Origin of the sequence: Metapseudomonas resinovorans (genome assembly GCF_002003485.1) — a bacterium.
Taxonomy (GTDB): domain Bacteria; phylum Pseudomonadota; class Gammaproteobacteria; order Pseudomonadales; family Pseudomonadaceae; genus Metapseudomonas; species Metapseudomonas resinovorans_D.
On sequence record NZ_BDMA01000006.1, the window covers coordinates 1 to 45,986 of the forward strand.

Genomic DNA, 45,986 nt, shown 5'->3' on the forward strand with positions numbered 1-45,986 from the left:
CACAGCTACAACAACTACCAGACACCGGTACAGCGCGAAGCGCTGGCTGGATAAACCTAAACCGGTGTCCAGTTTTACTTGACCACTTCAGGCTGGCACTGACGGTGGATCGATGAAGCCTGTCCTCCGCGATCCGGCGCTCAGTCGAGCCGTTCGGCGTAGGTGGTGACCAGGTAGGCCACCGCTTCGCTGTTGGAGGGGTTGCGGTAGGCGTGGGGCTGGTCGGCGTAGAACAGGATCGAGTCGCCGGTGGCGAGCAGGAAACGTTCTTCGTTCACGCTGATTTCCAGTACGCCCTGGGCGACCACCAGGTTTTCCTGGGTACCGGGGGCATGGCCGGGAGAGTCCTCGGTGGCCAGGCCCGCCAGGCGCAGTTCGTAGAACTCCACCTGGCGCGAGCAATCGAATGGGAACAGCGCGCGGCTGACGAAGCTGCCGTCGCCGTTCACCAGGCGCTTGCTCTGGCTGGCGGGCAACACCGAGACGCCGTCGAAGGCTCGGTCATCGAGAAATGCCGCCACCGAGACCTTCAGGCCCTGGGCGATCTTGCACAGGACCTTGATCGAGGGAACGCTGCGCCCGGACTCGATCTGCGCCAGCATCGCCCGGCTCACGCCGGAAACGCGGGCAAGACCATCCAGAGAGAGATTGCGCTTGGCGCGCAGGCGCAGCAGGTTGCTGGCGACGCGTTGGCCTACCGGGTCGTCTACGGCAGCGGCCGAGAGCAACACCTGGTCAACGGCGTCGACAGGTAGCGAATGACCCATGACTCACGCCTCGCGAATGCCGTTTTCCCGTTGTTGCTGAAGGAGCTGGAACGCCCCGTAACCGGCCCGGCAGGCATACATCGTCCACATCAGCTCAGCCATGCGGCGCGCTTGGCGGCGCGTGCGATAGCGGGCGAGGTCGATGACGTTGTCGGTGCGGTCCATGATGCAGCTCCTTGGGGAGTCCTGAGGGGTGACGGGGCTAGACTAGCCGTTCCTCTCTTAGACCGATAAATACTTAATTAGTATTTATTAATTCCTTTTGGAGCTATTTGGGCGGGGCTCCCAAAAACTGCGCGGGCCGCTGCGGGAATCAGTCCGCAGCGCCCGCAGTGGGATCAGATTTCGACCTGGGTACCCAGCTCGATCACCCGGTTAACCGGTAGCTGGAAGTAGCGCAGGCTGCTGTTGGCGTTCTTGTGCAGGAAGGCGAATAACCCTTCGCGCCAGAGCGACATGCCCAGACCCCGGGTGGGGATCACGGTTTCGCGGCTGAGGAAAAAGGTCGTGCGCATGGGGGTGAAGTCCAGGCCTTCCAGGCGACAGGCACTCAGGGCTTCCGGAACGTTGGGTTCTTCCATGAAGCCGAAATGCAGCAGCACCCGGTAGAACCCGCCGTCGTAGCGGGTGACTTCGAAGCGCTGGGCATCCTCGATACGGGGCGTATCGCGGGTCATGACCGTGAGCAACACCACCTGCTGATGCAGCACCTGGTTATGTAGCAGGTTGTGCAGCAGCGCATGGGGCACGGCGTCGGGGCTGGCGCTGAGGAACACCGCGGTGCCCTCGACACGGTGCGGCGGCTGCAGGCAGATGCTGTCGATGAAGCCGCGCAGGGGCAGGGCGGTTTCGTCGAGGCGTTCGATGAGGATGCGCTTGCCGCTCTTCCAGGTGGTCATCAGGACGAAGAGGATGACCCCGGCGATCACCGGGAAGGCCCCGCCCTGGAAGATCTTCGGCACGTTGGCACTGAAGAACAGCACGTCGACGAAAACGAATCCCAACAGCAACGGCACCGCCAGCCAGCGCGGTACGCGCCAGAGCAGCAGCATGACGGCCGAAACCAGCAGGGTGTCGATCAGCATGGTGGTGGTCACCGCCACGCCATAGGCCGCCGCGAGCGCGCCGGATGAGCCGAAGCCGATGACCAGCAACACGACGCAGGTCATCAATGCCCAGTTCACGACACCGACATAGATCTGTCCCTGCGCTGCACTGGAGGTGTGCTGGATCTGCATGCGCGGGATGTAGCCGAGCTGGATAGCCTGCTGGCTCAGTGAGAAAGCGCCGGAAATCACCGCCTGGGAGGCGATGATGGTGGCCAGGGTGGAGAGGCCGATCATGGGCAGCAGCGCCCATTCCGGGGCCAGCAAGTAGAAGGGGTTGCGGGCGGCCGCCGGATTGTCGAGCAGCAACGCGCCCTGGCCGAAGTAGTTCAGCACCAGGCCGGGCAGGACCAGGCTGAACCAGGCGCGGGCGATGGGCTTGCGGCCGAAGTGGCCCATATCGGCGTACAGGGCCTCGGCGCCGGTCAGGGCCAGCACCACTGCACCGAGGATGGTGACGCCAATGCCGGGGTGGGCCAGGAAGAAGTTGAAGGCCCACCAGGGATTCACCGCCTGGAGCACTTCGGGATGCCGGACGATGCCGTGAACGCCCAATACACCCAGCACCACGAACCAGACCACCATCACCGGACCGAAGAGAATGCCGATGCGCGCGGTACCGTGCTTCTGGATCAGGAACAGGCCTATCAGCAGCACCACGGTCACCGGTACCACCCAGTGGCCAAGGCCAGGCAGGGCGACATCCAGGCCTTCGACTGCGGAGAGTACGGAGATGGCCGGGGTGATCATGCTGTCGCCGTAGAACAGCGCCGTACCGAACAGGCCCAGCAGCACCAGCAGCCCGCTCAGTTTCGGGTACGCCGCCGTGGCGCGACGGGCCAGGGCGGTCAGGGCCATCACTCCGCCTTCGCCGTCGTTGTCGGCGCGCAGCATGAACATCACGTACTTCAGCGACACCACCCAGAGCAGCGACCAGAGCACCAGGGACAGGATGCCGTAGACGCCTTCCGGGTTGACCTGTACGCCGTAGTGGCCGGAGAACACTTCCTTCAGGGTGTACAGCGGGCTGGTACCGATGTCGCCGTAGACCACACCGGCCGCGGCCACAAGCAGGCCAAGCGAAGAATGTGGGCGAGCATGGGTGTGCTGCTCCAGGGCGTTGGAACTCATTGGATCACTCCTGGGGTGGGGCGTGGTGCGGATGTCGAAGGGCAAAGGATGAGGGCGCGAATCGCGTATGGCGGCTGGCCACAATGGGGAGGCAAGTATCCATTCTGGTTGGACCCAGCGGCGTAAAAAATGCGTAAAAAGTCAGCGCGCGACCGGTTGGCGCCCGCCGCTTGTAGAGGGGTTGGGGGCTTGTAAGCTGAATGTTGTAGTCGGTCGAATGAGTCGGAGGTGTGCAATGAGCGTCAATGCACTGGGCCTGATCGTCATGGGTTGCCTGTTCTTCGGTTGCATCGGCATGGTGCTGTGGGGCAACCGTCCGGAAATCAAGGAGTGGTTCGAGCACCATCATTGGCACTGGCCACGGTTCCACTGATGCAACGAACCAGCCCCTCTTTGGAGGGGCTGGGTCTTTCGGTGGGATGCGTCGCCCAGAGATGGTCCTTAAAAAGGACCGTCACGGTGCCAAGGCGCAATGAGGCACTTCATACCGTGACGGCCAAGCTCAAGAACGATGAGCAGCTCTAAAATGCATCTTTTTCGCATCTGGCGGTGTGCCACTAGTGCTGGCCAATCGACCGTAGAGCGCGTGCTGTATCCAGATACCGTGCCCGCCGATGACAGCCCTCATCCGAACGCGGCCCGCCCCGGCCCCTCTCCCAGAGGGCGAGGGGGGACTCCCGGCTCACCTTCGGCACAGTCCTGTGGGGGCGAATTCATTCGCGAAATGGCGAGGCACGGAGCCAACTCGCTGCATTGCCCGTAGGAGCTGGCTTGCCAGCGAATGCCCCCTTTTCGCTAGCAAGCTAGCTCCTACAAGGCTATTGGACTTCATTCGCCAACCAGGGCGGTGGCCGTGCTGCTCCAGTGGGCCGACTCCAGGCGATTGCGGCCGCGTTGCTTGGCCTGGTACAGCAGCCGGTCGACGGCCTGGATGAAGGGCAGGGGCGGCTCGTCATGGCGGGGTACCACGGTGCCGACGCCCAGGCTGATGGTGAGCAGTGAGGCGATGCTGGATTTCTCGTGAGGAATGCACTGCTCGCGGATCAACTTGCGGCAGCGCTCGGCCACCTGGCGGGCTGCGGGTTCGTCGGTACCCGGGAGGATCAGGACGAATTCTTCGCCACCGAAGCGGGCGACGAAGTCACGGGGGCGGATGGCCGCATTCATCAGTGCGCGGCCGACGCTCTTCAGGCAGTCATCGCCCTGGATGTGGCCGTAGTGGTCGTTGTACTGCTTGAAGTAGTCGATATCGAGGAGGATCAGCGACAGCGGCTCGCCCGTGCGCTGGGCGTTGGCCCATTCCACGTCGAGCATCGAATCGAACATGCGCCGGTTGGCTACGCCAGTCAGGCCATCCTTGTAGGAATACTCTTCCAGCTGCTTCTGCAGGTCGATGAGCTGCTGCTCGGCCTTCTTGCGCTCGCTGATGTCGAACATGAAGCCGATCAGCGCTTCCACCTCACCGTCGGCATCGCGCATGACATGCACCACGTCGCGAATCCAGACGTAGCCCCCGGTGGTCGTCAGCGCCCGGTAGTCCGCTTCGTGATCGGTACCTGCCTGGGACTGGGAGACGCAGAAGGCGACGACCGCGTCGCGATCGTCCGGGTGCATGCGTTCCGCCCAGTCGTTGACCGTGACCCAGCTCGACGGGGTCCAGCCCAGCAGCTCTTCGATCTGCGGGCCGATGTAGGCGAAGGTCATGGTCTTCCAGTCGATCTTCCAGGGGATCGCCCGGGTGGATTCCAGCAGGGCCTTGTAGACCTCCTGGGTGGTGGATTCGCTGTTGTCGCTCATGGCTGCCCCCGTACTGGCCGACTCGGTTGGCGCCTTCCCTTGCGCAAAGCCTTCTTATACCGAATCGAGCGCCGCTCAGGCAGTGGCTTCGAACGCGACGTGGTAGCTGACGTCGCCTACAGGCCACTCACCGCTGAAGGACAGGGACTGGAAGTACTCCGCCGGCACACCGGGCAGCACCAGGCCTGGCCGTACAACGAAGCCGAAGCGGCTGTAGTAGGCGGGGTCGCCCAGCAGAACGCAGCCTTGCGCGCCCAGTTCCCGCAGCGCTGCCAGGGCCGCGCCCATGAGTCGCGAGCCGATGCCCGTGCCTTGGCGCGCCGGCGCCACGGAGATCGGACCCAGGCCGTACCAGTGCTGGGCGCCGGAGGAAATGGTCACCGGCGAAAGGGCCACATGGCCGACGATCTCACCGTTCTCCTCCGCCACCAGCGAAATCGACAACTGCCCGGCCCGGCGCAAGGCATTGACGATGAACTGCTCGGTGCCGCTGCTGTGCGGGGCGCTGGCGAACGCCGTGGCAGTAAGGGCCTCGATGGCCGGGATGTCGGCGGGTATTTCCGTGCGGATGCCGAGACTCATGATTTGCCTCCTTGAACCTGTGTTGCGGCCGAACCGGGCAGCGGAACGCCCTTGGGCCAGAGCAGCCAGATCTGCCCTTGCTGTTTCATGTTGCCCGCCAGTTCACCCGCTTCGGCGCCAGTGCCCCAGAACAGGTCTGCGCGCACTTCGCCGGCAATGGCGCCACCGGTGTCCTGGGCGGCGACCGGGCGGGTCACCGGGCTGCCATCGGGGCGGGTGGTGGAGAGCCAGAGCAGGCTGCCGAGCGGGATTACCTTGCGGTCGATGGCCACGCTGTAGCCGGCGGTAAGCGGCACGTTGAGCGAGCCACGCGGACCTTCGTTGCTGTCCGGGTTGAGGCCGAAGAACACGAAGCTCGGGTTGCTCGCCAGCAGTTCCGGCACCCGCTGCGGGTTGGCTTTCGCCCAGTCGCGAATCCTGCCCATGCTGACCTCTTCCTGCTTCAACTGGCCCTGTTCCACCAGCCAGCGGCCCACCGGTCGATAGGGGTGGCCGTTCTGGTCGGCGTAACCGATGCGCAGTTGCCGGCCGCTCTCCAGCTGGATGCGTCCGGAGCCCTGGATCTGCAGGAATTGCAGGTCCATCGGGTCGGCCAACCAGGCCAGGACAGGCGCCTTGACGCCCTGGGTGCGGATGGTGGCGGCATCGTCATAGGGTTTGAGCACGCGGCCTTCCAGGCGGCCGCGCAGGCGTTTGCCCTTGAGTTCCGGATAGAGGCTGTCGAGGGCGACCACGATCATGTCTTCGGGAATTCCGTAGACGGGAACGGGCGTCTGCTCGCTGTGTTCCTGGCTGCCGGCATAGACCGGCTCGTAATAGCCGGTGATCAGGCCCTGCGGGCTGTTGCGCGCGTTGCGCAGGCTGTAGACCTCCAGCTGCGCCTTGAGCCAGGTGCGGATGGCGGCCGGGTCTTGCGGCACTTGCGCGGCGCTGCTGCAGGTAGCCGACCAGACCGGGTCCTTGGCCAGGCGTGCACAGGCCGAGCGCCAGGCACTGAAGCCTGCGATGACGTCGGCGTCGCTGCTGGCGGGGAGTTCTTCCCAGGTCGCCTTGGTGTAGGTGTCGACCTTGGGCGGCTCGGGCTTGGTGGGTTCCTTGTCGCAACCGGCGAGCAGGGAGAGCAGGGCGGCGACGCACAGCGCCAGCCGGCCCCGGCGGTAGAGAGGGGCAATCACGTCGTGATGTTCCTGATGAGCGATTCGAGGGCGGTAGCTTGGTGAATGGCGCTGGCAACGTCAAATTGGGCAGACCGAAGCATTGATCCAAGCCACTGAAATCAAAGAGAAATATTCATCTAATAGGGTGCACACAGATTCTCTGGAGCCTTTGGTGTGACCCGTACCGTTAGAAACTTCCGCAAGACCCTGGACGCCGTGGCGATGAACAACGAGGACGCTGCCCTGGCGGTGATGCGCGCGGCTGATCGCATTGGTGACGCCGTGCTGAAGGAGCAGCTGTTCAATGTGATCCAGCGAATGAACCAGGACGCGGCCGAGCTTCGGATGGTGCGTGACCATGTCTCCTGACGGTGCGGTTATCGGACTCTTCCTTTTTTCTTTAGTGCATTTTCTTCTTGACCTGTAGGACTGCGGGCCTCTAGATTGCCCGCCATGACTCAATTCCCTTGGTTGTCCGGCCCCGCGATTATTACCGCCATTCCAGCAGTGGCGGGTTAGCCGACGACCAAACAGAAACCCGCCCTCGAGGCGGGTTTTTTCCTTCTGTCTCCTGGGCGCCAAGATCGAAACCAGGAGCCCAGCATGACCACCTTCACCACCCAACCCGCCGAACGACTCACCGAGCGCCCGCTGGATGAGCGCGAAAGCCTTCTCAAGCACTACGTGCGCAAGATCCTCGCCGCGCCGGTGTACGACGTGGCTATCGAAACGCCCCTGCAGCCTGCGCGACAACTGAGCGAGCGCCTTGGCAACCAGGTATTGCTCAAGCGTGAAGACTTGCAGCCGGTGTATTCCTTCAAGATCCGTGGCGCCTACAACCGCGTGGTGCAGTTGAGCGCTGAAGAGCGTGCGCGCGGCGTGATCGCTGCTTCGGCGGGCAACCACGCCCAGGGCCTGGCCTTGGCGGCGCGGGAGCTGGGGGTGGCGGCGACCATCGTGATGCCGCGCACCACCCCCGAGCTGAAGGTGCAGGGCGTGCGTTCCCGGGGCGGCAAGGTGGTGCTGCACGGCGATGCCTTCCCCGATGCGCTGGCCCACGCGCTGGAACTGTCGGCGGAGCAGGGGCTGACCTTCGTGCCGCCCTATGACGACCCGGATGTGATCGCCGGACAGGGCACCGTCGCCATGGAAATCCTCCGCCAGCATGCCGGCCGCCTGGACGCCATCTTCGTGCCCGTGGGCGGCGGCAGCCTGATCGCTGGCATCGCCGCCTATGTGAAATACCTGCGACCCGAGGTGAAGGTGATCGGCGTCGAGCCGGAGGACTCCAATTGCTTGCAGGCCGCAATGGCCGCCGGGGAAAGGGTGGTGCTGAACCAGGTCGGGCTGTTCGCCGATGGGGTGGCGGTGGCGCAGATCGGCGCGCACAACTTCGAGGTCTGCCGGCATTTCGTCGATGAGGTGCTGACCGTGAGTGCGGACGAGATCTGCGCGGCGATCAAGGACATCTACGACGACACCCGTTCCATCACCGAACCCGCCGGCGCGCTGGCCGTGGCCGGGATCAAGAAGTACGTGGAACGCGACGGCGCCAGCGGCCAGACGCTGGTGGCCATCGATTCGGGCGCCAACGTCAATTTCGACCGTCTGCGCCATGTGGCCGAGCGTGCCGAACTGGGGGAGAAGCGCGAAGCGATCATCGCGGTGACGCTGCCGGAGCGCCCCGGCTCGTTCAAGGCCTTCTGCGAGGCGTTGGGACGGCGGCAGATCACCGAGTTCAACTATCGCTACAACTCGGGTGACGAGGCGCACATCTTCGTCGGCGTGCAGACCCATCCGCTCAACGATCCTCGCGCGGCCCTCGTGGGAAGCCTGCAGGAGCAAGGTTTTCCGGTGCTCGACCTGACCGAGAACGAACTGGCGAAGATGCATGTTCGCCACATGGTCGGGGGTCGCGCTGCGTACATCGGCGAAGAGCGGCTGTTCCGCTTCGAATTCCCTGAGCGTCCGGGTGCGCTGTTCAACTTCCTCAACAAGCTGGGCGGGCGCTGGAATATCACGCTGTTCCACTACCGCAATCACGGTGCCGCCGATGGCCGTGTGCTGGCCGGACTGCAAGTGCCAGAGGACGAGAACCACCTGATCTTTGAGGCCCTGGACGAAATCGGCTATCCGTACTGGGAAGAAAGCGACAACCCGGCCTGCAGGCTGTTCCTGGGCTGATGCACAGTCGCCCTCCACACCCTGTGGGGGCGATTTCAATCGCCAAGCAGACCGCAGGTCTGCCCTGAGATGTTGAAGGGGCAACGTCGTTGCCCTTGGCGAATGAATTCGCCCCCACAACCCAGTTCCCAACTTGGCAGAAAGACCTCGTCAGACAATTCCGACAAAAGCGATGTTAACGCTAACAATCTGGTGTTAGAGTGCCCTCCATTCGTTGACTGATCCTTTGGAGGACTGCCCATGTTGACCTGCGGAGAACTGCTGGTTGAGCTGCTGGAAGGCTTTGGCGTGGATACCGTGTTCGGTATCCCTGGCGTGCACACGGTGGAGCTGTATCGCGGCCTGCCCAATACCGCTATCCGTCACGTGACCCCGCGCCACGAGCAGGGTGCAGGCTTCATGGCCGATGGTTACGCCCGCGTGTCCGGCAAGCCGGGCGTGTGCTTCATCATCACCGGCCCGGGCATGACCAACATCACCACCGCCATGGGCCAGGCTTACGCCGACTCCATTCCGATGCTGGTGATTTCCAGCGTCAACAACACCGAACAACTGGGCATGGGCGGTGGCCGTCTCCACGAGCTGCCATCCCAGCGCAACCTGGTTTCTGGCGTCGCTGCCTTCAGCCACACCCTGATGCGCCCCGACGAGCTGCCCGATGTACTGACCCGTGCCTTCGCCGTATTCAATGGCGCGCGCCCGCGTCCGGTACACATCGAGATTCCGATCGACGTCATCACCGCTCCGGCCGACCATGTGCGTCGCAAGCTGGGCGCGCTGCCGAGCCGTCCCGGCCCCTGCCAGGACGCCATTGCCCGCGCTGCCGAGATGCTCAAGGGCGCCAAGCGTCCGCTGGTCCTGCTGGGTGGCGGCTGTGCCGACGCCGGCGCCGAGGCCCAGCGTCTGGCCGAAGCGCTGGATGCGCCGACTGCTTACACCATCAACGCCAAGGGCGTGCTGCCCAAGGGGCATCCGCTGGCGCTCGGCTGCAACCAGGCTTGGGTGCCGGTGCGCCAGATGGTGCTTGAGTCCGACGTGGTGCTGGCCATCGGCACCGAGCTGGGCGAGACCGACTACGACGTGGTGTTCGACGGCAACTTCCGTATCGAGAGCCAGCTGATCCGCATCGACATCGACGCCGAGCAGCTGAACCGTAACTACCCGGCCGATATCGCCATCCTCAGCGACTCCCGCAAGGCCATGGCTGCCCTGGCTGATGCCCTCGGCACCGGCGCTGCCTTCAACGCCGACAGTGCCGGCTCCAAGCGCGCTGCAGCCGTGCGTGCCGAGCTGGATGCCCAATGGCCAGAGACCTGGAACGGCCAGCGCAAGGTTCTGGAAACCCTGCAGCAGACCCTGCCGGACCTGATCGTGGCGGGCGACTCGACCCAGCCGGTGTACTCCGGCAACCACCTGTTCGAAGCCACCCGTCCGCGTAGCTGGTTCAACTCCGCTACCGGTTACGGCACCCTGGGCTACGGCCTGCCGGCGGCCGTGGGTGCCAAGCTGGCTGCGCCGGATCGCCCGGTCATCGCCCTGATTGGCGACGGCGGCATCCAGTTCACCCTGCCGGAACTGGCCTCAGCGGTGGAAGCCGGCGCACCGATCATCGTGCTGCTGTGGAACAACAGCGGCTATGGCGAGATCAAGCGCTACATGAAGAACCGTGACATCCCCACCATCGGCGTTGACATCTACACCCCGGACTTCCAGGGCCTTGCCCGCGCCTTCGGCTGCAACGCCGAGAAGGCCGAAAGCCTGGAACACCTGGCCGAGTTGCTGAAGACCGCCGCCAAGGCTGATCGCCCGACAGTGATCGAGGTGTGGGAGCACTCGGAGTTCCTGGCCTGACCCAGGCGAGGTCTTCGTTCTTCTGTAGGGGCGAATTCATTCGCCAGGGGCAGCGCAGCTGCCCTCGTCGAGCCGGCAGGGCGAACCTGCGGTCCGCTTGGCGATTGAAATCGCCCCTACAGTTGCGTGCTTCATACGACGCCGATAGGGATAATGCGCCTCCCTGAACACGGCGCCAGAGGCCAGGATGTCGACCAAGAGCAAACCCACCCTGCACGACGTCGCCCAATTGGCCGGGGTTTCCGGCATGACGGTGTCGCGAGCGCTGAGCAAGCCGGACATGGTTTCCGAGCGGACCCGGCAGAAGGTCGAGCAGGCGGTTCGCGAACTGGGTTACGTGCCCAACCTGGCGGCCAGCCAGTTGGTGACCCGGCGCAGCGGCATCATCGGTGCGCTGATCACCACCATCACCAATCCCATCCTCGCGGCTACCATCGAAATCCTCCAGCAAGGGCTGGCGCGAGCCGGTTACCACCTGCTGATTGGAGAAACCCGCTTCTCCCAGGAAGAGGAAGGCAAGCTGCTGCGCGCTTTTCTCGGGCGCCAGCTGGACGGGCTGATCCTCGCCTATGGCTACCACGCCCCGGAAACCCTGGAGCTGCTGCAAGCCACGGATATCCCCCTGATCGAGCTCTGGGACCTGCCGGAAGGCGACGTGCCGCGCACGCCCGTGGGGCAGGTCGTGGGCTTCTCCAACTGGTCGGCGGGTGCGGCTGCCGGGCGCCACCTGGTGGAATGCGGATATCGCAAGCCGGCATTCTTCGGCTACGACGACGAGCGTGAGAACCTGCGCTTCGCCGGCTTTCGCCAGGCCGTGCAGGATGGACTCGGTATCGAACCCTTGCGCCTGAACACGTCGCCCGTACCGCATATCGATGACGGTGTGGACGTGATTCAGCGCTTCGCTCGTGGCGAGATTGAATGCGATGGCGCCTTCTTCACCAACGACATGCCCGCCATCGGCGCGCTCTTCACCTGTCAGCGCCTGGGTATCCGAGTGCCGGACGAACTGGGCATCTGCGGCTTCGGTGACCTGCCCATTGCCCGCGTGGCCACGCCGTCACTCACCAGCGTGCGAATCCCCGCTGAGCGGGTAGCCAATGCGACGGTCGAACTGCTCTGTCAGCGCATCGCCGGTGAAGAAAAGTGGGACGCACTGGTGGATGTAGGCAGCGAACTGGTGGCGCGGGAGTCGACCGCGCTGCGGCATTGATTCGGCGCCAAACTGCTCTTCTGTAGGGGCGAATTCATTCGCCAAGGGCGAACCTGCGGTCCGCTTGGCGATTGAAATCGTCCCCACAGGGAGTCAACGCAATAGCCAGTCGGCGAACGCCCGAACCTTGGCATCCCGGCATCCCTCCGGCACCACCAGGTAATAGTCGCCGCAGAGCAAGGGTTCCGGACTGGCGATCACCAGCCGACCCGCTTCCACTTCCGGGGCAACGAAGTAACGCGGCAGCACGGTGATGCCCAGGCTGTGCACGGCAGCATCAAGGACGAACTGGAAGTGCTCCAGGCGCTGGCCGGGCAGGGCGTCGATTTCCCTGGGTGACAGACCGGCGCTTTGCAGCCAGAGCTGGGTGGAAGATTTGCCCTGATCCGCGAGAGCGCTGTGGTGGAGCAGGGGATAGCGCAGGATGTCTCTCCGTTCATTTACCGGGCCATGGCGCTCCAGCAGTTCCGGGGTGCAGACCGCGACCATTTCGCCGCCCATCAGCAGCTGGGCTTCGAACCCCGGCCAGTTGCCGTCACCGAAAAGAACAGCCAGGTCGAAACCTTCCAGTTGTTCATAGAGACGGTGCAGGTCATTCATCACCTGCAGCTCGATCTCGGGATGCAACTGCCCATAAGCCTTCAGCTTCGGCAATAGCCAGCGAGTGGTGAGGGAGGGTTCCGCGCCGACACGCAATCGCCCCGAGTGCCTGGCACTGGTGCGCTGGGTGGCGGCTTCGAGCTGATCCAGGAGGGGGCTGATTTCCTCCACATAGCGACGACCGTCTTCAGTCAGTAGCAAGCGTTGGCGAACCTTCTCCACCAGGGGGCGGCCAAGCATCTCTTCAAGGTTCTTGATCTGCCGGCTGACGGCGCCCTGGGTCAGGCTGAGTTCCTCTGCCGCACGGGTGACACTCATGTGCCGGGCGAAGGCGGCGAAGCAGGTGAGGGAGATCATGCTGGGCAGAAGTCGGCGCATGGAGGTTCATTACGAAATGGAATGAGTGGCGGGAGGATAAATCGATATCTCATGGCCAACAAGCGGACCTAGTCTGCCTGCCTCGACAACCAGATAGCCTGCGGGAAACCCGATGAACACCACAGAACAACAACTGCGAACCGACCTTGCCGCCGCCTACCGCCTGCTGGATCTGAATGGCTGGAGCGACCAGGTCTTCACCCACATCTCGGTACGCCTGCCGGGGGACGATCCGGCATTCCTGATCAACCAGTACGGCTTGCGTCCGGAGGAGGTCAGCGCTTCCAACCTGGTGGCGATCGATGTCGACGGCAGCAAGCTCGATGCCCATTCACCGGAAGTAAATCCAGCCGGTTTCACCATTCACAGTGCCGTCCACATGAACCGCCATGACGCGGTGTGCGTGATGCATACCCACACCATGGCTGGCATGGCGGTCGCCGCACTGGAAGAGGGCCTGCTGCCGCTGAACCAGACCAACATGACCTTCTACGATCGGGTCGCCTACTACGACTACGAGGGTGTGCCGCTGGACCTGGAAGTCCGCGGCCGTATCGTCGCCGCGCTGGGCAGCAGCAAGGCCCTGATCCTGCGCAACCATGGCCTGCTCACGGTGGGTCGCAGCGTCGCCGAGGCCTACTTCCTCATGTACTACCTGAACCAGGCCTGCGAGATTCAGCTGGAGGCGATGAAGACGGGCCGGCCGCTGATCATCCCTGACCACGAGGCCTGCGAATTCACCGCGCGCCAGTTGAACAATGACCGTTACCACCTGGAGAGCGTCGACCTGGTCTGGCAGGCGGAATTGCGCCGGCTGGATCGTATCGATACGTCGTTCCGTAACTGACGGCGGGCTTTGCTCCTTGTGGGGGCTAGTTCATTCGCCAAGGCAGCGCAGCTGCCCGCGCAAGCCAGAAGGGCGAACCTGCGGCTCGCTTGGCGATTGAAATCGCCCCTACAGGGTTTCGAGATCGCCGGATGGCATGGCGTTTCCGGCGCGAGTCACTCCTCTCATGCGGGAGAGGGGCCGGGGGCGAGGGAAATATCCGGCCGGCTCCGACTACCCAGGCGCCGCCCAGATTCGCGAGCAAGCTCGCTCCTACAGTTGGATTCCTTGTAGGGGCGAATTCATTCGCCAAGGGCGGCGAAGCTGCCCCATCGGGGGTTGAAGGGCGAACCTGCGGTTCGCTTGGCGATTGAAATCGCCCCTACAGGGTTCGGCCTCACCGGGTGGCATAGCGTCTCCGGCGCGAGTCACCCCTCTCCTGCGGGAGAGGGGCCGGGGGTGAGGGGGCTGGCAGGCCGGCTCCGACTTCCCAGGTTCGCGAGCAGAGCTCGCTCCTACGGTCCATGCCCCCACAAGGTTTCGAGATCGCCGGATGGCATGGCGTATCCGGCGCGAGTCACCCCTCTCCTCGGGGAGAGGGGCCGGGGGTGAGGGCGCTAGCCGGCTGACTCCGACTACCCAGGTGCCGCCCAGGTTCGCTTGCAGAGCTCGCTCCTACGATCGATTCCTTGTAGGGGCGAATTCATTCGCCAAGGGCAGCGAAGCTGCCCCCTCAAGGTTCGAAGGGCGAACCTGCGGTCCGCTTGGCGATTGAAATCGCCCCTACAGAGTCACCACCTTCCAGCACAAAAAAGCCCGGATCAAGTCCGGGCTTTTCCGTATCAGGCCGGCGCAGTCGCCGCTCTGGTCGTGGCCTCCCTGGCCTTGCGATCTGCCAGGTACTGCAACAGCAACCGCGCGCAGAGCACCAGCAGCGTCACCCCGATCAGCAGCACGGAGATGGCTGCCACGCTCGGGTCGACGTTGTCCCGCAGGCCGCCCCAGATGCGGCGGGGCAGGGTGTTGACGTCGACGCTGGTGATGAACAGGGTCACCGCCACTTCCTCCCACGACAGCGCAAAGCTGAGCAGGGCGGTGGAGGCGATGCCCAGCTTGAGGTTCGGCATCACCACCAGGAAGGTGGTCTGCATCAGACTGGCGCCGAGGTTACGCGAGGCCAGTTCAATGCGGCGGTCGATCTGGCTCAGTGCGACCAGCATGGTCACCACACCGTAGGGCACCACCATCACCACGTGGGCGATGATCACGCCAGGAATGGTGTCGTAGCCGAAACCGGGAGCGATGCGGCCGAGGTTGGTCTCCATGAAGTACAGGACCAGCGCCGAGATCACCGGCGGAATCGCCATGGGCAGCAGTACCAGGCCGATCAGCACGGTGGCCAGGCGAGAGCGCAGATACCAGATGCCGAGGCTGAAACTGACCGCCAGGGCGGTGGCGATCAGGCTGGTGGCGAAGGCGATGCCGAGGCTCTGGAGGATGCTCGCCATCCACTCCGGGTTGCCCAGCAGGGCTTCGTAGTGGCGCAGCGACCAGTTGCCGTTGGGCATCGACAGGTAGCGCTTGCTGGTGAATGACACCGGGATGACCGTCAGCAGCGGGAACAGCATGAAGGCCATGGCCACGGTGGCGAGCAGGCGGGTGGAAAGGCCCGTTTTATGTGTATTCATGATTGACCTCAGCCCACCAGGCGGTTGACACGGGTTATGCGCAGCAGCAGCCAGATCAGGGCGCTGACCAGGGCCAGCAGCACCACGCTGAGTGCGGCCCCCAGGCCCCAGTTACTGGTCTGGAACATCTGCAGGAAGACGTACTCGGCGATCATCACCGTCTGGCCACCGCCCAGCAGCACCGGCGTGATGAAGAAGCCCAGGCAGAACACGAAGACCATGATGAAGGCGCCCAGCAGGCCCGGTACGGTCTGCGGCAGTAGGACTTGCCAGAAGGTGCGCAGGGCACCTGCGCCGAGGCCGCGGGAGGCCAGCAGCACGCGCTGGTCGAGCTGACGCATGCTGGAAAGCAGCGGGAACAGGGCGTAAGGCACCATGAAATGGAGCATGCCGATCACCACGCCGGTTTCATTGCGGGTCAACTGTAGCGGCGAGTCGATGAGGCCGAGGCCCATCAGGCCACCGTTCAGTACGCCGTTGCTGCGCAGGGCGATCAGCCAGCCGAATGCCCGGACCAGTACCGAGATCCAGAACGGGATGAAGATGCAGATCTCCACCATGCGTTGCCAGAACGGTGGACTGAACACCCAGCAGTAGGCCAGCAGATAGCCGATGACCAGCGCCAGGGTGCTGACCGTCAGGCACAGGCGCAGCGTGCGCCAGAGCATGTCGTGGATGGCGGGATCGGTGGCGATGCGCTGGTACTGCTCGATACCGGGCTCCGGCAGGGTGAAGCTCCAACCCACCACGCCGAGGAACGGCAGCAGGTAGAAGACCAGCAGCAGCAGGGGCAGAGGGATCAGCAGCAGGCTGCGCTCCAGGTTGGCGGAGTGGGTTGTGCTCATGCGCGGCGGCTCACTTGGAAAGGTGGGTCAGGTACTGTTCCAGGGTGGTGGCGTAGTTGTCCGCGTACCACTCGGTGTTGAGGAAGATCTGCTTCTTGAAGTTCTCCTCGGACGCGCAATCCGCCTCGCGCTGCTCCGCCGTCATGAGCTTCTGGGTGGCGCCGTTGGACGGGCCGTTACCCAGCAGTTCGAAGAGCTTGAGCTGGCCTTCCGGCTGCAGTGCGTGCTGGATGAAACGCATGGCTTCCTGGCTGCCGGCCGGGTTGTCCGAAAGCACGGCCCAACTGCTGGCGTTGAGGAACGCATTGTCGTAGCCCCAGCGGATGCGGCCTTCGCTGTCTTCGGCGAGCAGCTTGGCGCGAGTGCTCCAGATGGCGCCCATCGATACTTCGCCTTCGATCATCAGCTGCTGGCTTTCCGCGCCGGAACTCCAGAACGACAGGACGTGGGGCTTGAGTTCGTCGATCTTGCGCAGGGCGCGCGGGACGTCCAGCGGGTAGAGCTGCTCGGCCGGTACGCCGTCGGCCAGCAGGGCGGCTTCCAACATGCCGTTCATCCACTTGTAGAGGGTGCGCTTGCCGGGGAATTTCTCCACGTTCCAGAAATCGGCCCAGCTGGTCGGACCCTGGTCGCCGAATTGCTCGCTGTCCCAGGCCATCACGTAGCTGAACAGGTAGCCGGCGATGCCGTGGTCGTGGGACTGGCCGGGGGCGACCTGGCCACGCTGGATGACGCTGTAGTCCAGCGGCTGGAGGATCTTGTCGCGGCCGAGGGTCATGGCGCTGTAGCTGTCCACGTCGACGACGTCCCAGCTCGGCTTGCCACTGGCCAGCTGCGAGCGGATGGCACCTTCGGTGGGGCCGGCGCCGTCGATGCGAACCTGAATGCCGGTGCTCTTGCTGAAGCTGTCGGTCCAGGAGCGGCGGAAGGCGTCCAGGGCATCACCGCCCCAGTTCACGACTACCAGCGGCTTGCCGTCGGCGGCCCAACTGATACCGCTGCGCATGGCGAGCGGCGCGGCTGCCAGCAGGCCCATGGCCTGGATGAAGGTGCGGCGGTTGATCTGGCCGTTACGGGCTTTCTCGATGAGGACTTCGATGCAGTCGCGCTGATGTTCCTGGCTCATGGGCAATTCCTCGCGTGGCCCGCCCTTTGGGGCGCGGCCGATTGTTGTTGTAGGGAAGCGCAGTGGAAAAAGGTGCGTCTCGGTACTCAGGCGTCGAGCAGGAAGCTGCGCTGTACCGGCCAGCTCAGCCATACCGGTGTGCCGCTGGCCAACTGGGCGCCGGGGTGGTTACCGGGTACCGCCAGGTTGATGGCCGGGGCGTCCTGGCCCAGTTTCAGCGCTAGGTGGGTACTGGCGCCCTGGTAGACCTTTTCGGTGAGGTGCGCGGCGACGATGTTGTGCCCGCTGAGTTCGGGGCGTTCGGTATGCAGGTCCATGTGCTCGGGGCGTACCGCCAAGAGCTTCGGTTGATCGCCCAGTGCCTGGGGGGCGGCGGCGTGCAACTGGTTGTCGCCACAGCGGCCGCTGGCGTTGGTGCCGTTGCGGGTCAGGTCCTCCAGGGGGAAGAGGTTCATCTTGCCGAGGAACTCGGCGACGAAGCGGCTGTTGGGCCGGTCGTAGATGTCTTCCGGGCTGTCGACCTGGGCCAGGCGGCCCTGGTTGAAGATGGCGATGCGGGTGGAGAGGGCTAGCGCCTCGCCCTGGTCGTGGGTGACGAAGACGAAGCTGGTGCCCACCTGGCGATGGATGCGTTGCAGCTCGGCCTGGAGCTGTTCGCGCAGGTTCTTGTCCAGCGCGGAGAGGGGTTCGTCGAGCAGCAGCAGGTCCGGCTCGAAGACCAGCGCGCGGGCAATGGCGACGCGTTGCTGCTGGCCACCGGACAGCTCGGCCGGCTTCTTCTTCATGTGTGCGCCGAGGCCCACCACTTCGAGAATGTGCTTGACCTTGCGCTGGCGCTCTTCGGCCTTTACGCCACGAATGCGCAGGGGATAGGCGACGTTGTCTTCCACCGACATGTGCGGGAACAGGGCGTAGCCCTGGAAGACCATGCCGAAGTTTCGCTTCTCGGCCGGACGGCGGCTGATATCTACGCCGTTCTCCATGAGTTGGCCGGCGCTGGCTTCGAGGAAGCCGGCGAGGATCATCAGGAGGGTGGTCTTGCCTGAACCCGACGGGCCGAGGAGGGTGAGGAACTCACCCTGGCGGATGTCCAGGTCGATGCCGTCCAGGGCGGTGAAATGTCCGTACTGCTTCCTGATCCCCTGGGCGCTGAGCTGGATGGCCTGACTGCTTGGCACGCTGGTTACTCCCCTTGTTGTGCTGGGACTCGCAAATGGGTCCCGGATTGGGCGTTTTGGCCATTATTGTCAAAGGCAGCGCTACATCAATGGAATTATTTCGCCCTTAATGTTTAGTTTTTTTGGACATTCCCAGGACGAAAATGGGGCGCGTCTTTGCCGGTGGCACAGCGGCGGTGCGCGCGGCGCACCCTACGGCCAGACCGAGTTCCAAGGTGGTCGTGTGGGAGCGATTTCAATCGCGAATAAATTCGCTCCCACAGGTGCATGCTGGGGTGACCGGTGACCCGTAGGGTGGGCTTCAGCCCACGCAGGTACCGGCTCAGCGGTGTTCGTGCCAGATCTGTGTAGAGGCTTGCAGCTGTGTCTTCACCCAGTTGCTGAAGGCTTGTACAGCCGGGCGTTCGGCCTTCTGCGGGTCGGCTACCAGGTAATAGCCACGATGGGAGTCGATGGCGATTTCGAATGGACGCACCAGCAGGCCACGAGCCAGGGCGTCGCCGCTGATCAGGTTGTCGCCCATGCCGACGCCCTGAGCGGCAATGCACGCGGACTGCGCGCAGTGGGCATCGGAGAAGACGATGCCGGTGCCGGCATCCACGCTGGAGGCACCGGCGGCGGCGAGCCAGACCCGCCAGTCGCTGTAGTCGCTCATGTGCAGCAGCGGGAATCCGGCCAGTTCCTGCGGGTTCTTGAGGCCGCCCATGGCGTTGATCAGGCGCGGACTGCACACGGGGAAAAAGCGCAGGGCGACGATCTGCTCCACCGACATGTCGGGCCAGTCGCCGATGCCGTAGGCGACGAATAGGTCGACGTTGGCGTTGCTGACATCATCCGGCGTGCGCGGCGAAATCAGTTGCAACTGGACTTGTGGGTACTGGCGCAGGAAGCCGCCGATGTGATGACACAGCCAGTAGGTGGCGAAGCCGGGGTTGCAGCTCACGCTGAGGCGCCCGGAGATTTCCTGGTCATCCAGGCGCCGGCTCGCTTCCTCCAGGTTGGAAAGGATGCGGTGGACCTCCCGGGCATAGCGTTCGCCGCGGTAGGTGAGGCCGATGCCGCGACCGATGCGCTCGGTCAGGGTGAAGCCAAGACTCTCTTCCAGGCTGCTGATCTGGTGGCTGATGGCGCTGCGGGTCAGGTTCAGCTCATGGGCGGCGGCGGACACACTGCCCAGACGGGCGACGGCGTCCAGGGCGCGCAAGGCGGTCATCGAGGGGAAGCGCATGGCAGCTCCGGAATACTGGTGTGAGGTGAAAATATCTAAACATTAGTGGCGAAATAAATCGATTGTTGTATCGCTCGACTCAACAATACTAGGGCCAGCCCACCGCTGGCCCTGCACGGACGGGCCCGGTCATATCATCAAGGAACCTCCTTTATGCACGAGCCCAAGCAATTCGCCCTGGAATGGGTGGCGCAGCAGCAAAAGACCCTTTCGGACTGGCACCAGGTCATCTGGCATTACGCGGAACCGGCATTCCGCGAGTACAAGTCCTGCGCCTGGTACGTCGAGTTGCTGCGCAAGGAAGGCTTCGAGGTGGAAGAGGGCAGCGGTGGCATGCCCACGGCGTTCTGCGCCACCTTCAAGAACGGCGAAGGCCCGGTGGTTGCGACCTATGGCGAGTACGATGCCGTGCCCGGCAACTGCCAGGCCGCAACGACCCGCAAGATGCCGCGTGACGGGCTATCGCGCTTCGCTCCCGGCCATACCGACCCGCATTCGGCGCTGGGCATCAGTGCCCTCGGTGGCCTGCTGGCGGCCAAGGCGGCGATGCTGGAGCACGGTATCCAGGGCACCCTGAAGTTCTTCGGCGAGCCGGCGGAAAAGCTGCGCGCCTCCAAGCCGGTGCATGCTGCCAAGGGCTATTACGACGATATCGACGCGGCCATCAGCTTCCACCCCACCTACATGCTGCCGCTGAACAACACCACCACCTGGGATACCCATTGCGGTATCGCCTATGCGTACATCTACACCTTCACCTGCGATGAGCCGCAAAACTGGATCGCCTCGGACAAGTACAGCCCGATTCCGCAGAACCATCTCGCGGCCCGCGCACCGGGTGCCAACGATGCGCTGGTGCATTTCTATACCCTGAACGAAAGCCTGCGCCGTTCCACGCTGCCGTTCACTGGCCTGTGGAGCTACAACGAGGCCATTCTCACTGCTGGCCAGGCGACTGCGGACAACCTGCCGCCGCACATTTCGCAGATCCAGTACCTGCTGCGCTGCGATTCCATCGAGCAGGCCGAGACCATTGCCCAGGTGATGGACAACAACGCGGCCGCCACCGCTATGGCCACCGGTTGCCAGTGGAAGAAGACCTGGGTGTGCAAGTCCCGTGGCGGCTTGCCCAACCATGTGATGGCCCAGGCTACCTACGACAACCTGGCGCTGGTCGGCGCTCCGCGTTGGGGTAATGAAGCGATCGAGATTGCCCAGGAAATCCAGGCCAACCTCGGCCTGGAACCCATGGAAAAACCCTTCCTGCCGGCAACCGAAGAACTGATCGAGCCGCAGGAGTGCGAGCGCCAGATGCGCCTGCAGATGCCGGCGTGGCAGAAGCACCTGACCTCCGACGACTACCCGGAATACACCTGGCATTGCCCGACCGTGCGCCTGCTGGTGGCGCGGCCGATGCTCTCGGCGCCGGCTGGCTACACCTATCCCGATTGGGTGGCCAACGCCCTGGGCGGCATTCGCCAGACCATCGACCCGATGATCCAGGTGGCGGCCAAGACCATCGCCGCGACCCTGGTGGACCTGCTGACCCGTCCGGACCTGCTGGCTGCAGCGCGCGCCGAGTTCGTCGAGCGCACCGGTGGCGGCATCGGCGGCAGTCGCTGGCAAGCGCCGCTGCTGCCGAAGGATTTCCAGGCGCCGCACCGCTATCGCTGGCCGGAGTACATCCGCACCGTGCGCGGTGAAGAGTGGTGGATTCCCGCCCGCGACGACGAATGAAGCGACGGCGCGCCTGCGAACCGGGCGCGCCCTCATCACGACTCCAACGATTCAAGACTGACTCTGCCAAGACGGGTGGAAAGCCCGCGCTTATTCCGAAGAAGGTGTCACTGCCATGGGTAACCCCACCGATTACCGCTCCAGTAACGTTCCAGGCCCGACCGGTGCTGCCGATCTGGTGCTGACCAACGGCCGCATCTACACCGTGGACGAGGCCAATTCCTGGGCTGAAGCCGTGGCCATTCGAGGCGGGCGCTTCGTCGCGGTGGGGGCAACCTCCGACATGGCCAGCCTGATCGGTCCGCGCACCCAGGTGCTGGACCTCAAGGGCCGTTTTGTCATGCCCGGCATCTACGACATGCACACCCATCCGGACCTGAAGCTGGCCCCCGGCTATGCGGGCTATCTGGAAGTGGGCGTGGAAGATCCGACCCCGGAGCAGGTGCGCCAGTCGATCCTCGACTATGCGGCGGCCCACCCCGGTGATGGTTGGGTGTACGGGCAGTACTTCGTCCGCTACACCTTCCGCCAGGCCGGCCTGGTGCCTGATCGCCACTGGCTGGACAGCGTCCTGCCAGATCGTCCGGTGGCCATCCTCGACCGCTCCTGGGGCTGCATGATGGTCAACTCCCGCGCCCTGGAAATGGCCGGTATCGATGCCGACACAATGGACCCGCGCCATGGTTACATCGAGCGCGACAGCGTCACCGGCGAACCCACCGGCATCCTGGTGGACGGCGCCTATGCGCTGATGCACGCCGCCATGCCGCCCACCCCGCAACACGCGCTGAAGCGCGCCTACCGCGAGGGCGTCTGGTTCCAGAGCGGTCATGGCGTGGTGGGCACCAAGTTCGTTCACGTCTGCGAACATCGCCTCAATGCCCTGAAAACCATCGACCAGGCCGGTGAGCTGTCGGTCCGGGTCGAGGCCGCCATCAGCTGGCAGGACGACATCTTCCCGGTGAAGCGCCGCTGGGAGCTGCTGGCAGGGGAGCGCCACTACTACCGCAGCGCCCGACTCAACGCCAACGCAGTGAAGTTCCACTTCGACGGCACCCACGAATCCCGTTCGTCCTACCTGTCCAGCGCCTGGCCGGGTGATGCCAGCTGGCGTGGTCACCTCAACCTGACCCCGGAGCACATCACTGACATGGTGGTGGACATGGATCGCAGGGGCATCCGCGTGATCGCCCACTGCACCGGTGACGGCGCATCCGACCTGTTCCTCGACGCAGTGGCTGAAGCCCGCCGGCGCAACGGCTATAGCGGCGTGCGTCACCAGTGCGCCCACAGCACCACGTTGCTGGATGCCAACCTGCCGCGCTTCGCCGAGCTCAATGTCACTGCCGAGTTCTCGCCGGTGGGCTGGTTCCCGTCCTCTTTCGCCAACGCCCGCGCGGTGTTCGGTGAAGACCGGATGCAGCGCGCCTACAACTTCAAGGGTGTTCTGGAGCACGGCGGTGTGGCGGTCATGGGTACCGACTGGCCGGTGTCCAGCATCAACCCCTGGATCGGCTTCGAGGCGATGGTTACCCGCGAGAATCCCTATGGCGATGAAGAAGGGCGCTTCTACGGCAACCCCATCAGCCTGGAACAGGCCATGCGCGTAATGACTATCAACGGCGCCTGGTGCATGGGCATCGAGGACAAGGCCGGCTCCATCGAAGTGGGCAAATCCGCCGACCTGATCGTGCTCGACCGCAACCTCTTCGAAGTGGAGCCCAAGGGCAACATCCACAACACCCAGGTGCAGCTGACCCTGCTGGAAGGCGAGGTAACCTGGGACCGCCATGGCGAATTCGACGACACCAGCCATGTCGCCACCTGGCGCTTCGAGCTGCCGAACTTCTGATGTAAACGGCCAGGAGACAAGCCCTTGAGCAGACTCGCCCCCATTCCCGTGACCCTGGTCTCGGGCTTTCTCGGCGCCGGCAAGACCACCTTGCTGAACCGCATCCTCAACAGCGACCACGGCCTGCGCATGGCGGTGATGGTCAATGACTTCGGTGCGATCAACATCGACAGCGAACTGATCGTCAGCCAGACCCAGACGACGGTGAGCCTGGCCAATGGCTGCATCTGCTGCACCGTCGAAAGCGACCTGATCGAGCAGTTGGGGCGACTCCTGGACGACCGCACCAATCGCCCCGAGTACATCGTGATCGAGGCGAGCGGCGTGTCGAACCCGAGCAAAATCGCCAACACCCTGCGCTACCCGCAATTCAGGGATGCCCTCGCCATCGACAGCATCCTGACGGTGGTGGATGCCGAGCAGTTCGAGTCCCTGGATGGCGAGATGGCACAGCTGGCGATGGAACAGCTGGATGTGGCCGACATCATCGTCCTGAACAAGGTCGACCGGGTCAGCCGCGACCAGCTCGACGCGCTCAAGGCGCGCTGGCTGTATCCCAATGCCCGGCTCCTGGAAAGCGAGTACGGCGACGTCCCGCTGGAACTGGTGCTGGGAGTAGGGCGCTTCAAGGCGGGGTGGAGCTTCCGTCCAGCTGCCGTCACGGCGGCTCCGGCAGTGGCGAGCCTGAAGGAGGAGGATCACTCGGCGCTCTTCGAGACCTGGAGTTTCGCCAGTGAGCGGCCGATGTCGCTGAAAGCCCTGCGCCAGGCGCTGGCGGCCTTGCCGGCAGATATCTACCGCGCCAAGGGGGTCTGCCAGATCGCCGAAGCGCCGGGCAAGCGTTGCATCCTGCACCTGGTGGGGAGCCGAAGTGAAATCCTGCCGGAATCAGGTTGGGAGGGCAGGGAGCCCAGTACCCAGCTGGTGTTCATCGGTAAACGTGGGGCCATCGATGCTGCGCAGATGCAGGCGACTTTCGAGAAGTGCGTGGCCTGAGCTCATGCACCATTGGGATGACTGTCGGACTAGCAGGATGAAGCCAACCCGGTAGGGTGCGCCGTGCGCACCGGAGGTTTGACCTGGCGCCGAAGCTGATCCTGAAGTCGGTGCGCGCAGCGCACCCTACGGTCCAGACCGAGCTAAAGAGGTCAGGTCCTCGGGGTTGGATTCGTCCCTGCAAGCGCGGCGGCGCCCACCTGAAAGTGAGCTTTCCGGACCCCCAAAAGAAGAAGGCGCCACAGGTGGCGCCTTCTGCCTTTCGAGGAACTGCATACATCGTGATTGCCTGCCTCTGAACGGGTGCTCCGGAATCAGCTGATGCGGTTGGCGCCAGTGCGGTCTGCACCACCTTCGGCTACGCGGAAGGCATTGGTACGGTCGGAGCCACTTTCTGCAACATCGAAGCCCTTGGTGCGATCGGAGCCGCCTTCAGCAACATCGAAGCCTTTAGTGCAATCGGAACCGCCTTCGGCAACATCGAATCCTTTGGTGCGATCAGAACCACCTTCGGCAACCCGCAGGGACTGGGAACGGTCGGAGCCGTTTTCAGCGATGCGGTGGGCGCCAGTACGGTCAGCACCGCTTTCGGCGACGCGGTTGATGGTGGTGCGGTCGGAACCCCCTTCAGCGACAACGGTACCCTGGGGCAGGGCAAAAGCAGTGGCGGACAGGCTGGCGATGAACAGGCTGGCGAGGATTTGCTTTTTCATTTTGGGCACCTTGGTGAGGGGGGTGGTGTTCGTCTGTGGGGCCCATGTTACTGATGTGATTTCGATGAAGAAGTGATCGTCGATGATGGTTGCCATCGATGTCAGTGATAGTTATTTAAGTTAAATAAAAACAAAGCGTTAGAGGATTAATTGGGATGTTATTGCCTCTGCTGGAAAGACCTTTTCTGTGGGGTGGAATAATCGATTAACTCGATTTATCTGTTCGATAGAGTCTTCCTAAAGCACTCGCCAACCGACCTTCTGCCCGGCGAAGTCAACCGCATGTCACGCTAGAAGGCCCGATATAGAGCGCTCCGTGCACTGTTCGCGTTTTGCAAACACTGTTGTCGCCCGGCTTGGAATTGTTGCCGGCAGGCGCCCCTCGTAACGTTCACTCACCACTACAACAACAAACGGTGAATGAGATGAGCACTGCCGCGTTCCATACCGTCTTCGGCTCGCTCGACGACCATCGCATGGGGTCGATCGAGATCATCCAGGGCGAAGCCCGCCACTACGCGTTCTCCAACATCTTCGACGTCGCCAGCCGTTCCGCCCCCTATGAAAAGGTGGTGGTCGGCCTGAACCTCGGCTACGTCATCGAAACCCTGCGTGCCGAGGGCACCTCGCCCTGGTACACCGCCGCCCACGACGAGTTCGCCATTTCCGTGGACAGCGAGGTGCGGGTGGATTTCCTCAAGCTCGACGAACCCCTGGCGGATGGCGAAGGCACGCACCTGGCCGGCGAGCAGCCCAAGGGGCGCCCGATGGGTTACGTCCTGCTCAAGCGCGGTCACCAGACCCTGCTGCCGGCGGGCTGCGCCTACCGCTTCGAAAGTGCGCGCCCGGGTGTGCTGCTGTTGCAGACCATCAAGGGGCCGCTGTCGGTGGAGAAGTGGGCAGACATCTGCCTGAAGTGACCGCCTGACCCACAACCAGAACAAAAGGACATCCACCATGGCCATGCTCGAAACCCTCGACACTTCCGCCAGCTTCGCCGCCGATGAGGTCGAGGCCAGCCTGCCCGATGCCGTCACCGGCTACCGCACCTTCAAACTGGGCGCCTTCACCCTGTCCCGCGACGAGTATTTCGCGCGCATCCAGTGGCCGGCCAAGGGTCAGCAGCGCTCGCACCTGATTCCCGCTGACGCCTTCCTGCGCGCCACCATGCGCGATGTGGCCTGGGGCTTCTTCTATGGCTGGGTGAACTTCGATGAAGTGATCGGCACCCGCAACCACTACGGCAAGGTCGACCTCTACGCCGGCACCTTCAACGGCGTCCTGCGCGAGGCGGGTGTCGACTACACCGAACAGTTCGAGACGCCGAAGATCATGGCCACCTTCAAGGCTATCTTGCGCGACTGGACCAACGCCGGCTTCGACCCCTTCGCCGCACCGGAAGAGACCGGCAGCGCCTTCGGCCGCAAGAACGGCGACAACATCGAAGCCATCGAGCGCTTCCGCGTCGCCACCCGCCGCATGCCGGGCCTGCCGGATGACTCGCCGCTGCGCAATGACCTGCCGGTGAACCGCCAGTTCGCCGACGTGCCCCAGGACGAGCCGGAAATCCATGCCGCCGAAGGCTTCGAAGGCGAGCTGCATGCCTTCAATCTCTACAAGTACCTGTCCCGTTCCGACGTGACCTGGAACCCCTCGGTCAGCTCGGTGTGCAAGGCCAGCCTGTTCTGCCCGACCACGGAGGAATTCATCCTCCCGGTGTTCCACGGCAATGACCGGGTGGAGTGGTTCCTGCAACTCTCAGACGAAATCATCTGGGACGTCGCCGACAAGGACGATGGCGCCCCGCGTGCCCGCATCACCATGCGTCCGGGCGACATCTGCGCCATGCCCGCGGACATCCGCCACCAGGGCTACTCCACCAAGCGCTCCATGCTGCTGGTGTGGGAGAACGCCACGCCGAACCTGCCGCAGCGCTACGAGAGCGGTGAGCTGCCGCCGTATCCGGTGGAGTTCTGATTCCACTGTTCCCTCTCCCTCTGGGAGAGGGAGCCACTTCATGCCACACACAGACGCCGTGCTTGGTCACGGCGTCCGGAGAGCTTTACCCATGCAGAACCAACTCTTCATCGATGGCCGCTTCGTGCCGGCCCAGAAGGGCGGAACCATCGAAGTCCTGTCGCCCCATGACGGCTCGCTGATCACCCATATCGCCGCCGCCGAAGCCGAGGACGTGGACCTGGCCGTCGCCGCCGCCAAGCGTACCTTCCCGGCCTGGGCCGCACTGTCGGGCGCCGAGCGCGGCCGCCTGCTGCTGAAGCTGGCGGACAAGATCGAGGAGCACCTCGAAGAGCTGGCCCAACTGGAATCCCTGGATACCGGTCACCCGATCCGTGATTCCCGCAGCCTGGATGTACCGCGCACCGCCGCCTGCTTCCGCTACTTCGGTGGCATGGCCGACAAGATCGAAGGTGCGGTGATCCCGGTGGAAACCGGCTTCCTCAACTACGTCCAGCGCAAGCCCATCGGCGTGGTCGGGCAGATCGTGCCGTGGAACTTCCCGCTGATGTTCACCAGCTGGAAGATGGGCCCGGCGCTTGCCGCCGGCAACACGGTGGTCATCAAGCCGTCGGAGATCACGCCGTTGTCTACCCTGCGCATCGCCGAACTGATGAAAGAAGTCGGTTTCCCCGATGGTGTGGTCAACGTGGTGCCGGGTTACGGCCACACTGCCGGCCAACGCCTGGCCGAGCACGTGGACGTGGGCAAGATCGCCTTCACGGGCTCGACCGCTACCGGCCGGCGCATCGTCGAAGCCTCCCAGGGCAATCTCAAGCGAGTGCAACTGGAACTGGGCGGGAAGGGCGCCAACATCGTCTTCGACGACGCCAACCTGGAGGCAGCCGTGAACGGCGCCGCCTGGGCGATCTTCCACAACCAGGGACAGGCCTGCATTGCCGGTTCGCGGCTGATTCTCCACGAGCGCATCGCCGACGAGTTCCTCGAGCGCTTCATCGGCCTGGCTCGCTCCATTCGCCTGGGCAGTCCGCTGGACCCCAACACCGAGATGGGGCCGCTGACTTCTGCTCAGCACCGCGACCGCGTGCTGGACTATGTGGACATCGCCCGCGCCCAGGGCGGCCGCATTCTCACTGGCGGCAAGGTGCCCAACGATCCGGCGCTCGCCGACGGCTATTACATCGAGCCCACCGTGGTCGAAGCCCAGCCGGACCACCGTGTGGCCCAGGAAGAAGTGTTCGGCCCGTTCGTCACCGTGCTGCGTTTCTCCTCGGATGAAGAAGCCTTGGCAATCGCCAACGGCACCCAGTACGGGCTCGGCAGCGGCCTCTGGACCCGCGATCTGCAACGTGCCCACCGCATGGCGGCGAACATCCATGCCGGTATGTGCTGGATCAACTGCTACAAGCGCGTCAGCCCCGGCAGCCCGTTCGGCGGTTTGGGCCAGTCCGGTTATGGCCGCGAGATGGGCTTCGAGGCCATCCATGACTACACCGAGGCCCGTTCGGTGTGGGTCAACGTGGACGCGAAGATTCCGCCCCATTTCAAACGTTGAGGTTGAACATGAATCCCTTCATCTACCAAGGCCTGGCCTCTCGCGTGGTGTTTGGCTGGGGCAAGCTGGAGACCCTGGCCGAGGAGCTGGACAAGCTCGGTGCCCGTCGTGCGTTGATCCTCACCACCCCGGAACAGCGTCACCTCGGCGAGCGGGTGGCAGCGATACTTGGAGAGCGTTCCGCCGGGGTCTATCCGCAGGCGGTGATGCATGTGCCGGTGGAAGTGGCCCGAGCCGCTCGCGAAGAGGCGGCGCGGCTTGGAGCTGACTGCTGTGTCGCCATTGGCGGTGGTTCCACCATCGGTCTGGGCAAGGCCATTGCCCTGGAGTCCGGCCTGCCGATCCTGGCAGTGCCGACGACCTATGCCGGCTCCGAGATGACCCCCATCTACGGCCTCACCGAGAACCGCCTGAAGAAGACCGGGCGCGATTTCCGCGTGCTGCCGAAGACGGTGGTCTATGACCCGCAGTTGACCCTGAGCCTGCCAGCGGCGATCTCCGCTTGCTCCGGCATGAACGCCATGGCCCATGCGGTGGAAGCGCTTTACGCCCAGGACGCCAACCCCATCATCACCCTGATGGCGGAAGAGTCGATTCGCGCCCTGGCCGAGTCGCTGCCGGGCGTGGTCGCCAACCCCGAAGACACCGAAGCCCGCAGCCGTGCGCTCTACGGCGCCTGGCTGGCCGGCATCTGCCTGGGCTCGGTGGGCATGGCCATTCACCACAAGCTCTGCCACACCCTGGGTGGGACCTTCAACCTGCCCCACGCCCAGGCTCATGCGGTGGTGCTGCCCCATGCCGCGCATTACAACCGCGAGGCTGCTGCCGAGCCGCTGCGTCGCGCCGCCCGTGCCCTGGGGGGCAAGGAGGCGGAAGAAGTGGGGCCACTCCTGTTCGCGCTCAACCAGAAACTGGGCATTCCGGCCTCCCTGGCCGAGATCGGACTGCCCGAGGAAGGACCGGCGGAAGCCGCCGCGATCGCCTGCGCCAGCCCCTACTACAACCCGCGTCCGTTCGAGCGGGACGCCATCGAAACCTTGCTGCTTTGCGCCTGGAAAGGCCTGCCACCGGCCTGACGTCCCACGTAGGGTGCGCCGCGCGCACCAGTTCCCGCACACGCGCTTTCTCGTGCGCACGGCGCACCCTACGGGCAAGAAAACCTGGAGCCACGGGAACACAAGATGAACAACATCCCGACTAACGAATCGAAGATTTCCGCACAGGCGGTTGCCGCCTTCGCCAATACGCCCAACCCGCGCCTGCGCCAGTTGGTGCAGGGGCTGGTGCGCCACCTCCACGCCTTCGCCAGTGAAGTGGAACTGACCGAGGAGGAGTGGCTGGAAGGCATCCGCTTCCTCACCGACACCGGCAAGAAGTGCGATGGCACCGTGCGCCAGGAATTCATCCTGCTCTCGGATGTGATTGGTCTGTCCATGCTGGTGGATGCCATCAACCATCGCGCCAGCGAAGCCGCGACCGAAACCACGGTGTTCGGGCCTTTCTACATCGCCGGCATGCCCGAGCGTGACCATGGCGAGAACATGGCCTTCACGTCTGGCGAACCCGCCCTGGTGCAGGGTCGGGTGCTGGACGCCGCTGGCGAACCCATCGCCAACGCCGTGCTGGATGTCTGGCAGACCGCGGAAAACGGCATGTACTCCGGGCAGGACCCGGATCAGCCGCTGACCAACCTGCGAGGCCGCTACCGCACGGACGCCGAAGGCCGCTTCGCGATCCGGACCATTGTCCCGGTGAGCTACCCCATTCCCACCGATGGCCCAGTGGGACGCCTGCTCCAAGCCAGCGACCGCCACCCGTGGCGTCCGGCGCACCTGCATTTCATGGTCATGGCCGAAGGGCGGCGCACCCTGGTCACCCACCTGTTCAACCATGACGACCCCTACCTGGAGTCGGATGTGGTGTTCGGTGTGAAGGACTCGCTCAAGGTGGTCTACGAGCCCTGCCAGGGAGGCCATCCGCTGGCGGCAGCGCATGGCATCGACGGCGCGTTCCGCCTGGCCAGTTACGACTTCGTGCTTGAGCTCGCAGCATCATGAGCCAGTATTTCGCGGTATTCGCCACCGACAAGCCGGACCAACTGGCCCTGCGTAACCAGGTGCGCCCGGCCCATCGCGAGCACCTGCGCAATCCCTATCCGCACCGGGTGGTGGTGCGCCTCGGTGGCCCCACCCTGGACAGCGGCAACGGTCGCATGAACGGCACGCTGTTGGTGGTGGAGGCAATGAGCCTGGGCGACGTGCAGGCTTTCCTCGGCGATGACCCCTACGTACGCGCAGGGTTGTTCGAGCACATCGAGGTTCGTCCCTGGAACTGGGGCCTGGGCAATCCGGAGCTGCGCGGATGAACTTGCTCTGCACGTTGGACGCCATCGTTGACGGCGGCGCACTCGCGCTGGAGGCCACGCTGGAGGGTAGGGCGCAGCCGCTGGTACTGGTCCGTCGTGGCGAAGAAGTGTGGGGATACCACAACCGCTGCCCGCATTTCTCGGTGCCGCTGGACTTCCGCCCCGGCGAGTTCTCCACCTACCGCAGCCAGGTACTGATGTGCGCGCACCACAGCGCCTTGTTCCGCTTCGAGGATGGCCACTGCATCGAAGGCCCCTGCGCCGGCAGCCGGCTGGAAGCGGTGCCAGTGCGGGTTGTGCAGGGGAGGGTGGAGCTTTTGTAGGTGGATCTCCTCCAAGAGGATTGCTTCTGTAGGGGCGAATTCATTCGCCAAGCGGACCGAAGGTTCGCCGTTACAGGAACGAGCCACAGTTGGCCCCGGCACGGACTGCTCCCTCTCCCTCTGGGGTGAAGCGGCATGCTTTCGGAAGCACTGCTTTCGTTGCCGATGAACGCCTGAGCGCGAAGCGATCGGGCTGGGGCGCAGGGCGGGGTTGGGGTGAGGGAAGCGGATGCGTTCTCGGTGTTGGGCCATGTTGGGCTTCGCTGCGCTCTGACGGAACGCCGCCCGCACCAACCTACGGGGCAGCTGCGCTGCCCTTGGCGAATGAATTCGCCCCTACAGGATTGTGCCGGAGGTGGGCGCGGAGTCACCCCTCGCCCTCTGGGAGAGGGGCCGGGGCGGGCCGCGTTCGGATGAGGGTGGCAGCTGGCCGGCTCGGTGCCTAACCATTTCGCGAATGAGTTCGCCCCCACAAGGATTCGCAAGCCGTCTGCGCCTTAACAAATGCCAATGCCCAAATCCGCTAAACCTGTGATAACGGCCCCTCGTTCCTCACAGGCGGTTAGCGATGAACCTGTTCGAAGACATGCGGGTATTCGTGGTCGTGGTCGAGACCGGTGGCTTCTCGGCGGCGGCGCAGCGGCTGAATATCGTCAAGTCGGTGGTCAGTCGGCGCATGAGTGCTCTGGAGCGGCATCTGGAGTGCCGGCTGTTCAATCGCACCACGCGACGCCTCAGCCTGACCGAAACCGGTCTGGACTACTTCGAGCGCGCCCAGCGCATCCTGCGTGACCTGGCCGAAGCCGAGGAAGCGACCCGCAGCCTGCAGAGCGAGTTGCGCGGACGCTTGCGACTCGCCGCACCCATGTCCTTCGGGCTGAAGCACCTATCGCCGGCACTCAATGAATTCATGCGCGTCCATCCCGGCCTGGAGGTGGAGCTGGACCTCAACGACCGCTACGTGGACCTGGTCAACGAAGGGTACGACCTCACTCTGCGCATCGGCCGGCTGCCGGATTCCACCCTGGTGGCCCGTGAATTGGGGCCCTGTCCCCATGCGGTCTGCGCCAGTCCCGAATACCTGGCGGCGCATGGCACCCCGCAAGTCCCGGACGACCTGCGCGAGCACCAGTGCCTGGGCTACAAGAACCGTGCGAACAGCAGTCAGTGGCAGTTCCTCATGGGCCGCGAGTGGCGTTCGGTGGCAGTGCGGCCACGGCTGATCGCCAACAACGGCGAAGTGCTGGTGCAGGCGGCGGTGGATGGACTGGGGCTGGTTTCGCTGCCGCGCTTCCTGCTGAATGAGGGCCTCGCCAGCGGCCAACTGGTAGAGGTGCTGCAGGACTTCCCGCTGCCCAACTCGCAAATCTATGCGGTCTGCCCGCCGGGTCGCCGGTTGCCGGCCAAGGTGCGGGCCCTGATCGACTTTCTGGTCCAGCGATTCGCTACCAATCCGTAGGGTGCGCCATGCGCACCGCAGCGACACCCTGGAGTGCTAACAAGGCTGGTGCGCGCGGCGCACCCTACGTCCAAGCCCTGCCGCAGTTGCGCGATTCCGTCCGATAACCGCCCGTCCCGCATCCCTTCGTTCCCGCTCCGGCCGCTCTAGCACCGGCTGCGCAGCATTGTTCGCGAAGCACGAACACTCATATCGCCGAAACCGGAATTGTTGGCGGGGAGGGGCGCTTGTAGCTTGCGATCCAACCGAGCAACCAGACCCGCACTGCCGCGGTGCACACCTCGGTTTCAGGCTGACTAATAACAACAAGGTAGCTGCCATGATTTCTCGCAAGCCCCTTTTCGCGTCCTCCCTGTGCGCGCCGGTCCTGGCGGCCGCCGCGCTGTTTCCCGCATTCACCCAGGCTGCCGAGCCGGGGCCGTCCGGTTCGCTGTTCCGCAGCGCTTTCGGCGACGGCCTGGAAAAGGATTACGGCATCAAGGTCCATGGATGGGCACAGGCTGGCTGGATCTACAACGACAACGGCAGCGATGACGTAAGCAAGCAGGCCTTCTTCAACAATGACGAAGGCTTCAACCTCAACCAGTTCGCCCTGGCCATCGAAAAAACACCCAAGGGCAATGTGATCGGTCGCGTCGGTCCGTTCCCCGGCCCGATGCCGCAGGAAGCCGACTGGGGCTTCAACGTCACCGCCCTCTATGGCAAGGACGCGCGCTTCTTCAAGACCTACGGCTTCGACGAAGACCTGGGCGTCAACCGCAGCGCGGATGCCAACGACGAGAACTTCAACATCGCCCAGGCCTACCTGGACTTCTACATCCCGGTACTCGGCGGCTCCAACCTGATGCTCGGCGTGTTCCACACCCCGCTGGAGAACGAGATCGGCTTCGCCCTGCCAAGTCCAGCACCCACGGACTTCTACAGCCACACCTATTCCTTCATGCACGGCCCGGCCAAGCACACTGGCGCGCTGTACTCCTTCAAGCTTCCGCAGGAAGAGGGCGGCAGCATGCTCGGCTTCGAACTGGGCGTGGTGCAGGGCTGGAACAACATGCAGGACCCCAATGGCGACCCGGACGTGATCGCCAACCTGCGCTGGCGTTCGGCGGACTTCCGCACCTGGGTCGACTGGGAAAACATCTACGGCAATGGCGCCGGCGACAGCTTCGCCGAGTGTGCCTGCGGCTCGCCGATTCCGGCCGGGACCGATGACCAGGACCTGACCCGCTATGCGTCGTACCTGACGGTCTCCCACGTGCTGGATGATCGCAACCGGGTCGCGGTGGAGTTCAACTACGGCCAGCAGGAAGACGCCGCTTTCGCCGGGTTCGCCGACAAAGGTAACGCCCACTGGTACGGCACCGACCTCAACTGGTACCACCGCCTGGACGACAACCTGATGTGGAACAGCCGCGCCGAGTGGTTCTACACCGATGCGCCGGTGCACGTGGTGATGGCCAACATCGACCCGCAAACCGGCATTCCCGACCCGAGCTGGGGCAGCTTCTACGGCTTCACCACCAACCTGGCCTGGACGCCGGTGCCGAACGTTCGCCTGCGCCCCGAGCTGCGCTACGACATCCACAGCGGCAACGGTCGCGACGCATTCGGTGGCGGCCAGGAAGACAGCCAGTTGATCGGCTCCTTCGACATCACTGTCTTCTTCTGATCCATCCGCACCTACTGCCTTCCCGGCCGGGCCTCTTTGCGCGCCTGCGCCGGGTCTCATTCTCCAGTCGAGGTATCCGTCATGGACAACAACAAGAAACTCCTCGGTGCCGGGCTTTCCCGGCGTGATTTCCTGCGGGCCAGCGGCGTCGTGGCTGGCGGCTCGCTGCTCGCAGGCTTTTCTTCAGGGCCGCTGCTGGCCGCGGAGAAGGTCATCCGCATTGGCTATGTCAGCCCGCAGACCGGACCGCTGGCGCCTTTCGCCGCGGCGGATGGCTACATCATCGAAAGCCTCGCCTCGGTGCTGAAGAACAGCATCACCGTTGGTGGCCAGCGCTGCCGTCTGGAGGTGATCGTCAAGGACAGCCAGTCCAACCCCAACCGCGCCGCCGAAGTGGCCAACGAGCTGATCCTCGAAGACGGCATCGACCTGATGCTGGTGTCGTCCACCCCGGAAACCACCAACCCGGTGTCGGACCAGTGCGAGATCAACGAAATCCCCTGCATCTCCACCGTGGCACCGTGGCAACCCTGGTTCTTTACCCGTGGCGGCAAGCCGGATGAAGGCTTCCAGTGGACCTATCACTTCTTCTGGGGCCTGGAAGACGTGATCGCCACCTACACCGCGATGTGGGGCGGCATGGGCAGCAACAAGGTGATCGGCGGTCTGTTCCCCAACGACGGTGACGGCAACGCCTGGGGCGACGGCAAGCTGGGATTCCCGCCGGTACTCTCGCAGAAGGGCTTCCAACTGGTGGACCCGGGTCGCTTCCAGAGCCTGACCGACGACTTCTCCGCGCAGATTTCCGCCTTCAAGAAAGCTGAGGCGGAGATCGTCACGGGTGTAGTCATTCCGCCGGACCTCACCACCTTCTGGACCCAGGCGCGCCAGCAGGGCTTCCAGCCCAAGGCCATGTCGGTGGGCAAGGCGCTGTTGTTCCCCTCGGCAGTGGAGGCCCTGGGCAAGGCGGGGCACAACCTCTCCACGGAAATCTGGTGGAGCCCGAGCCATCCCTTCAGCTCATCGCTCAATGGACTCAGCGCCGGCCAGTTGGCCGCGCGCTACACCCAGGCCACCGGCAAACAGTGGACCCAGCCGCTGGGCTTCGTCCATGCGCTGTTCGAGCTGGCGGTGGACATTCTTCAGCGCACCGAGGAAGTGGGTAACCCCGAAGCCACCCGCGATGCCCTGTTGAAGACCGAACTGAACACCGTGGTCGGCCCGGTGAGCTGGAAGAACGGCCCGGTGAAGAACGTCGCCAAGACGCCGCTGGTGTCGGGCCAGTGGCGCCTGGGTGGGCCCTTCACCTACGACCTGGTGATCACCAGCAACCAGACCGCGCCGCAGATTCCTCTGGGTGGGGAGATGCAGGCGATCACTTACGGTTGAGTTCTTACCCCCTCTCCCCAGCCCTCTCCCCCAGGGGGGAGAGGGAGTCGTATGAAGCAGGTAACAACACATGCAACAACTCCTCGTACTGGAGCAGGTGCACAAGAGCTACGGCTCGGTGAAGGTGACCGACGACCTCAGTCTGGCGCTGGCGCCGGGTGAAGCGCTTGGCATCATTGGGCCCAACGGCGCCGGCAAGAGCACGCTGTTCAACCTTATCGCCGGTGGCGTGGCCGCCGACAGCGGGCGTATTCACTTCCAGGGTGAAGATGTCACCCGCGAACCGGTGTTCAAGCGCTGCCAGCGTGGCATCGGCCGCTCCCATCAGATTCCCCATCCCTTCGTGAAGATGACGGTGTTCGAGAACCTGCTGGTGGGTGCCACCTTCGGCGCCGGACAGAAGGAAAAGGACGGCCATGCCTGGTGCGCTCACATACTCGAACTGACCGGGCTGATGAAGAAGGCCAATGCCCTGGCTGGTTCGCTGACATTGCTGGAACGCAAGCGCCTGGAAATGGCCCGCGCCCTGGCCACCCGGCCGCAACTCCTGCTGCTGGACGAGATCGCCGGCGGCCTCACCGAGCCGGAATGCCTGGAGCTGGTAGGCACCATCCAGGGCATCCACCGTTCCGGCACCGCGATCATCTGGATCGAACACATCGTCCATGCGCTGCTGGCGGTGGCTGGCCGTCTCGCGGTGATCAACTTCGGCCGCAAGCTGGACGAAGGTGAGCCCAACGCGGTGATGGCCAATCCGAAGGTGCAGGAAATCTACATGGGCATCGGGAGCTGAAGGCATGCTGACGATCCGCAAATTGCGCGCCGGCTACGGCGACTTCCAGGCGCTGTTCGGCATCGACCTGGACCTGGCGGCAGGGGAAACCGTCGCCATCATCGGCTCCAACGGCGCCGGCAAATCCACCTTCCTGCGTTCGCTGGCCGGTTTGATCCGCAATGACCCCGGTGCCATTCGCTTCAAAGGCGAGTACATCGGCAGCCTGCCGGCCAACCGGGTGCTTGAACGCGGCATCGCCCTGGTGCCGGAAGGCCGCAAGCTGTTCCCGTCGCTGAGCGTTGAGGAAAACCTGCTCATCGGCGCCTACAGCAAACGCCAGGGCGCCTGGGACCTGGAGCGCATCTACAGCCTGTTCCCGGTGCTGGTGAACCTGCGCAAGCGCCCCGGCACCGCGCTTTCTGGCGGCCAGCAGCAGATGGTTGCAATCGGCCGTGCGCTGATGTCGAGCCCGAGCCTGCTGCTCTGTGACGAAATCAGCCTGGGCCTGGCGCCCACCACCATCAAGGACATCTACGCCGCACTGCCCTCGATCAAGGCCGATGGCACGGCGGTGATCCTGGTGGAGCAGGACATCAACCAGGCCCTGGCCGTGGCGGACCGCTTCTATTGCTTCCAGGAAGGCCGGGTCTCGCTCTCCGGCAAGCCGGGGGAGGCGAGCAAGGAGCAGATCAAGGCGGCCTATTTCGGCCTGGCGGAGGCATGACGATGGAATGGCTCGATACCCTGGCGCAGGGCGTACTTCTCGGTGGGCTCTACGCCCTGTTCGCGGTGGGCCTGTCGCTGATGTTCGGCATCATGCGCCTGGTCAACATCGCCCATGGCGACTTCATCGTCCTGGCCTCCTACCTGGCCCTGGTGGTGGTGGAAACCCTCGGTCTTTCGCCGTTGGCCAGCCTGGTGCTGGTGGTGCCGCTGATGTTCGTGATCGGCTACGGCCTCCAGCGCCAGGTGCTCAACCGCACCCTCGGCAATGACATCCTGCCGCCGTTGCTGGTGACGTTCGGGATGTCGATCATCCTGCAGAACGTCCTGCTGGAGTTCTTCAGTGCCGACAGCCGCAAGCTGTCCCAGGGCGAGCTGGAAGTGGCCAGCGTCGCCGTCGGTGGGCTCAGCCTGGGTGTCATGCCGTTGATGGTGTTCGGTTGCGCGCTGCTGGTGATCGGTGGATTGCAGTTGCTGTTCTACAAGACCCGCCTGGGGCGCGCTTTCCGCGCCACCTCGGATGACCAGCACACAGCGCAGCTGATGGGCATCGACTACCGCCATATCTTCGGCCTGGCAATGGCCCTGGCGATGGCGGTGGTGTCCATTGCTGGCGTGTTCCTCGCGGTACGCACCAGCTTCGACCCCAGCGTCGGGCCGGCACGCCTGCTCTACGGCTTCGAGGCGGTGATCATCGGTGGCCTCGGCAGCCTATGGGGCACCCTGGCCGGCGGCGTGATCCTCGGCGTCGCCCAGGCGATCGGTGCGCGCATCGATCCGGGCTGGCAGATCCTCGCCGGTCACCTGGTGTTCCTGCTGATCCTGGTTTTCCGCCCGCGCGGCCTGTTCCCCCGGAGTGTCGACTGATGAATGCGATGAACAATGCCTACCTCGTCCAGCGGGCTACCCGCAGCAGCCAGGTGGGTCTGGCGCTGCTGGGCGTGCTGGTGCTGGTCCTGGCGTCCCTGCCGTTCTGGGCAGATCGCGCGGTGCTGCGCCTGGTGGTGGAATTCTCCTACTACCTGGCGCTGGCGCAGATGTGGAACCTGCTGGCGGGCTACGCCGGAATGGTTTCCGTGGGCCAGCAGGCCTTCGTCGGCCTCGGCGGCTACCTGCTCTTCGTGCTGGCTTCGCAGCTCGGCGTGCCGCCATTGGCAGCGGTGTTCCTCGCCGGGCTGGTTGTTGCGCTGCTGGCAGTGCCTACGGCGTTGGTCCTGTTCCGCCTGCGTGGCGCCTACTTCGCCATTGGCACCTGGGTGGTTGCGGAGGTGTTCCGCCTTGGGCTGGCGCAGGTCGGTAGCCTGGGCGGCGGTTCCGGACAGAGCCTGCCGGCGTCCATCGTGCGGCAGATCGGCAGCAGCCGCGATGGTCGCGAGATGCTGCTGTACTTCAGTGCCCTGGCCATCGCCGTCGGCGCGGTGCTGGTGGTCTACCTGCTGCTGCGCTCGCGCCAGGGGCTGGCGCTCACTGCGATCCGCGATTCCGAGCCGGCCTCGGGAAGCCTGGGCATCAACGTGTTTCGCACCAAGCTGATGGTGTATGTGCTGGCCGCCGGCTGCACCGGGGTGGTCGGAGCGCTAATTTTCCTGCAGAAGCTGCGCATCTCTCCGGACGCCGCCTTCAGCGTGCAGGACTGGACCGCAGCGGTGATCTTCATCGTTATCATCGGTGGCATCGGCACCCTGGAAGGGCCCCTGATCGGCACGCTGATCTATTTCATCCTGCGCAGCTGCTTCGCCGAGTTCGGCGCGCTGTACATGATCATCCTCGGGGGCGTAGCGGTGCTGATGATGCTCAAGGCACCCCAGGGCGTCTGGGGCGTGGTGAGCGAGCGCTTCGGCTGGCAGCTGTTCCCGATGCAAAGAAGGTTGATTGGAGGCTGATCGTTCTTGTAGGGGCGAATTCATTCGCCAAGGGCGGCGCAGCTGCCCCACGGAATCTCAGGGCAGACCTTCGGCCTGCTTGGCGAATGAATTCGCCCCTACAGTTAAGTCATCGCCAGCAACGGAAAACACCATGGACCGCCTGCTCAGCATCGAAGCCTTCGTCCGCGTCGCGGAAACCGGCAACTTCGCCAAGGCCGCCCAGCAACTGGGGGTGACCCGCTCGGTCATCAGTCATCGCATCCAGCAGCTGGAAGAGTTCATCAGCGCGCCGCTGTTCCACCGCAGCACCCGCCATGTGCGCCTGTCGGAAGTCGGGGAGACCTACTACAAGGAATGCGCCGACATGGTGGCGAGCTTCAACAGCCTGACGGAGCAGATGCGCGACCTGCGCGCCAAGCCGACCGGCAAGCTGCGTATCCAGATGCTGCCGGGCTTCGCCCTTGGTCACTTCGGCGGCCTGCTGGCCGAGTTCACGGACCTGTATCCGGACATCGAGGTGGACGTGATCGTCAACGACCGGGTGGTGGACCCGATCGAGGAAGGCTTCGATGTGGCCTTCCAGATGTTCCCGCCACTGGCCGAGTCGCTGATCGAGCGCAAGCTGTTCTCGGTGCGCCGGCTGTTCTGCGCCGCTCCGGAATATCTGGAAAAGCATGGAGCGCCCAGCGTGCCGGCGGATTTGCAGGCGCACAAGGTGGCGCTGTACGAGGGTTACCCGTCACGCAACAAGTGGGTGTTCAACGGTGATGAGCAGGTGGAGCTCAACCTCACCGGACAGGTGCGTTCCAACTCGGTTCACCTGCTGCGGGACTACGCCGTGACCGGCGCTTGCGTGGTCTGTCTGCCGACTCTGGTGGCCAGTGATGACCTATTGGCCGGGCGTCTGGTGCCGGTGCTCACCGACTACTCGCTGACGTCCTTCAACTTTTCCGCGGTCTATCCGGCGACCCAGCGTCGGGCGCTGAAGGTACGCACACTGATCGATTTCCTGGTGGAGAGCATCAGCGATGAACCGGCCTGGGACCGACCGCTGCTGGAACGTGGCTGGGTACAGCCCTGATCCGGAAACCATCGGCCATGTCTTCAGGCGCCTTGTAGGAGCTAGCTTGCTAGCGAAAAGGAGCCATTCGCTGGCAAGCCAGCTCCTACGGGTAATGCAGCTACTTGCAACACTTATTGCGGCTACAGCCTTGTCGATGGGTATCGCAGGCTCCACCCATCCTACGAAGTGCCGAGTCGTACAACCTCAGCCCCAAAAAAGACTGAAGGCGCCACATGGGGCGCCTTCTGCCTTTCGAGGATTTGCATACATCGTGATTGCCTGCCTCTGAACTGCTCCGGGATCAGCTGATGCGGTTGGCGCCAGTGCGGTCGGCACCACCTTCGGCTACACGCAGGGCCTGCGAGCGTTCGGAACCGTTTTCAGCCACATCGAAAGCCTTGGTGCGATCGGAGCCGCCTTCGGCAACCCGCAGGGACTCGGAACGCTCGGAACCGTTTTCAGCCACGTCGAAGGCCTTGGTGCGGTCGGAACCACCTTCGGCAACCCGCAGGGACTCGGAACGCTCGGAACCACTTTCAGCAACCCGCAGGGACTGGGAACGCTCGGAGCCGCTTTCAGCGACGCGGTGGACGTTGGTGCGATCAGCGCCACCCTCGGCAACCGAAAGGGCGAAAGCAGAGGCGGACAGGCTGGCGAAGAACAGGCTGGCGAGGATTTGCTTTTTCATTTTGGGCACCTTGGTTTGGGGGTGGTGTTTGTCTGTGGGGCCCATGTTACTGATGTGATTTCGATGAAGAAGTGATCCTGGGTAATGGTTACCATCGACGTTAATGATAGTTATGGAGTATCCATAAAAAACAATAGGTTAGGTGTTTTTATGAGGCGCAGTTACGCAGAGTGGAAAGGCTTTTTCCAGAAAGCGTGATAATCGATTTATTCGATGTAATTGTGCGGGGTAGTGACAGTGCAGCGATGAAAGCCCCTTGCTAGAGCGGTTTCGGCGCTACAAGCGTGCTTTCGGCGGGATGCGACGGATTGGGGGAGCAGAAGTAGCCGCGCCCACCCATGGTGGGCGCGCGGCGGACTGGCGTCAGCGCTTACCCATGGAGCGGCGAGAACCGCGCGGGGCGGGGCCGGGGCGCTGACCGCGGTCGTGACCCTTGAGGGTGAGGTGATAGGGGACGTTCTTCTTCGGCTTGGCCGGAGTGGTTTCGGCGGTCGGGGTTTCCGCCGGTTGGGCGTCGACCTGGTCGATGTCTTGGCTGGTCATGGTGTTCTGCTGCTTTCAGGCTTTGGCCCGTGGCTGGGCCGGAGGCGCGCATCATACACCAGCCGGCCTCCGGGCGCTCCCGGAGGCCTCTGGTTGGCTCAGGACGGTTGCTGGATGTCCCAGCCAGTCAGCTCGACACGGTGGTCCACATGGTTGATAGCGGAAAGGATGTGCGTCGGATCGGTCAACGCCGGCGCCATGGTCCAGCGCCCGATGGGTTCATTGCCGATTCGCACCATGCCGGTGTGGGTCAGCTGGTTGCCATCGACGATCGGGTCCACGTCATAGAACCCCAGGGCGTAGCGCAGTTCGAGGATGTCCTGCGGATCGCCGGTGAGGTATTCCCAGCCCGGGCCGATGTGGAACTTGTCCACGTATTCCTGCAGGTGGCGCGGCTGATCCAACTCGGGTTGCAGGGTGATCGAGTACATGAAAATGTCTCGTCCCACCCGGTCGCCGAGCATCTGTTGCACCTTGCGCAGGTTGGCGGTGGCGGTGGGGCAGTTACGGCCACAGCTGGCGTACATCATATTCAGCACGACGACCTTGCCGCGCAGCAGGTCCCGGTAGAACTCCACCTTCCGGCCCTGATGGGTGAAGAGCGTCGGGTTGGGAAAGCGCCCGTCGCCCTGACGGGGTTGCGGCTGGCGTTCCGCGGCGATACCCAGCGAACCCAGGGTGGCGAGCCCCAGTACGCCGGCGCCGAGGCCGCCGATCAGGTTTCTGCGAGTGTTCATGGAAAGTCCTCCCGCGGCCGTTAGACGAGGTCGAAGCGCAGCATCATCGCGTGGTCTTCGTGGATCAGGTTGTGGCAATGCATCACGTACTTGCCGACGTAGTCACGGAAGCGGATGAAGACGCGGATGGTCTCGTTCTTGTTGATCACGTAGACGTCCTTGCGTCCCTGTTCGTGGGCCGGGATGGGCTGCGACACGCCATTCCTGATGCGCGCGATGATGCGGCCTTCCTCCAGGTGGATGTGGATCGGGTGCGACCAGCCATTGTCGATGTTGACCAGCTCCCAGATCTCTCCACGTGCCCTGGGCACGGTGAAGCGCGGTGCGTTGACGTTGACGAACTGGCCATTGATCGCCCACATGTTGTTGGAGCGCTCGAAGACGAACCGGCGTACCGGAGCGGCGGCCACCTCGGCCGGGTCCAGCGGCGGCAGTGGTCGCAGGTTGGCCGGTACCTGGCTGAGGTCCTGCTCAGACGGCCAGCGGTCCACCACTATCTTCAGCACACGTACACCGGGTTCCTTGATGTCCTTGGGACCACGGGTTTCCTCCTGGCGCATGCGGTTGACCAGATAGAGGGTGGTGCCTACCAAGTACTTGGAGAAGTCGACCACTATATCGGCACGTTCGGCGACGCCCAGGGTGACGCTCTGCTGGTTGAGCAGCGGCTTGGGCAGCAGGTTGCCGTCGTTGGCGATGTAGGTGAAGTTCTGCTTCACGTTGTTCGGGTTCACCAGAGAGAAGGCGTAGAACAGGCTTGGTCCGGCGTTCAGCAGGCGGAAGCGATAACGACGCGCGGCCACCTTGAGCACGGGTTCAACCATGCCATTGACCATGACCTTGTCGCCCAACACGCCTTCGGGATTGATCTCGTCGTAGTAGAGGTTGCCCGCGGCATCGAAGCGGCGATCGGCGAACTCCAGTGGGTAATCGTAAGGATGGCTGGGCAGACGCAGCGCCCCGGGCGTCGGATCAGCCTCGTTGCCCGAGTCCAGGTGGTCGTAAAGCAGGTAGAAACCCACCAGGCCGCGGTAGAGGTTCGAGGCTGTGAAGTCCAGGGTGTGGTCGTGATAGAAAAGTGTGCCCAAGGCTTCGCGGAAGTCGCCGGTGCTGTTCGGAGGGGTATCAAATCCGGCATAGGCGTTGGGGTAGAGATGGTCCTTGAACTGGCCCTTGGCGGTCAGGGTCGGGCCGGCCTTGGTGGCGCTGTAGTAATCACCGGGAAAGCCGTCGCTTTCCGAACCACTGTGCAGATTGTGCAGGTGGGTCGATATCTCCGGCGTGCCGAACCCCGTGTGGTTTGCCGGCAGGTCGTTGTAGATGCGGCAGATCATCGGGTGGCCGTAGTGGGTCATCACGGTGGCGTTAAATTCATTCGCCGGGGTGTTGGCTGCGCGATACGTCCAGACCTTCTGTGGTGGGTAGGCTGGATTGACCACCCAGTCGGTGCGTTGCTGGGCGCGCAGCTCGTAGTACTCGGCGGCGGGGCGGAAGCGAGCCCAATGCTGGTGCCGACCCCTGCCGGCTTCGCCTCCGGCGATGTTGGCCAACTCGGTGGGCGCGGGTGTCAGGGAGGGAACGCTGGCTGCGGGCACGATCTGGTTGGGCAGCTCCATCACCCAGGGCACGGTGGGCGGACTGGGTGGTAGTACGATCGGGACGCTCGAGGCCTCGCTGGCCGGGGCGCGCAGTAACGCTGGCGCAGCTGCCGCGGCGGCGGACAGTTTGAGGAAATCGCGCCGGCCTTCGTCCACCGACCTGTCTTTCTTGTTTTTTTGTCGCGGGTCTTTGCCTTTCATGAGTGTGCACTCCAACCTCCCCACCACGAATTCGCGTGAACGGCCCGCCATGGATGCAATGCTCCAAGGCTCTTTGTCCCCATCCGTTCGCACGAAGGTGCAGGCCGTAAAGGGTGAATCTGCTCGCACGGCCAATTCGCCAATAAATCGACTAAAGACCTCTCATTTACGATGCGCAATTTGATGGGTGGCAATATTTTGTCGCTATTTAGGGCCGGTGGCTGCTGGCTCTAGGCATTGCGCGGTGTGTTTCGGGATGTTTCGCGATGACGGGCGGTGGGCGTTGCGGGGTAGGCGGTAGAGCCTTTTGGAGCAGGGCGAGAGGCGGTCGGAGAGGTGGAAATTCCGACCGCCTGAGGAGGAACTACTTGTAGTTGTATTTGTCGTGGAACATGGCGATCTGTTTGACCGGCTTGGGCTCTTCCTTGGTCAGGACGTACACCACGCGCTGGCCTTCGGGGCCGCCGCCGATGTCCACGTAGCTGAAGGTGGGCTCGCCGATGCGGTACATGTCCATCATGTCGCCGTAGCGGCTGAACACATAGATGATGCCTTCTTCGTCACGCAGTTCGCCGTAGAAGGGCTGGGCGGGCGGCAGGCTGATATCGATGAAGCGCTTGGCGGAGAGGGTCTTGATGTCCTTGCCCTGATCGGCGGCTTTCAGGACCAGGATGATGTCGCGGCCGAAACCGTCCTTCTTGCCGGCGCTCTGTTTGACCGGGGCAGTGCCGCTCTTCACGTATTCGCGGTAGGTGGCGTAGTCGTCGAAGACGAACAGTTCCTTCTCGGTGCGGATCTGGTACCAGTCTTCGTTATCCAGGGCCACCGGCTTGGCGGGGGCCGGGGCTTGCACGGCGCAGGCGCCGAGGGTGGCGGCCAGCAGGGCAGCAGCCAGGGGCTTGATCAGGTTCTTCTTGTGGTTCATCGGAGGTCCTCCCCAGGAAAGTTGAGCAGAGAATCTGCCTGCGCTGGATGACCGGTTGATGACGGCTTTGTGTCGCTCTGATGAATAGGGAAGACGTTGTATTTCAGTTAGTTAGAAGCATTTCTTCAGATTGGCTGATTTCCGCGGCTACCTGGTAGGGTGCGCCGCGCGCACCGAAGCCATCGCTCGGATTGCCTGGTGTGCACGTGCTGTTTTCCAAAAAAGAAAAGGGTGAAGACTTGCGTCTTCACCCTTCAAGGCCCCGCCGTGGCGGGGCAGTTGGGGACTCTGTATCAGCCGCGGTAGTAGCGCTGCGGCACGAAGGGGGTCTTCGCGACTTTCATGGCGACGCGCTTGCCGCGCACCAGGGCCCAGACTTCGCTGTCCAGGGCGGCGTGGCTGGCGGCGACGTAGCCCATGGCCACCGGGGCGCCGAGGCTGGGGCCGAAGCCGCCGCTGGAGACGCGGCCGATCACGGTGCCCTCGGCATCGACGATCTCGGCACCTTCGCGTACCGGCACGCGCTCCTGCGGCAGCAGGCCGACGCGCTTGCTCGGTACGCCGTCGCGCTGCTGGGCGAAGACCTGGCCGGCGCCGGGGAAGTTGCCGGCACGCAGGCCGTCGGCGCGGCGGGCCTTGGAAATGGCCCAGACCAGGCTGGCCTCCACTGGGGTGGTGGCGGGGCTCATGTCGTGGCCGTAGAGGCACAGGCCGGCTTCCAGGCGCAGCGAGTCGCGGGCGCCGAGGCCGATCGGCTGGACTTCCGGCTGGTCCAGCAGGGCACGCGCCAAGGCGTCTGCATGCTCGACCGGAACGGAAATCTCATAGCCGTCCTCGCCGGTGTAGCCGGAGCGGCTGACGTAGCACTCGACGCCGTCCAGGCGCACGCTGCCGAACTGCATGAAGGTCATCTTCTTCACTTCCGGGGCGAGACGACCGAGTACCTCGGCGGCTGCCGGGCCCTGCAGGGCGAGCAGGGCGCGGGACTCGAACAGCGACTCGATCGTGCACTGCTCGGTGAGGTGCTTCTGCAGGTGCGCCAGGTCCTGCTCCTTGCAGGCGGCGTTGACCACCAGGAACAGGGTGTCGTCCGCCAGGCGGGCGACCATCAGGTCGTCGAGGATGCCGCCGTTCTCGTCGGTGAACATCGCGTAGCGCTGCATGCCCACCGGCAGG

At 63.9% G+C, this 45,986-nt stretch carries 43 protein-coding genes; 24 read left to right on the plus strand and 19 right to left on the minus strand.

The annotated features are described in order from the left end of the window. Positions 1-140: 140 nt before the first annotated feature. The 3 genes from MnOB_RS01595 to MnOB_RS01600 all read right to left on the minus strand — a co-directional run bounded on the left by MnOB_RS01595 (position 141) and on the right by MnOB_RS01600 (position 3,004). The gene (locus tag MnOB_RS01595; RefSeq protein ID WP_077521296.1) at positions 141-767 is read right to left on the minus strand and encodes a helix-turn-helix domain-containing protein; all 627 of its coding nucleotides are present in this window, start codon (positions 765-767) and stop codon (positions 141-143) included. 3 nt (positions 768-770) lie between these two features. Further along, positions 771-932: a hypothetical protein gene (locus MnOB_RS28975; RefSeq protein WP_199824426.1), complete on the minus strand. Its 162-nt coding sequence runs from the start codon at positions 930-932 to the stop codon at positions 771-773. A 173-nt stretch (positions 933-1,105) separates the two neighbouring features. Next, on the minus strand, positions 1,106-3,004 hold the full coding sequence (locus MnOB_RS01600) for a potassium transporter Kup (protein WP_077521299.1): 1,899 nt from the start codon (positions 3,002-3,004) through the stop codon (positions 1,106-1,108). Between the two features lie 235 nt (positions 3,005-3,239). On the opposite strand from MnOB_RS01600, the gene MnOB_RS28725 reads away from it, so the two are divergent. Next, positions 3,240-3,377 (plus strand): hypothetical protein, encoded by a 138-nt coding sequence (locus MnOB_RS28725; protein WP_158713757.1) that lies wholly within the window; start codon positions 3,240-3,242, stop codon positions 3,375-3,377. 455 nt (positions 3,378-3,832) lie between these two features. On the opposite strand, the gene MnOB_RS01605 is transcribed toward MnOB_RS28725, so the two are convergent. The 3 genes from MnOB_RS01605 to mltA all read right to left on the minus strand — a co-directional run bounded on the left by MnOB_RS01605 (position 3,833) and on the right by mltA (position 6,558). After that, on the minus strand, positions 3,833-4,801 hold the full coding sequence (locus tag MnOB_RS01605; RefSeq protein ID WP_077521302.1) for a sensor domain-containing diguanylate cyclase: 969 nt from the start codon (positions 4,799-4,801) through the stop codon (positions 3,833-3,835). A gap of 75 nt (positions 4,802-4,876) precedes the next feature. Next, positions 4,877-5,383, minus strand: a complete 507-nt coding sequence (locus tag MnOB_RS01610; protein WP_077521305.1) for a GNAT family N-acetyltransferase — start codon at positions 5,381-5,383, stop codon at positions 4,877-4,879. Continuing rightward, entirely contained in the window at positions 5,380-6,558 is a 1,179-nt protein-coding gene (gene mltA, locus MnOB_RS01615) for a murein transglycosylase A (protein WP_077521308.1), read from the minus strand. The genes MnOB_RS01610 and mltA overlap by 4 nt, the downstream gene beginning before the upstream one ends. Before the next feature lie 156 nt (positions 6,559-6,714). On the opposite strand from mltA, the gene MnOB_RS01620 reads away from it, so the two are divergent. The 4 genes from MnOB_RS01620 (at position 6,715) to MnOB_RS01635 (ending at position 11,788) form a co-directional block, all read left to right on the plus strand. After that, positions 6,715-6,909, plus strand: coding sequence for a hypothetical protein (locus tag MnOB_RS01620; RefSeq protein WP_077521311.1), 195 nt, complete (start codon positions 6,715-6,717; stop codon positions 6,907-6,909). Positions 6,910-7,143: 234 nt separating this feature from the next. Next, positions 7,144-8,724 (plus strand): threonine ammonia-lyase, biosynthetic, encoded by a 1,581-nt coding sequence (gene ilvA / locus MnOB_RS01625; RefSeq protein WP_077521314.1) that lies wholly within the window; start codon positions 7,144-7,146, stop codon positions 8,722-8,724. Between the two features lie 240 nt (positions 8,725-8,964). Next, positions 8,965-10,575 carry a 5-guanidino-2-oxopentanoate decarboxylase gene (locus MnOB_RS01630; RefSeq protein ID WP_077521317.1) on the plus strand — a complete coding sequence of 537 codons (1,611 nt, stop codon included), beginning with the start codon at positions 8,965-8,967 and terminating at the stop codon, positions 10,573-10,575. Between the two features lie 187 nt (positions 10,576-10,762). After that, entirely contained in the window at positions 10,763-11,788 is a 1,026-nt protein-coding gene (locus tag MnOB_RS01635) for a LacI family DNA-binding transcriptional regulator (RefSeq protein WP_077521320.1), read from the plus strand. A 93-nt stretch (positions 11,789-11,881) separates the two neighbouring features. Here MnOB_RS01635 and MnOB_RS01640 read toward each other — a convergent pair whose 3' ends face one another. Beyond that, positions 11,882-12,766, minus strand: coding sequence for a LysR substrate-binding domain-containing protein (locus MnOB_RS01640; RefSeq protein ID WP_234358189.1), 885 nt, complete (start codon positions 12,764-12,766; stop codon positions 11,882-11,884). A gap of 112 nt (positions 12,767-12,878) precedes the next feature. On the opposite strand from MnOB_RS01640, the gene MnOB_RS01645 reads away from it, so the two are divergent. Next, on the plus strand, positions 12,879-13,613 hold the full coding sequence (locus MnOB_RS01645; protein WP_077521323.1) for a class II aldolase/adducin family protein: 735 nt from the start codon (positions 12,879-12,881) through the stop codon (positions 13,611-13,613). A gap of 821 nt (positions 13,614-14,434) precedes the next feature. On the opposite strand, the gene MnOB_RS01650 is transcribed toward MnOB_RS01645, so the two are convergent. From MnOB_RS01650 to MnOB_RS01670, 5 genes are all read right to left on the minus strand, one after another. Continuing rightward, the gene (locus tag MnOB_RS01650; RefSeq protein WP_077521326.1) at positions 14,435-15,280 is read right to left on the minus strand and encodes an ABC transporter permease; all 846 of its coding nucleotides are present in this window, start codon (positions 15,278-15,280) and stop codon (positions 14,435-14,437) included. 8 nt (positions 15,281-15,288) lie between these two features. Then, positions 15,289-16,125 carry an ABC transporter permease gene (locus MnOB_RS01655; RefSeq protein WP_077521329.1) on the minus strand — a complete coding sequence of 279 codons (837 nt, stop codon included), beginning with the start codon at positions 16,123-16,125 and terminating at the stop codon, positions 15,289-15,291. Between the two features lie 10 nt (positions 16,126-16,135). Next, a complete protein-coding gene (locus tag MnOB_RS01660; RefSeq protein WP_077521332.1) occupies positions 16,136-17,251 on the minus strand; it encodes an ABC transporter substrate-binding protein in 1,116 nt (371 codons plus the stop codon). 86 nt (positions 17,252-17,337) lie between these two features. Then, a complete protein-coding gene (locus MnOB_RS01665; RefSeq protein ID WP_077521335.1) occupies positions 17,338-18,429 on the minus strand; it encodes an ABC transporter ATP-binding protein in 1,092 nt (363 codons plus the stop codon). 322 nt (positions 18,430-18,751) lie between these two features. Further along, positions 18,752-19,657, minus strand: coding sequence for a LysR substrate-binding domain-containing protein (locus tag MnOB_RS01670; RefSeq protein ID WP_077521338.1), 906 nt, complete (start codon positions 19,655-19,657; stop codon positions 18,752-18,754). A 153-nt stretch (positions 19,658-19,810) separates the two neighbouring features. On the opposite strand from MnOB_RS01670, the gene MnOB_RS01675 reads away from it, so the two are divergent. The 3 genes from MnOB_RS01675 (at position 19,811) to MnOB_RS01685 (ending at position 24,242) form a co-directional block, all read left to right on the plus strand. Next, positions 19,811-21,394, plus strand: coding sequence for a zinc-binding metallopeptidase family protein (locus tag MnOB_RS01675; protein WP_077521340.1), 1,584 nt, complete (start codon positions 19,811-19,813; stop codon positions 21,392-21,394). Between the two features lie 115 nt (positions 21,395-21,509). Then, a complete protein-coding gene (locus tag MnOB_RS01680; protein WP_077521343.1) occupies positions 21,510-23,246 on the plus strand; it encodes an amidohydrolase in 1,737 nt (578 codons plus the stop codon). A 24-nt stretch (positions 23,247-23,270) separates the two neighbouring features. Continuing rightward, entirely contained in the window at positions 23,271-24,242 is a 972-nt protein-coding gene (locus MnOB_RS01685; protein ID WP_077521346.1) for a CobW family GTP-binding protein, read from the plus strand. 314 nt (positions 24,243-24,556) lie between these two features. On the opposite strand, the gene MnOB_RS01690 is transcribed toward MnOB_RS01685, so the two are convergent. Next, complete coding sequence (locus MnOB_RS01690; RefSeq protein ID WP_077521444.1) at positions 24,557-24,955, minus strand: hypothetical protein; 399 nt, start codon at positions 24,953-24,955, stop codon at positions 24,557-24,559. Positions 24,956-25,380: 425 nt separating this feature from the next. On the opposite strand from MnOB_RS01690, the gene MnOB_RS01695 reads away from it, so the two are divergent. The 15 genes from MnOB_RS01695 (at position 25,381) to MnOB_RS01765 (ending at position 40,136) form a co-directional block, all read left to right on the plus strand. Then, the gene (locus MnOB_RS01695; protein WP_077521349.1) at positions 25,381-25,875 is read left to right on the plus strand and encodes a cupin domain-containing protein; all 495 of its coding nucleotides are present in this window, start codon (positions 25,381-25,383) and stop codon (positions 25,873-25,875) included. 37 nt (positions 25,876-25,912) lie between these two features. Further along, positions 25,913-26,932: a hydroxyquinol 1,2-dioxygenase gene (locus MnOB_RS01700; protein WP_077521351.1), complete on the plus strand. Its 1,020-nt coding sequence runs from the start codon at positions 25,913-25,915 to the stop codon at positions 26,930-26,932. A gap of 91 nt (positions 26,933-27,023) precedes the next feature. Beyond that, on the plus strand, positions 27,024-28,487 hold the full coding sequence (locus MnOB_RS01705; RefSeq protein ID WP_077521353.1) for an aldehyde dehydrogenase family protein: 1,464 nt from the start codon (positions 27,024-27,026) through the stop codon (positions 28,485-28,487). Between the two features lie 8 nt (positions 28,488-28,495). After that, positions 28,496-29,563, plus strand: a complete 1,068-nt coding sequence (locus MnOB_RS01710; protein WP_077521355.1) for a maleylacetate reductase — start codon at positions 28,496-28,498, stop codon at positions 29,561-29,563. A gap of 105 nt (positions 29,564-29,668) precedes the next feature. Continuing rightward, complete coding sequence (locus tag MnOB_RS01715) at positions 29,669-30,544, plus strand: intradiol ring-cleavage dioxygenase (protein WP_077521357.1); 876 nt, start codon at positions 29,669-29,671, stop codon at positions 30,542-30,544. Then, positions 30,541-30,852, plus strand: a complete 312-nt coding sequence (locus tag MnOB_RS01720) for a YciI family protein (RefSeq protein WP_077521359.1) — start codon at positions 30,541-30,543, stop codon at positions 30,850-30,852. Before MnOB_RS01715 ends, MnOB_RS01720 begins: the two co-directional genes overlap by 4 nt. Then, entirely contained in the window at positions 30,849-31,175 is a 327-nt protein-coding gene (locus MnOB_RS01725; protein ID WP_077521361.1) for a Rieske (2Fe-2S) protein, read from the plus strand. The genes MnOB_RS01720 and MnOB_RS01725 overlap by 4 nt, the downstream gene beginning before the upstream one ends. A 568-nt stretch (positions 31,176-31,743) precedes the next feature. Continuing rightward, positions 31,744-32,634 (plus strand): LysR family transcriptional regulator, encoded by an 891-nt coding sequence (locus MnOB_RS01730; RefSeq protein WP_077521363.1) that lies wholly within the window; start codon positions 31,744-31,746, stop codon positions 32,632-32,634. A gap of 319 nt (positions 32,635-32,953) precedes the next feature. After that, complete coding sequence (locus tag MnOB_RS01735) at positions 32,954-34,303, plus strand: outer membrane beta-barrel protein (RefSeq protein WP_077521365.1); 1,350 nt, start codon at positions 32,954-32,956, stop codon at positions 34,301-34,303. 81 nt (positions 34,304-34,384) lie between these two features. Next, entirely contained in the window at positions 34,385-35,692 is a 1,308-nt protein-coding gene (locus MnOB_RS01740) for an ABC transporter substrate-binding protein (protein WP_077521367.1), read from the plus strand. A 70-nt stretch (positions 35,693-35,762) separates the two neighbouring features. Then, positions 35,763-36,485, plus strand: a complete 723-nt coding sequence (locus tag MnOB_RS01745) for an ABC transporter ATP-binding protein (RefSeq protein ID WP_077521369.1) — start codon at positions 35,763-35,765, stop codon at positions 36,483-36,485. Positions 36,486-36,489: 4 nt separating this feature from the next. After that, on the plus strand, positions 36,490-37,191 hold the full coding sequence (locus MnOB_RS01750; RefSeq protein ID WP_077521371.1) for an ABC transporter ATP-binding protein: 702 nt from the start codon (positions 36,490-36,492) through the stop codon (positions 37,189-37,191). Positions 37,192-37,193: 2 nt separating this feature from the next. Then, on the plus strand, positions 37,194-38,057 hold the full coding sequence (locus MnOB_RS01755; RefSeq protein WP_077521373.1) for a branched-chain amino acid ABC transporter permease: 864 nt from the start codon (positions 37,194-37,196) through the stop codon (positions 38,055-38,057). Further along, complete coding sequence (locus tag MnOB_RS01760) at positions 38,057-39,073, plus strand: branched-chain amino acid ABC transporter permease (RefSeq protein ID WP_077521375.1); 1,017 nt, start codon at positions 38,057-38,059, stop codon at positions 39,071-39,073. Before MnOB_RS01755 ends, MnOB_RS01760 begins: the two co-directional genes overlap by 1 nt. 133 nt (positions 39,074-39,206) lie before the next feature. Beyond that, positions 39,207-40,136 carry a LysR family transcriptional regulator gene (locus tag MnOB_RS01765; protein ID WP_077521377.1) on the plus strand — a complete coding sequence of 310 codons (930 nt, stop codon included), beginning with the start codon at positions 39,207-39,209 and terminating at the stop codon, positions 40,134-40,136. A 283-nt stretch (positions 40,137-40,419) separates the two neighbouring features. Here the strand turns inward: MnOB_RS01765 and MnOB_RS01770 are convergent, their stop codons facing one another. From MnOB_RS01770 to gcvT, 6 genes are all read right to left on the minus strand, one after another. Beyond that, positions 40,420-40,806, minus strand: coding sequence for a hypothetical protein (locus MnOB_RS01770; protein WP_077521379.1), 387 nt, complete (start codon positions 40,804-40,806; stop codon positions 40,420-40,422). Between the two features lie 363 nt (positions 40,807-41,169). Further along, positions 41,170-41,349: a hypothetical protein gene (locus MnOB_RS01775; RefSeq protein WP_077521381.1), complete on the minus strand. Its 180-nt coding sequence runs from the start codon at positions 41,347-41,349 to the stop codon at positions 41,170-41,172. A gap of 98 nt (positions 41,350-41,447) precedes the next feature. Further along, the gene (locus MnOB_RS01780; RefSeq protein ID WP_077521383.1) at positions 41,448-42,086 is read right to left on the minus strand and encodes an SCO family protein; all 639 of its coding nucleotides are present in this window, start codon (positions 42,084-42,086) and stop codon (positions 41,448-41,450) included. Positions 42,087-42,106: 20 nt separating this feature from the next. Then, entirely contained in the window at positions 42,107-43,885 is a 1,779-nt protein-coding gene (locus MnOB_RS01785) for a multicopper oxidase family protein (RefSeq protein WP_077521385.1), read from the minus strand. Positions 43,886-44,249: 364 nt separating this feature from the next. After that, a complete protein-coding gene (locus MnOB_RS01790; RefSeq protein ID WP_077521387.1) occupies positions 44,250-44,810 on the minus strand; it encodes a hypothetical protein in 561 nt (186 codons plus the stop codon). Positions 44,811-45,103: 293 nt separating this feature from the next. Continuing rightward, a partial coding sequence (gene gcvT, locus MnOB_RS01795; RefSeq protein WP_077521389.1) for a glycine cleavage system aminomethyltransferase GcvT occupies positions 45,104-45,986 on the minus strand: 883 nt, incomplete at its 5' end.

Bases quoted from the DNA above. Each gene is read 5' to 3' on its own strand.
- MnOB_RS01595 (WP_077521296.1), bottom strand. From the start codon at position 767: ATGGGTCATTCGCTACCTGTCGACGCCGTTGACCAGGTGTTGCTCTCG.
- MnOB_RS28975 (WP_199824426.1), bottom strand. From the start codon at position 932: ATGGACCGCACCGACAACGTCATCGACCTCGCCCGCTATCGCACGCGC.
- MnOB_RS01600 (WP_077521299.1), bottom strand. From the start codon at position 3,004: ATGAGTTCCAACGCCCTGGAGCAGCACACCCATGCTCGCCCACATTCT.
- MnOB_RS28725 (WP_158713757.1), top strand. From the start codon at position 3,240: ATGAGCGTCAATGCACTGGGCCTGATCGTCATGGGTTGCCTGTTCTTC.
- MnOB_RS01605 (WP_077521302.1), bottom strand. From the start codon at position 4,801: ATGAGCGACAACAGCGAATCCACCACCCAGGAGGTCTACAAGGCCCTG.
- MnOB_RS01610 (WP_077521305.1), bottom strand. From the start codon at position 5,383: ATGAGTCTCGGCATCCGCACGGAAATACCCGCCGACATCCCGGCCATC.
- ilvA (WP_077521314.1), top strand. From the start codon at position 7,144: ATGACCACCTTCACCACCCAACCCGCCGAACGACTCACCGAGCGCCCG.
- MnOB_RS01630 (WP_077521317.1), top strand. From the start codon at position 8,965: ATGTTGACCTGCGGAGAACTGCTGGTTGAGCTGCTGGAAGGCTTTGGC.
- MnOB_RS01635 (WP_077521320.1), top strand. From the start codon at position 10,763: ATGTCGACCAAGAGCAAACCCACCCTGCACGACGTCGCCCAATTGGCC.
- MnOB_RS01640 (WP_234358189.1), bottom strand. From the start codon at position 12,766: ATGCGCCGACTTCTGCCCAGCATGATCTCCCTCACCTGCTTCGCCGCC.
- MnOB_RS01645 (WP_077521323.1), top strand. From the start codon at position 12,879: ATGAACACCACAGAACAACAACTGCGAACCGACCTTGCCGCCGCCTAC.
- MnOB_RS01650 (WP_077521326.1), bottom strand. From the start codon at position 15,280: ATGAATACACATAAAACGGGCCTTTCCACCCGCCTGCTCGCCACCGTG.
- MnOB_RS01655 (WP_077521329.1), bottom strand. From the start codon at position 16,125: ATGAGCACAACCCACTCCGCCAACCTGGAGCGCAGCCTGCTGCTGATC.
- MnOB_RS01660 (WP_077521332.1), bottom strand. From the start codon at position 17,251: ATGAGCCAGGAACATCAGCGCGACTGCATCGAAGTCCTCATCGAGAAA.
- MnOB_RS01670 (WP_077521338.1), bottom strand. From the start codon at position 19,657: ATGCGCTTCCCCTCGATGACCGCCTTGCGCGCCCTGGACGCCGTCGCC.
- MnOB_RS01675 (WP_077521340.1), top strand. From the start codon at position 19,811: ATGCACGAGCCCAAGCAATTCGCCCTGGAATGGGTGGCGCAGCAGCAA.
- MnOB_RS01680 (WP_077521343.1), top strand. From the start codon at position 21,510: ATGGGTAACCCCACCGATTACCGCTCCAGTAACGTTCCAGGCCCGACC.
- MnOB_RS01690 (WP_077521444.1), bottom strand. From the start codon at position 24,955: ATGAAAAAGCAAATCCTCGCCAGCCTGTTCATCGCCAGCCTGTCCGCC.
- MnOB_RS01695 (WP_077521349.1), top strand. From the start codon at position 25,381: ATGAGCACTGCCGCGTTCCATACCGTCTTCGGCTCGCTCGACGACCAT.
- MnOB_RS01700 (WP_077521351.1), top strand. From the start codon at position 25,913: ATGGCCATGCTCGAAACCCTCGACACTTCCGCCAGCTTCGCCGCCGAT.
- MnOB_RS01705 (WP_077521353.1), top strand. From the start codon at position 27,024: ATGCAGAACCAACTCTTCATCGATGGCCGCTTCGTGCCGGCCCAGAAG.
- MnOB_RS01710 (WP_077521355.1), top strand. From the start codon at position 28,496: ATGAATCCCTTCATCTACCAAGGCCTGGCCTCTCGCGTGGTGTTTGGC.
- MnOB_RS01715 (WP_077521357.1), top strand. From the start codon at position 29,669: ATGAACAACATCCCGACTAACGAATCGAAGATTTCCGCACAGGCGGTT.
- MnOB_RS01720 (WP_077521359.1), top strand. From the start codon at position 30,541: ATGAGCCAGTATTTCGCGGTATTCGCCACCGACAAGCCGGACCAACTG.
- MnOB_RS01725 (WP_077521361.1), top strand. From the start codon at position 30,849: ATGAACTTGCTCTGCACGTTGGACGCCATCGTTGACGGCGGCGCACTC.
- MnOB_RS01730 (WP_077521363.1), top strand. From the start codon at position 31,744: ATGAACCTGTTCGAAGACATGCGGGTATTCGTGGTCGTGGTCGAGACC.
- MnOB_RS01735 (WP_077521365.1), top strand. From the start codon at position 32,954: ATGATTTCTCGCAAGCCCCTTTTCGCGTCCTCCCTGTGCGCGCCGGTC.
- MnOB_RS01740 (WP_077521367.1), top strand. From the start codon at position 34,385: ATGGACAACAACAAGAAACTCCTCGGTGCCGGGCTTTCCCGGCGTGAT.
- MnOB_RS01745 (WP_077521369.1), top strand. From the start codon at position 35,763: ATGCAACAACTCCTCGTACTGGAGCAGGTGCACAAGAGCTACGGCTCG.
- MnOB_RS01750 (WP_077521371.1), top strand. From the start codon at position 36,490: ATGCTGACGATCCGCAAATTGCGCGCCGGCTACGGCGACTTCCAGGCG.
- MnOB_RS01755 (WP_077521373.1), top strand. From the start codon at position 37,194: ATGGAATGGCTCGATACCCTGGCGCAGGGCGTACTTCTCGGTGGGCTC.
- MnOB_RS01760 (WP_077521375.1), top strand. From the start codon at position 38,057: ATGAATGCGATGAACAATGCCTACCTCGTCCAGCGGGCTACCCGCAGC.
- MnOB_RS01765 (WP_077521377.1), top strand. From the start codon at position 39,207: ATGGACCGCCTGCTCAGCATCGAAGCCTTCGTCCGCGTCGCGGAAACC.
- MnOB_RS01770 (WP_077521379.1), bottom strand. From the start codon at position 40,806: ATGAAAAAGCAAATCCTCGCCAGCCTGTTCTTCGCCAGCCTGTCCGCC.
- MnOB_RS01775 (WP_077521381.1), bottom strand. From the start codon at position 41,349: ATGACCAGCCAAGACATCGACCAGGTCGACGCCCAACCGGCGGAAACC.
- MnOB_RS01780 (WP_077521383.1), bottom strand. From the start codon at position 42,086: ATGAACACTCGCAGAAACCTGATCGGCGGCCTCGGCGCCGGCGTACTG.
- MnOB_RS01785 (WP_077521385.1), bottom strand. From the start codon at position 43,885: ATGAAAGGCAAAGACCCGCGACAAAAAAACAAGAAAGACAGGTCGGTG.
- MnOB_RS01790 (WP_077521387.1), bottom strand. From the start codon at position 44,810: ATGAACCACAAGAAGAACCTGATCAAGCCCCTGGCTGCTGCCCTGCTG.